The following is a 54,906-nucleotide window of genomic DNA, read 5'->3' as shown; positions in this document are numbered from 1 at the left end:
GAAACACCATTCCCATCCCGCGCTGTCGATCTGCGCCGGAATGGTCTCGGGCCACTCTGTGTCATCGGTCTGGTGGATACCGTCCAGGGTTGACCAGAAGCGCGCGCGGTAATGCTCAAGGCTCTGGATCGGGCCCGGACGCGACAGCACGAGCAGGGAGGTGTTTTTCCCGAACGATTTGGCGTCTTTCAGATAGCACTTCAGCGCTGCAGACACTTCGCCAGGGTCCATGTTTTCAGAAAAGGCAAACCGCAGCTGATCTGCTTCGAACCCGGCGACGCCAAAGGTGCAGGGGAAGAGCCGGGAGCGAGACCTGAAATTGGTCGCCAGCTCGTTAAAAATCTTTTTCTGCCAGGTCGTTGCATCGAATGCGCTGTCAATTTCAACCCGACTGTAGATAATCTTGGTGGTCATAGACTGTCTCTCATATCTTTGCTTGGGCCTCGCGCAGGGCGGATAATCTCTGGTAGTTCGAGGCTTGCCTGTGATATGAACGCCCAGACTGTTCCCAGATAGATGCATATTGGGAAAAGACGTTTCAGTTTGGGCTTAGGCACAGTCAATTGCGCAGAAACTGTATGACCTATGGATGGATTTCAGAGAAAAGTTATTCGCCTTCTGAGCGAAAACAGCCGGGCCTCAGTCTCTGACATTGCCTCAGAGCTCGGCGCGTCGCGCAAGAAGGTCAAAGAGACGATCGACCGCCTGGTCGACAAGAAGATCATCAAACGGTTCACGATTGAGCTTGCGGCGGACGCGGAATTCACCTCGCAACCTTTCAGAGCAGTCTTCAATATCCGCCTGGTCGCGCCGAACTGCAGGCAGCTGTTTGCCGACTTGCAGAAGCACGACGAGATCCTGGGCGCGTGGAGCATCTCATCCTCAGATATCGACATGATGGTGCTTGTGGAGGCCAAGGATGTGGAAGCTGTTGAGAACGTGCGCAACAGCGTTGCGAGGCACCCGTTGGTTCAAACAATGTACACAAATTCGATCCTGACGACGTGGCGCGATCCGCGATCCAATCCGCGGCGCGACGTCGAGGCGGACGTCTGACGAACCCCTCATCGGCCGCTGTCGAGCAGACCGGCAGAAGGTTTTGCAGTTGCGGCTGACAATGGCGCTACGATTTCCGGCCATAGGGCGGCGCAATACCCAGCCATTTCAGGTAAGGCCGGCGCCTTGGCCCATCACGACCAACCGAACGGCCATCTCAAGAGCTGTCTTTGCGCTGTTTTGCCCTGCTTTGCGCCAGGCGGCAGGCGCGCTTAGCCTCGCCAGGCACGGTCTGCTTGCCACAGGGTGTGCAGGATAGCCCCCAAAGCGTGCAAGATTGTGCCTCATTGGCAGCAACAAACTATGAAGATGGCGATCCCTGAAGGACTCGAACCCTCAACCTGCTGATTAGAAGTCAGCTGCTCTATCCAGTTGAGCTAAGGGACCGCGTGGCGCCAGTTATGACAGGCTCGTGCCGGGGGTCAAGCCGCGGCGCGCAGGTCCAGGTGCATAAAGACCGACCAGGGATCTTCGCCATAGTCCGCAAACGGCCCGCATTGGACAAAGCCAAAGGATTCATACAGGCGGCGCGACGGCAGGTAGTCGTCCGTGGAGCCGGTTTCCAGATAGATTCCGGTGGCGTCTTCACGGCGGGCTAAGGCCAGCAGGAAATCCAGCATCGCCCGCCCTGCCCCGCTGCCGCGGGCCTCCGCCAGCGTGTGCATCGACTTCAGTTCCCGCGCGCCGCCGCCCAGGGATTTCAGCGCCCCCATGGCAACAGCCTGGCCGTCCCTGCGCGCCAGAAAAAACTGCACCCCGGGCTCTTCCAGCCCGCTGCCGTCAAGCGCATGGCAGCTGTCCTCCGGCGACTGCGCCGCCATTTGCGACAGATGCCGCCGGATCATCGCGGCGGCCTCCGGCTCTGCCGGGCTGGCCGGGCTGATTTGGATACCGGACACCGGAACGCTGGCGCCTTCCGGGCTAATTTGGTGCTGTGAGTCAGCCATTTCGCCTCAACATCTTGACCTGGATCATCGCAAGCAGACGGCGCAGCGCGCGCCAGCCTGACACGAACCCTATCCGCTGTTTACTATCGGGGAAAGAAATTTTCCCGGCGCTCAGCCGCTCAGAAACCGGACCGCCGCGCGGGGCCGCAACGGTCCGGAAAACCTGCGCATGAAACCCGGAAAGGCATCCGCCGCGGGCCTCAGGCCCGCTCTTGCAGGCTGATCTCCAGTTCCTGCATCACCGCGCCGGACCCGCCCGCCATCAGGCCGGTGATCCGCCCCGCGTCCAGCCCCAGCTCAACGGTGATTTCACTGGGGGACGCCGGCACCATGAAGTGGCCCTGCTCGATCATCAGCCTGGGCTTGCGAACGCCAAGATGATCATAAAGCGCGCAGGCCAGCGGCCCGGCGGCCATGCCGGTGGCCGACTCCTCAGCAATGCCATAGCGCGGCGCGAACATGCGCGTTGTGGCATCGGCAGCGGTTGCCGCGGGATCCGTTGTGAACACGTAAAACCCGATCAGATCCAGCGCCTCGCTGATCGCCTCGATCTGCGGCAGCCGGGGCTGGATGGCCGCCAGAACAGCGGCGTCCCTGACCGCCACCAGCACAAAACTGTTGCCGGTATTTGCAAGCACCGGGGCAAACCGCGGGTCCAGGCTGTCCTCGTCCAGACCAAGCGCGGCCAGCACATCCTCCGCCCGGACGCCGCGGTCTGCCCAATCGGCGGCCGCCTCATACCGCGGCGCCAGCTGCTCCATATAGGCCGCGTCATCGCGGATGATGATCTTGCGCGGGCCGTCGACGGTTTCCTTCGAGGTTTCCCCCTCCGCCACCCGGCCGAGTTCGGCCAGATAGCTGAAGGCTGCGATGGTCGCGTGGCCGCAATGGGCGATGCGCCGGGCCGGGGTAAAGAAATCCAGCTTGAAGCCTTCGCTGCGGGAGCGCGAGACAAAGGCGGTCTCCGACAGCCCGACCTTCTGCGCAATCTCAAGCATCTGCGCGCCGCTGAGGCCATCGGCGTCCAGAACAATCCCGGCCGGATTGCCGCCGGTTGCCTGCACGTGCCCGCCGGTGCCGCGGCGGGTGACAAAGCCATTGACGATACGGGCGGTGACGGATGCGGTATTGCGGGTCATGCTGCGAACTCCTTTTCATGAACTCTCATCAGCATGATCGAACTCTTGCGCCTGTTATACTGATATAACTATGATCAGTATTCATGAATGACCCTGACAGCCTTCTCCCCAGACTGCTGCAAAGCGCCCCCCTGCTGGAGGCCATTGCGGAAGAACAGAACTTCACCCGGGCCGCCCAGCGGCTGGGGGTGGAGCAATCCGCGGTGAGCCACCGGATCAAGGCGCTGGAGGCGGCCCTTGGGGTGCCGCTGTTCGACCGCACCACCCGCCGGATCACCCCGACGGAGGCCGGCCGCATCGTCTGCGGCGCGGCGCAGCAAAGCGGCGGGATCTGGCAGGCCGCGCTGTTGCGGCTGCAGGACCTCAAGACCAGCCGCAGCCTGCGGCTGTCGGTGCCGTCGTCGGTTGCCATGAAATGGATCGTGCCCGCCCTGCAGCGCGCGCAGGACAGCGGCCTGGATCTGCTGGTCGACGTGGATGACCGCCTGGCCGACCTGCACGCGGGCGAGGCCAAGGCCGCGATCCGCTATGGCATGGGCCCCTACCCCGGCCTGCATTCAGAGCCGCTGCTGCAGGCTATGCTGCTGCCGGTCTGCCGCCCGGGGTATCTGGGGCCGCAGGCCTTGCAAGACTATTGCCAGCAGCGTGGAGCGCGCCTGCTGGTCGACCGTTCCGGCGAAAGCGACGGCACCGGGTTCAGCTGGCAGGCCTATTTCACCGGCTGCGGCTGGGACTTCGGCTTTGAGCGGTCGATCAATCCCTTTGCCCGCGCCGACCTGGCCATTCAGGCCGCCATCAGCGGCATGGGCATTGCCCTGGGCCGCAGCCTGCTGGTGGAACATGACCTGGAGGCCGGGTTTCTGGAAGCCGCCGGTGCGCCGGTCAAATCCCGCGCCCGCTACTGGCTGGTCACCACACCGGCCAATGCCGCAACCGAGGGGTATCAGGCCTTGCGCGGCTGGCTGCAGGCCGAGATCTCTGAGATGCGCAAACAGCAGGCCGCCTTGTTCAAACTGCCGTAACGGCGCGCGCCCGCGGGCTGGTGCCAGGCGCTCAAACCGCCGCCTTGACCCAGCGGGCAATTTCCTCAGCCGCAGTCTCCAGGTGCTGGTCCTGCGTCAGCCCGGTCACCCTTTTGCGCGGCTTCAGGTCGTGGTCGCCGTCGCTCAGCCAGAAAAACGAGACCGCATCGGACAGGTCATAAGACGCGGCCTCCGCCTGGGTGCCGAACGGGTCGCGGGTGCCCTGGCAGATCAGCGCCGGGGTTTTCAGCCCTGCCAGATGCGCGGTCCTCAGCTGTTCGGGTTTGTTCGGCGGGTGGAACGGGTAGCCAAGGCAGACCAGACCGCGGATCCGGTTCTGCGCCCAAAGATCATCTGCAATCAGGCTGGCAACCCGGCCGCCCATGGATTTGCCGCCGATGAACAGCGGACCGCCGCAGGCGATCGCTTCGATGGCAGTGCGGAATTCCTCCTGCAGCAGCTCGATCTTCGGCGGCGGCCGCTTCGGCCCGCCGCTGCGCCGGCCCGCCATATAGGCAAACTCAAACCGGACAACCCGCAGCCCGCGGGCGGCAAGCCCCTCTGCCATCGCGGTCATGAAGGGCGTGTCCATCGCCGCCCCGGCCCCGTGGGCGAGCAGCAGCGTCGTGCCGCCCGGCGCATCGCCGTTCAGCAGAAACTTGGGTTCAGACATCGCGCGCGTCCCCGCTGCCCCGAAGAAACAAGACCCACAGTCCCGGGCACCGGCCCAGCGCGTTTCCGCAGCCCGGCAGCCGCTTCAACTGCGGCGCTGGCCTCAGTGGGTCCAGGGGCCGCGGCGGTTGGTGGCGAAATTGTCGCCGTAGCCGCCCGGGCGGATGTTGGGCTTGCGCTGCTTGGGCTCGACGACCAGCGCCTCGATGCCATGGTCCTTGGCATATTCCAGCGCCGCTTCCTTGCTGTCAAAGCGCAGTTTGACCTGGCTCTGGGTGTCGCTGGAGGAGGTCCAGCCCATCAGCGGATCCACTTCGCGGGCGCTGGCGGGCGCGAATTCCAGGACCCATCTCCGCGTCTTCGCCATGCCCGAGGTCATGGCATTGCGTGCTGGCCGGTAAATCCGCGCTTGCATGGGCTGTCTCCTGGTGTCTCAACCTGTGAATCTCGAAGTTGCGCATTTATGCGCCGGATATGCGGCTGCAGCAAGGGCGCAAATGCAGCGTATTTCGACGGTTTTGCCCTGCCGCCACAGGCGTTTGGCCGCACCAGGCCCTGATGCCCCCTTGAACAAGAACAAAAACAGACCAAAATCAGCGCGGTCCCAAACGGAGTCGCCCGATGCCCTATGCCCATTCCGACAAGTCCATGCCGATGATGACCCAGCGGGCGCCGCAGCAGCGGCCCAAGCTGGAGGGCGGCAAGCGGTTTGTCATGAACACCACCTTCGATCCGGCAGGCGACCAGCCGGCCGCGATCAAGGAACTGTCGCAGGGCGTCCTGGAGGGCGAGCGCAACCAGGTGCTCCTCGGCGCCACCGGCACCGGCAAGACCTTCACCATGGCCAAGGTGATCGAGGAGACCCAGCGCCCGGCAATCATCCTTGCCCCCAACAAGACGCTGGCGGCGCAATTGTACGGCGAATTCAAGGGCTTCTTCCCGGAGAACTCGGTCGAATACTTCGTCTCCTTCTACGACTATTACCAGCCGGAGGCCTATGTGCCGCGCTCCGACACCTATATCGAGAAGGAAAGCCAGATCAACGAGCAGATCGACCGGATGCGCCACTCCGCCACCCGTGCCCTGCTCGAACGCGATGACGTCATCATCATTGCATCCGTCTCCTGCATATACGGCATCGGCTCGGTCGAAACCTACTCCGCCATGACCCAGGACCTGAAAGCGGGCGAAATGTACGACCAGCGGCAGATCATGGCGGATCTGGTCGCCCAGCAGTACAAGCGCAACGACCAGGCCTTCCAGCGCGGCTCCTTCCGGGTCCGCGGCGACACGCTGGAAATCTTCCCCGCCCACCTGGAGGACCGTGCCTGGAAACTCTCCTTCTTTGGCGAGGAGCTGGAGCAGATCACCGAATTCGACCCGCTGACCGGTGAAAGGACCGGCAGCTTCGACCAGATCCGCATCTATGCGAATTCCCACTACGTGACGCCGAAGCCGACGCTGAATCAGGCCATCATCTCGATCAAGCAGGAGCTGAAGATGCGCCTCGACCAGCTGGTCGGCGAGGGCAAGCTGCTGGAAGCGCAGCGGCTGGAACAGCGCTGCAATTTCGACCTGGAGATGCTGGAGGCGACCGGCCATTGCAACGGGATCGAGAACTACTCCCGCTACCTGACGGGCCGCGCCCCCGGCGAGCCGCCCCCGACCCTGTTCGAATTCATCCCCGACAACGCCATCGTGTTCGCCGACGAATCCCACGTCTCCGTCCCCCAGATCGGCGGCATGTACAAGGGCGACCACCGGCGCAAGTTCACCCTCGCCGAACACGGCTTCCGCCTGCCCTCCTGCATGGACAACCGCCCGCTGAAGTTCGAGGAATGGGACGCCATGCGCCCGCAGTCGGTCTTCGTCTCCGCCACCCCGGCGGCGTGGGAGCTGGAACAGGCGGGCGGCGTCTTCACCGAACAGGTGATCCGCCCCACCGGCCTGCTGGACCCGCAGGTCGAAATCCGCCCGGTCTCGATGCAGGTGGACGACCTGCTGGATGAGGTGCGCAAGGTCACCGCCGACGGCTTCCGCACCCTTGTGACCACGCTGACCAAACGCATGGCCGAGGACCTCACCGAATACCTGCACGAACAGGGCATCAAGGTCCGCTACATGCACTCCGACATCGACACGCTGGAGCGGATCGAGATCCTGCGCGACCTGCGCCTTGGCGCCTTCGACGTGCTCATCGGCATCAACCTTCTGCGCGAGGGGCTGGATATTCCCGAATGCGGCCTCGTCGCCATTCTGGACGCCGACAAGGAGGGTTTCCTGCGCTCCGAGACCTCGCTGATCCAGACCATCGGCCGCGCCGCCCGCAACGCCGACGGCCGCGTCATCATGTATGCCGACAAGATCACCGGCTCGATGGAGCGCGCCCTGGGCGAGACCAACCGCCGCCGCGAAAAGCAGATCGCCTACAACCTCGAACACGGCATCACGCCGGAAACGGTGAAGAAAAACGTCGAGGACGTTCTGGCCGGCCTCTACGAGGGCGATGTGGACATGAACCGCGTCACCGCCCAAATCGGCAAGCCGATGCACGGCGCCAACCTGGAGGCGCATCTGAACGGGTTGCGCGACGAGATGCGCAAGGCGGCGGAGAACCTGGAATTCGAAGAGGCCGCACGCCTGCGCGACGAGATCAAACGGCTGGAGGCGGTCGACCTCGCCATCTCCAACGACCCGCTGGCAAGGCAATCGGCGGTGGAGGCCGCGTCCGAGGCCGCCGTCAAGTCGCGGGGGCGGTCAACGGCGGGCAAAGCCGGGACGCGGGCGTACCGGGGGAAATCGCAGAAGAAGTTTTCGTAGGGTGGTGAAGCGCAACAAAGGGCTGCGCCCGGCCTCGGGAGGAAGCGAATGCGCCCTCCCGTGGGGGAGGTCGGGCGCAGCCCGTGCCACAGGCACGGGCAAGCAATTATATTAAAATGAAAGGACCAGTAATGTCTTCTACAAATGGCGATCATTTGAAAGAGTATTACGCCGCATTCGATGATGACAATATTCGGGAAATAGCTCGAGTCAAACTCGCTACAAATTCTGAGTCAAACCGTGGCACTGTGCTAATTCAAGCGTCACTGCTCGAGAAACGGCTAAAAGATCTAGCGGAGGCAAGCCTCAACGACACAAAGGAAACTCGCGAGCTGTTCGCGGATCGCGGATCGCGGCCCTCTTGACTCATTTTATGCAGCCACTCTTATCGCACGCTCGCTTGGACTAGTCACCAATGACGAGTGTACAGATCTCAAGCTTATAAGGAAAATTCGAAACTCCTTTGCACATGCAGTTGAGTGCTCATTTGAAGATGACTCAATTCGCGATAGAGTTGGACGACTGTCTCAAGGTGTCGAGAATATTGACTTGTCGACATGCAGCGGCGCTGACAGATTTCGAATGGTCTCTTCAGCACTAACCATGCGAATTTACGACCGCTGGAAGCAACTCAAGGAGCAGAAAACATCTAAGTGAAACTGCCCCCTAGCACCCGACCCCGAGGGTGAGCGTTCGCAACCGCCGTCACGCCGAAGGCGTGCCACCCATTGGCTGCGCACCTTTGGTGCGACGGGGGCGGGTCGGGCGCGACGCACGGCTTTGCCGTGCATTAAGCTCCACAAAACCATCGCAACTCCATTACCCGCCTGTTAATAAACAAGTTTTCTCAACAAACCCCTTTTCACCTACCCCCCCAAAGGTGCATCCGCGCCACCTGCGCACTAGGAAATCCGGCTCCGCTGGCCGGTTTCATACAATCCACCGGCCCGCCGCACACATCCGGCAATTGAACTCCCCGCCAAATTATGCGCATCAAGCGCCTCATGGTTTGCAAGCTGCCGCATATCCGCCCGGGCCAAAGCGTCGGGCTGCTGGGAGGGTCCTTTGACCCGCCGCACCGGGGCCACGCGGCGATTTCCCATGCCGCGCTCAAGCGCTTCGGGCTGGACCACCTGTTCTGGCTGGTGTCCCCGGGCAACCCGCTGAAGGCGCGCCAGCCTGCCCCGCTGGAGAGGCGGATCAGCGCCAGCCGCGCGCTGATCCAGCATCCGCGCATCCATGTCAGCGGCATCGAGGCGGCGCTTGGCACCCGCTATACCGCCCAGACCCTGCGCCACCTGCGCCGCCGCCATCCCGGCGTGCGCTTCGTCTGGCTGATGGGGGCCGACAACCTCACCCATTTCCACCGCTGGAAGGACTGGCAGCAGATCCTGGACACGGTGCCCGTGGGGGTGCTGGCGCGGCCCGGCGACCGGATCTCGGCCCGGTTTTCGCCCGCGGCCCGGATCTACCGCCACGCCATGCTGAAGGGGAGCGAAAGCCAGCTGCTGGCGCGGGCGGACAGCCCGGCCTGGTGTTTCGTCAACCTGCCGATGGTGGATGTCAGCTCGACCGCGCTGCGCGCCCGCGGCGAATGGTCAGCGGCGCAGCAGGGCTGAGGCCAGACCGGCGCTCAGCACCACCGCCAGCCCGGCCCAGGTCCAGGCATCCGGCAGCTGGCGGAACACCGCCCAGCCCAGCCCGACGGCCGCCACCAGCTGGAAATAGACCATCGGCGCCAGCTTGACCGCCTGCACCCGCCCGTAGGCAAACAGCAGCAGCAGGTTGCCCAGCATCGAAAACGCGGCACTCCCCACCGTCAGCGCCGCAGTCGGGGCCGAGAACTCCGGCAGGCTGGCAAGGCCCAAGGGCAGCATCAGCAGCGCCGACAGCAGCAATTGCGTCAGGCTCAGCTCCAGCGGCGAGCCCACCCCCGCCAGCCAGCGCGAACTGGTCAGGAACCCGCCGTAGAAACAGCCCGCCAGAACCGCCCACAAGAGGTTGAGCGAGCCGCCAAAGCCCGGCCGCACCACCATCAGAACGCCCAGAAATCCCAGCGCCATCAACAGGCTGCGCGGCACCGTCGCCTGCTCCCGCAGCAGCAGCACCGACAGCACATAGCTGACCACGGGGCCGATGAAAAAGGCGGCAAAGACATTGGCCAGCGGCTCTGTCATCAGCGCCATCTGAATCGAAAAGATGCCGCCGGTCAGCAGCCCGGCCCGCAGCCACAGCCGCCAGTCGCCCAGCAGCGTGAACGCCCGGCGCGGCACAAAGGGCAGGATCAGCGCAGCACCGATCGAAAACCGCGACCAGGCCACAAAGGCCGGCGTCGCCAGCCCGCTGCCGGTCAGCAGCTTCCCGCACAGATCGCCCGCCGGGATCATTGACATGGCCGCAAACATGAGGATGACTGCTTGAAACATGGCTGCCAGCGGTAGCAGGACTTTTGATGGGGCAAAACCCCGGACCTTGCGGCGCAGCGGCTGGGTTCGGGTATTGAGGAAGAGCGGGTCCGCACCTTAAATATGAGCACGATGACTTCACGCCGGACGTTCCTTCTTTCCGGGCTTGCCGCACTGGCGGGCTCCTCTGCCCTGGCCAATGCGCCTGCCGTGTCGCTGCGCCCTGTTGCGCGCAAGGTCAGCTCTCTGGCGGCCGGGGCCGACGGGCTGCAGGCGCTGCTGTCGCGGGCCAAACTGCCGGGCCATGCGGTCTGTGCGGTTGCGGATGTGAAAACCGGCAAGCTGCTGGAGGCGTCCGGCAGCGGCGAGGCCCTGCCGCCAGCCAGCGTCGCCAAGGCGCTGACGGCGCTTTATGCGCTGGATGTGCTGGGGGCGGGCCACCGGTTCGACACCCGCCTTCTGGCCACCGGCGGCGTCGCCGGCGGCGTGGTGGGCGGCGATCTGATCCTGGCAGGCGGCGGCGATCCGATGCTGAACACAGACCATCTGGCGCTGCTGGCCAAGGCGCTGAAAACCGCCGGCGTGCGCGAGGTGCGGGGCAGGTTCCTGGTCTGGGACGGCGCGCTGCCGCAGGTGCCCGCCATCGACCCGGAGCAGCCCGATCACGTGGGCTATTCGCCTGCGGTCTCCGGCATTGCGCTGAACTTCAACCGGGTCCATTTCGAGTGGAAACGCGCCGCCAGCGGCTGGGCTGTCACCATGGACGCCCGCACCGAGAAGTACCGCCCCGAGGTTGCCACCTCGCAAATGGCGATCGCCTCCCGCGCGGTGCCGGTCTACACCTATGCCGGAAAATCCGGCATCGACCACTGGACCGTGGCCAGCAAGGCCCTGGGCAAGGGCGGCTCGCGCTGGCTGCCGGTGCGCAATCCGGGCGCCTACGCGGGCGACGTGTTCCGCACCCTGGCGCGGGCCAACGGCATCGCCCTGCCCCAGGCGAAACCCGCCAGATCGCTGCCCCAGGCGCAGCTGCTGGCGCAGCATCACAGCCCGCCGATGGACGTGATGCTGAAGGCGATGCTGAAATTCTCCAACAACCTGATGGCCGAGATGATCGGCATGGCCGCCAGCGCCGCGCGCAGCGGGCGGCCGGCGTCGCTCAAGGCCTCCGCCGCGGAGATGAACCGCTGGGCGGGGGAAAAATACGGCATGTCCGGCACCCGGCTGGTGGATCACTCCGGCCTGGGTGAAGAGTCCAGGATGACCCCGGCAGACCTCACGGGCGCGCTGGTGGCGGCCTACAAGGCCGGCCATTTGAAACCGCTTCTGAAATCATTCCAGTTGCGCGATGCCAACGGCCGCCCGCTCAAAAACCACCCGATCAAGGTCGCCGCCAAGACCGGCACGCTGAACTTTGTCTCGGGCCTCGGCGGCTTCATGACCGCGGCCGACGGCACCGAACTGGCCTTCACCATCTTCACCGCGGATCTGAAAAAGCGCGCCCGCATCCCCCGCGCCGAGCGCGAACGCCCCCAGGGCGCCCGCGGCTGGAACCGGCGCGCCAAGCAGCTGCAGCAGCAGCTGATCGAGCGCTGGAGCGCCGTTTACGGCAGCTGACAGCCGCGACTGGTCTGGGAAAATTACCCGTTACTGGACGTTCCGCCCAGACCAGCAGCATGGCAGATCCAGGCAAGGCGGCGGTGCGCGGACACCGCGGCAGAGCTTTGCAAAGGACGCCCTGATGACGGATTTCTTCAACGACCACGGCCAGCCCATCGGCGCGCCGCTGCCGCACTGGACCGGTGCCCGCGCGCCCGGGCACACCGGTATGGCAGGGCGCTATTGCCGGGTGGAACCGCTGGAGGCGGACCGCCACAGCGCCGATCTGTTCGAGGCGTTCCGGCAGGACCGCAGCGATGCGGTCTGGACCTATATGCCCTATGGCCCCTTTGCCGGCCCCGAGGCGCTGCTCACTTGGGTCGAGGCCAACAGCGGCGCGGATACGCAGCCCTGCTTTGCCATCGTGAACGGCGCCAGCGGCAAGGCAGAGGGCGTCGCCAGCTATATGCGCCTTCAGCCGGAACACGGCGTCATCGAGGTGGGCGGCATCACCTTTGCCCCGGCGCTGCAGCAAACGCGCGCCGCGACCGAGGCGATGTATCTGATGATGGCGCGGGTGTTCAACGACCTGGGCTACCGCCGCTATGAATGGAAATGCGACGCGCTGAACGCCCCCTCCCGCCGCGCGGCGGAGCGGCTTGGCTTCACCTATGAGGGGCTGTTCCGCCAGGCCATCGTCTATAAGGGCCGCAACCGCGACACCGCCTGGTATTCGGTTCTGGACAGCGAGTGGCCGCAGCTGGAGGCGGCTTTCAAAGCCTGGCTCGATCCCGCAAATTTCGATGCAGACGGCCGGCAGAAGCAGTCTCTGGCCCGGCTCAGGGCGGCGCAGGCCGGGACCTGAGCGGCAAGGGCGCCGCTACCCCAGCGCCGCCGCCACCTCCTGCGCCAGCCGCTGCATCCGCTTCAGCCGCGCGCTCAGCGGGCGGCCCTTGCGGCAGGTAAGCCACAGCCCGTGACGGCGCGGCCTCTGGAGCGGGATCACCGCCAGCAGGTCCCGCTGCGCATAGGCCTCAACCCCGCTGCGCGGCAGCAGCGTATAGCCGACGCCGCGCGCGACCGGGTCCAGGATCTGGCCGATCTGGTTGACATAGGTCCGCACACGCAGCCGGTCAGCGCCCTGATAGGCCTCCGGAAAGTTCAGCGGCAGCAGCTCATCCGCATGGGCAAAGCCATCGGGATGGGCGACAAAGCCGCGCGCCTCCAAAGCCTCGAACGTGATCTCCGCACCCGCATCCCGGACAGGCAGCACAAGGCAAAGCTCCTCCTCCCCCAGATGCTCCGCCTCCAGCCGGGGGTGGCCCGGGTCGTGGTCCAGAATGCCCAGATCGAACGCCCCCTCCAGAAGACCGCGCTTTATCGCCGCTTGCGGCGCCGCTTCCAGATGCGCGGTGAGGTCCGGCGCGGTCTCCAGCAGCGCCAGGATGCGGGGGTACAGCAGCGTTGCAAAGCTGCCGGAACAGGCGATCCGCACCTCTCCGGCATCGGGGCTGTCGGTGGCGATCGCCTCTCTCAGACGGCGCTCCTCATCGCGGCGCGCCTGCCCCAGCGCCCGCACCGCCTCCCCCGCCGGAGTCAGCGAAAAGCTTTTGCCGTCTTGTGCAATCAGGCTCTGGCCCAGCTGCGCCTCCAGCTTGCGCAGATGCTGCGAGACACCCGGCTGGGTCATGTTCAGCCGCTGCGCCGCGCGGGTGAAATGGCCGGTCTCAGCCAGCGTCGTGAAGGTTTCGAGCCAGGTGGCGTTCAGCACAGACCATTCCGCCATATTATCATTTCCATATGAAATGATAATTTCACAGGAGAGGGGCGCGTGTCTACCTTTCTGTCATCCCAAGCATGAGGAGACCAAAGATGACCACCACGCCCAGAACCTTCTCGCACATCGGCCTGTCGGTGCCGGACCTTGACGCGGCCGTGAAGTTTTACGCGGACGTCATGGGGTTTTACGTGCTGATGCAGCCCAGCGAAGTGACCGAGGACGACAGCGCCATCGGGCAGATGTGCACCGATGTGTTCGGCCCCGGCTGGACCCGCCTGCGCATCGCGCATCTGTCCACCGCGGACGGCATCGGCATCGAACTGTTCGAATTTGACGGCAACGAAGCGCCGCAGGACAACTTCCAGTACCGCAAGCACGGCACCTTTCATTTTGCCGTGCAGGACCCGGACGTCGAAGGGCTGCTGGAAAAGATCGTCGCAGCCGGCGGCAAGCAGCGGATGCCGGTGCGGGAATATTTCCCCGGCGAAAAGCCCTACCGCATGGTCTACGTCGAAGACCCGTTCGGGATCATCTTCGAGCTTTACAGCCACAGCTATGAGCTGACCTATTCAGCCGGCGCCTACAGCTGACGCCACGCATTGCCCGGGACCCTGCCCCGGGCAACGCCGCTCTGTCTCAAGCCTCAGGCGGCGCTCAGACCATATGGCGGGCACGCGCGCCGCGCTCGATCGCGGCGGCGTGCAGCCGGTCGATGTTCAGCTCATAGCGGACCTCAGCCAGAAACTCGAGCTCGGTCTCGCCCAGGATGCCATCGGCAGCGGCGACATCGCAGGCCAGCGCATAGGCAGTCTCGAACAGCCGCTCCGGCAGGTCATCGCGAACCAGGCCGAACAGCGCCTCCAGCCCGTCCTCCTGCTCGAACAGGTCCAGCACGGTGCGCGACACCCGGCTCACCCGGTCGATGTCATAGTCGGCAAAGACCGGCAGCATGTTGACCGCCGACTGGATCTTAACCAGCTCCGCGGTGCGGATGTTTTCGTCCGAGGCCGAGACCGCCACCATCAGGGCCACAAGGCAGTCCTGCGGGGTCATCGGATGCGGGGTTTGCTCACTCATGGACGAAATCCTTATTTGCGCAGTATTCACTCCGACAGGATAGGTACGCCCGCGGGGAGGTTCAATAACAGGCTGTGCCCAAGCGCCGGTTTTTGCGCGGCGCAACGCCGCAAATCCCGGCTGTGGCGGGGCTGGCATTATTGACTCATGCTGCATCGGCACAATAGAGGGAAGGGCCGGATACATAGGGTATCCGGGCAGATCATGCGGCACCCCGAAGAACTGACGCAACCGCCGCCGATGGAGAACATGATGTCTGATGTGCGCGAAGAAGCTCTGAAGAGCAAAGCCTGGCCGTTTGAAGAAGCCCGCCGGGTTCTCAAACGTTATGCCAAGGGCGCGCCGGAAAAGGGCTATGTCCTCTTCGAGACCGGCTATGGCCCCTCCGGCCTGCCGCACATCGGCACTTTCGGCGAGGTCGCCCGCACCACCATGATCAAGAAGGCGTTCGAGACCATCTCGGACATCCCGACCCGGCTGATCTGCTTCTCGGACGATCTGGACGGGATGCGCAAGGTGCCCGGCAACGTGCCCAACCAGGAGGCGCTGGCCGAACACCTGCAAAAGCCGCTCACCTCGGTGCCGGACCCGTTCGGCACGCACGAAAGCTTCGGCCATCACAACAACGCCATGCTGCGCCGGTTCCTGGACACCTTCGGGTTCGAGTATGAGTTCTACTCGGCCACCGAATTCTACCGGTCCGGCCAGTTCGACGAGATCCTGAAGCGTGCGGTCGACAAATACGACGACATCATGGCGATCATGCTGAAGTCCCTGCGCGAGGAGCGCCGCCAGACCTATTCGATCTTCCTGCCGATCCACCCGGAGACCGGCCGCGTGCTCTATGTGCCGATGAAGAAGGTCTGCACCGAGACCTACACCGTCACCTTCGACGACGAGGACGGCAAGGAATGGACCCTGCCCGTGACCGGCGGCAACGTGAAGCTGCAGTGGAAGCCGGACTTCGGCGCGCGCTGGGCTGCGCTGGAGGTCGATTTCGAGATGTACGGCAAGGACCACTCCACCAACACGCCGATCTATGACGGCATCTGCCGGGTGCTGGGCGTGCCCGCGCCGGAGCATTTCACCTATGAGCTGTTCCTCGATGAAAACGGCCAGAAGATCTCCAAATCCTCCGGCAACGGCGTCTCGATCGACGAATGGCTGACCTACGCCTCGACCGAGAGCCTGGCGTATTTCATGTACCAGAAGCCCAAGACCGCCAAGCGGATGCATTTCGACGTGATCCCCAAGGCGGTGGACGAATACCACCAGCAGCTGCGCGCCTACCGCACCCAGGACCTGAAGACGCAGCTCAATAACCCGGTTTGGCACATCCACGGCGGCGACGTTCCGCAGTCAGATATGGTGGTGCCGTTCTCGATGCTGTTGAACCTCGCTTCCGCCTCCAGCGCCGAGGACAAGGAAACCATGTGGGGCTTCATCAACAAATACGCCCCCAACGCCACCCCCGACACCCATCCGGGCATGGACCAGGCGGCGGGCTTTGCGGTGCGCTACTTCAACGACTTCGTGAAACCGGCCAAGGAATTCCGCCTGCCCACCGATCAGGAGCGCGCAGCGCTGCAGGATCTGGCGGATGCGCTGAAATCGCCGGAGGCCGCGCTGGCCGCGATTGCCAAGAAGAACGAGATCGCAGGCAGCACCGACCCGCTGCCCGAGGCCAATTTCGCGGATGAGGAATTCCTGCAGTCCGTGGTCTTCGCCATCGGCAAGATCCACGGATTCGAGCCGCTGCGCGCCTGGTTCTCGGCAATCTACGAAGTGCTGCTGGGCGCCTCCCAGGGCCCCCGCTTCGGCGGTTTCATCGCGCTTTACGGCGTCGAGGACACCATCGCCCTGATCGAAAAGGCGCTGGCGGGCGAGCTGGCCTGATCAGCATTAAATAACAATCAGTTAGGGCGCGGTTTTCCGCGCCCTTTTTCGGTTTCGGCCCTGTCGCGCACAGCAGCCCGCGGCCGTCCTGCGCGCAATAAAATTATCAGATCGCAAAAAAAATGTTTTGACGCTGCGTTACCTTGTCCTAACATTAAGAAACGGACCGGGACTGGCAGATGCGCAGTGTTCTGTTTGCGGGGGTAAGTGTTTTTCTTCTGACATTCCCGGTCTTAGCCCAGAGAGAGCCGGTCGCAGCCGTGACCGGCTCTCAGTTTGAGACCTTTCCTGAACCATGATGCTGAGACGGCGTTCACTTACGCCTGCCCGAACATCCGGCGGATTTTCGGCCCCCGGAACGGGTCGCCCGGATGGTGCGCTGGGGCGCTCCAATGGTCTGCCGCCCGGCCGGGGCGCGCTATCCAGCCCAGCGCGCGGCGGCGGGCTACCTGTGGCCTCGGCTGATGATCCCCGGCCGAAACGGCGCCGTGCACCCCCCGGATTGCCAAATGGTTAACCTGCAAATCTCTCTGTAAATCAACGCGGTACACATTCTTTAAGGACAGGATGAACGCGCCTGGCGGCAGGGCAGCGTACGCACCGCTTGGCAGGTTTTAACGCCGCTCCTGTACTTCCTTTTCCCCGAACGCGAGATGCGCAGCAGGAAAGGGTACTTCCATGAACAAGGCAATCACCGACGGTCTGCAGCTGATGCCCCCCGCCTTTGCGGAGGGTCTCAATGTCTGGTCCAGCGGCAACGGCACCCCCGGCTCGGACACCTATGACGGCGCCGCCAACGCGGTCTTTGTGGCGGCGGATGCGGACTTCGGCGGCTGTCTGGAGATCCAGAAGACCGAGAACATCCAGAAGCTGCGCTTCATGGGCCAGACGCCGCTGGAGCCGGGCTGCTACCTGCAGATCAAGGTGCGAATCAAAGCCGTCAGCGGCGCGCTGCCCGCGGTCCGCGTGGCCGGCTGGGCCGCGGCGGCGGGCGGCAGCCACATCGGCGGCGTGTCAGAATCCGGGATGCAGTATGCGCTCGGCCAATACGGCAGGGTGCTCGAAGTCACCGGCATCGTCGGCAGCGGCGACCGCCCCGGCGTGGATATGCCCTGGGGCCGCACCGCGGCCTATGGCCATTTCGGGCTCGACCTCACTGGCGCCAACGGCGGTGTCGTGCGGATCGACGATATCGAGATCACCGACATCACCAGCGCCTTCCTGCGTAAAATGCTGAGCGTGGTGGACGTGACCGACTATGGCGCGGTGGGCGATGGCAGCACCGACTGCACCGCAGCGTTCGAGGCCGCCGATGCCGCCGCCGCCGGGCGCCGCATCCTGGTCCCCGCAGGGGATTTCCACCTCGCCAGCACCGTGTCGCTGAGCCACGAAGCGGTGTTTGAAGGCACCGTGTCGATGCCCGCCAGCCAGATGCTGCTGCTGACGAAGAACTTCGATTTCCCCTCTTACGCGGCGGCCTTCGGCGACGAGGAGCTGGGCTTCAAGAAGGCGTTTCAGGCGCTGCTGAACAACGTGGACCATGAATCGCTGGACCTGAAGGGCCGCAAAATCACCGTGACCGCGCCGCTGGACATGCAGGCGGCGGTGCCGAACAAGACCTCCTATGCCACCCGCCGGATCATCCGCAACGGCCAACTGGAGGCCGCCAACAGCGCCGCCTGGGACACCGGCACCGTCACCTCCCAGGCGACCTACAGCCCCTCGCGGTCCACCAGGCTGACCAATGTCGCCAATATCGCCAATATCAAGGTCGGCTCCCTGGTGGAGGGCGCCGGGGTCGGCCGCGAGATCTATGTAAAGTCCAAGAACACCGGCGCCGGCGAGCTGACGCTGACCGCACCGCTGTTTGATGCGGCGGGCACCCAGACCTTCACCTTCCGCGACTTCAAGTATCTGGTGGATTTCAGCGGCTTCAGCGCGCTCAGCAAATTCGGCATGGAAGGCATCGAGTTCCAGTGCAATGCCCGCTGCAGCGCCCTGCGGCTGGCGCCCTCGGGCTCGGTGTTCTCGCTGGACGGCTGCTTCTTTTCGCGGCCCAAGGACCGCGGCATCACCTCGACCGGGACCGGCTGCCAGGGGATTCTGGTCGACAATTGCCAGTTCCTGTCAGCCGAGGATCCGCTGGATGTCGAAGACCGCGTCAGCATCGGCCTGAACGTGAATGCCAATGATGCCAAGCTGCGCAGCAACCGGGCCACCAAGTTCCGCCATTTCGCCCTGCTGGCAGGCGCCAACAACACGGTAACGGGCAATCATTTCTTTCAGGGCGACAACGTGGCGAACGGGGTCCGCTCTGCCGGGCTGGTGCTGGCGGCCAACAACTGCACCACCACCGTGTCGGACAATTACATCGACAACTGCTTTATCGAATGGACCAACGAGCGCGACCCGGCGCCGGATTTCACCACCGGCTTCTCCTTCAGCGCGCTGTCGGTGACCGCGAATGTGTTCCTGTCCGGCGACGTGGCGCCCTGGTTCAGCTATATCGTGATCAAACCCTACGGCAGCGGCCATTACCTGAACGGGCTGTCGGTGACCGGCAACAAGTTCCGCTCGCTCAACGGCAGTATCGACCGGGCGGAACGGGTTGATACCAGTTTTTCGGACCTGAATTTCTCCCGCGCCAATGATGTGGTGTTCGAGGGCAACATGTACCACAACGTCACCACCCATACCGCCAACCCCTTGCGGATACGGCACAATCAATCCTCTGCGTCGTCGTCCTGGGCGGTCAGGGCCAACGGGCAGCTGCCGTTTCAGGGCTACGCGCGCTATGTCGACAGCGTGGTGCCGCAGGGGCCAGTGCGGACCGGCGGCAACAGCACCCGCTACAGCATGCCCTACTGCGATACCCAGCAGGGCGCCAATAACGACGAAATCCGCCTGCGCTGGCAGGAGGCGCTGAAGGGCGAGGTTCAGGTGCTGCTGAGGATGGACGCCTAGGCCCGGGGCGGCGGCTGCAGATCGGCGGCGTCAAGATGGAAGGCTTTGCCGAAACCGCCATTCAGATAGGCCGCCGTCACCCGGAACCGGACAAAGCTGAAATCGGCCAGCTGCAGATACAGCTTGGCCTTGGGCTGGCGGCGCAGGTATTGCGCGGCCAGCGGGCCGTGCTCCGGGCTTTGGCGGCTGAGGAAGTCCGCCCGGCAGATCAGGCTGAGGCGGGGATGGCTGAGCGCATCGCCCTTGCCGCCCGGCTCTCCCACCAGCAGGGAGCAGGCGGGGGTTCTGCGCAGCGCGCGGGTGTGCTGGGCCAGGTCCGAGATCAGGCTGACCGGGCCGCCCTGCGGATCCAGGCCGAACGCCACCCTTGTGACCAGCGGGGTGCCCTCCTCCAGCAGCACCCCAAGCGCGGCAAAGCGGGCCTCAGCCATCAGGCTTTGCGCCAGCTGGCGGGCATCGTCATCGGCGGGGCGGACCGGCGCGGGCATGGGCACCTCCTGAGTTTGGCGCAACGTTCAGAACTTCTGCCACAAGCCCAGTTTCAGGCCAAGGCTGCGCTGGCCGGCCTGGCGGTATTCCAAGCCCACAATCAGCTCCCGCTTCTGCTTCAGCGGGTAGCGCAGCGAGGAGGTCAGCGCATAGGTGAGCTGCCCGCCCTCCGGCTTGGACAGCTCGGCCTGCAGCATCGGCGCCGCCTTGCCGGGACGGTTCAGCCCGATGGTGGCGTCCAGCTTCCAGATCGCGTCCAACCCGCTGTTGCGCAGCTCATAAGCGGCATCAATGGCCAGCCAGCCGGACCCGCGGCCGGTCTCGATGCCGCGCCCGTAGGACAGGGTGGTTCTTTGCATCAGCTGCCACAGGCCCCGGTCATGATTGCCGCCCGCCGCGGTCTCCACCGCCAGCCGGGAACGCTCGCCGGTGTGCAAGGGCAGCCGGGCAAAGAGCAGCGCATGGCCCGACACATCCGCGTTCCGGTTCAGATCAACCCCCAGGGTCAGCTTGGGCGTGACCCCGTAGGCGCCGTAATAGCCCAGCTCATACGCGGCGGCGCGGCCGCTGTGCCGCCAGGCGGCGCTGGCGGCTGCGAAACCGTGGCCCGGCTGTTCCAGCCACGCCCCGCCAGCCGCCGGCTGGGCCAGCGCCAGGGCAAGAGCGGCAGCAAAGGCAGGTTTCATCCCGGAGCCTCAGGGTTGGCGTGCGCCAACGGTTCCGCGTTATGGTTAAGGTTGTGTTAACTGCCCCCAAAGACCTCTATGCGCGCACGCCCGAAAAAACCCGTGCGCTTTCGCCGCGAACAGGCGTAGGCTGGAGGCAGTCAACGGAGGAGCCAATGCCGAAAATCGCAAAAACCGCTGATATCCAGACCGTTATCACCACCTTCGAGATGACGCCCGGGACCTGTCAGGACCTGCTGGAGGCGCTGGAGGATGCCTATCGCGAGTTCATCTCCAAGCAGCCCGGCTTCATTTCGGCCGGCTTGCATGTGAATGACGCGCAGACCCGGATCGCCAACTATTCGCAGTGGCGCCGCCGCGAGGATTTCATGGCGATGCTGCGCAGCGCGGAAATGCGCGAGCGCAACCGCAAGATCAATGAGCTGTGCCGCAGCTTTGAGCCGGTGATGTACGACGTGGCGGAGGTCTTTGGCTCGTAACCCCCTGCCCCGCCCCGCGGGCCGGCGGCTGCCTTGACGCGGGTCAAGGCAGGGCGCTGCGGTCCTCGTTACTCTGACTCAGGTTTCAAGCAATGGAGGCGACCTATGTATCATAACGTTCTGGTGCCGATTTCCTTTGATCCGGAGCGCGATATCACCGGGCCGCTGAAAGTGGCACGGCTGCTTTCGGCGCCTGGGGCCAAGGTGACGCTGCTGCATGTGATCGAACAGGTCCCGGCCTATGCGATCTCCTATGTGCCGGCGGATTTCATGGAAGACACCCGCCAGGCGCTGCAGGCGGAACTGGACGGGCTGGCGCAGACCCTGCCCAACGCCGAGGGCGTGCTGGTGGAGGGCCATTCCGGCCGCACCATCCTGGACTGGGCCGAGCAGAACAAGCCGGACCTGATCATCCTCGCCTCGCACCGCCCGTCGATGCAGGACTTTCTCTGGGGGTCGACGTCGGGCCATGTGGTGCGCCACGCGGCCTGCGCGGTGCATGTCGTGCGCTGACGCGGCGGCGGCGCAGGATCAGGCCGGCACCGCCTTTTTCAGGAGGTGCCAGGCCAGCCGCACCGCGGCGCCCGGCAGCATCGCGGAGCGCAGCAGCACCTTGTTGGAATTCACCGCCTCGGCGATGCGGGCATAGTGAACCTGTTTGTCCGCGGGCGAGCGCAGCAGGACCGTTTCCGCCTGCTGCATCGCCCGCTCCGCCTGCCGTTTGACCTGCGGCACCGCGGCCGGCTTGACCGCCCGGTAGTAGTTCAGCCCCTTGCGCACAGGAGCTTGCGCCGGGTCGAGGTTCTGTTTCACGGCCTGCGTCAGGGTTTCTTCGACCTGCACCAGCGCTTTGGCTGCTTCGGCATAGGACTGGTTGCTGTCCAGCTTCTGCGCCGCCAGCTTGTAAGTGTGGCGGTAGCAGTCGAATTTATAGACTTGCGGCAGCTCACCGCAGCGGTCGAAGCCGCGGGTCAAGGTGGTGACAACCGCCCGCGTGGTTCGCGAACTGAGCCCGCTGCTCTGGCCGCCGCCGCCTTCTCCGCCGCCGCCTCCACCGCCTTCGCCGCCCCTGGCATGGGCCGGGGCCGCTGCGAGGATCAGGGTCAGAACCCCTGCCTGGATGGTCTTTCTGCTCATCTTCCGCCTCCGTGATTTTCCGGGCAGCTTACCATGGGTGAGTTGCGCAAAAATGGGCGGAAAGCCGCTAATTCTGCTTTTTTGCGCTGCCTTTGTCTTGTGCAGCACAGCCGCACTGCCCACGTGAAGGGCAGGAGTTGAGGAAGGAGACGCAGATGCAGTGCCCGATTGACGGAACCACTTTGGTCATGGCCGACCGTGCCGGGGTGGAGATCGACTATTGCCCGCAGTGCCGCGGGGTGTGGCTGGACCGGGGCGAGCTGGACAAGATCATCGAACGCTCTGCCCAGCCCGCGCAGGCCGCGCCGAAGCCGCCGCGCCATGAGGAGCGGGGCGGGCATCACGATCCGCGCTACAACAAGCCGAACAAGAAGAAGAGCAAGAAGAACTTCCTGGAAGATCTGTTCGATTTCTGACGCACCGGCAGGCGCCGCCCCGGGGATCGGGGCAGCTGGCCGGCGGGGGAGATCAGCGGGCCGCTGGCGCGCGTGTCAGTGGTTAGTGGACCGTGCAGAAAGAGCCGTGCTTGGCGTCCTTCATCAGGGTGTCGAAATCGTCCCCCTTCATTTCGATCAGCGTCTTGTGGTCGCCGGCCTCGAACCAGACCTTGTCCAGGCCGGTCAGGCTGTCGTCGATGACGGTGGGCACATGATAGGCCGCGCCGACGCAGGGCGCCGCGCCCGGGTCGCAATCGTCAAAGACCTGGTTCAGCTCATATTCCGGCGCCAGCCCCAGGCGGCGGTCCATGATCGTTTGCAGCGCGTGCAGGTCAACCGTCTGGTTGGACGGCACGACGGCCAGGACCGGGCCTTCCTCCATATGGATGAGCACGGATTTGGCCAGGTGATCCCCTGGCACATGCGCCGATTCCGCGCATTCTGCCGCAGTGGCGGTATAGGGATGGCGGACGGTGCCGAACGGCAGGCCCTGTGCCTCGAGATGATGTTTCAGGCGTGAGGCGATCATCGTGGGGTCCTCCTGTGCTGTGAAGGCCCCCGGGCCGCTCTGGCTCAGGTCTGGGCTGCCTACGGGCCGGGTCGGTCCGTATTCCGGCGGCGTCGTCAGGTCTGGGCGCGGCAAACGGCAATCCGGGGCGCCCTCGTGTTTCTGGTGCCCCCCACTTTGCGCCCGATGGGGTGAGTCGGGCAAGGGCGGCTTGCGGGCGCCCTGTCTGCCGTCCGCACCCAGGCCGCTGCAGAGCCCGCATCCCTCATTGCCCCCCGTCCCCCCTTCGGCTATCACACCAGCCAGCAAATTCCCCCCTTAACGGAGCAATCAGATGGCCTCCTACCAGTACGTCTACCACATGCAGGGTGTCTCCAAGACCTACCCGGGTGGCAAGAAATGCTTTGAAAATATCCACCTCTCCTTCCTGCCCGGCGTGAAGATCGGTGTGGTCGGCGTCAACGGCGCCGGTAAGTCCACGCTGATGAAGATCATGGCGGGCCTCGACAAGGATTACACCGGCGAGGCCTGGGCCGCCGAGGGCGCCAAGGTCGGCTACCTGCCGCAGGAGCCGAAGCTGGACGAGAGCCTGACCGTGCGCGAGAACGTCATGCTGGGCGTGAAGGCCAAGAAGGACATCCTGGACCGCTACAACGAGCTGGCGATGAACTACTCGGACGAGACCGCCGAGGAGATGGCCAAGCTGCAGGACGAGATCGACGCCCAGAACCTGTGGGACCTGGACAGCCAGGTGGACGTCTCCATGGAGGCGCTGCGCTGCCCGCCGGACGATGCGATGCCCGCCAACCTTTCGGGCGGTGAGCGCCGCCGGGTGGCGCTGTGCAAGCTGCTGCTCGAAGCCCCCGACATGCTGCTGCTTGACGAACCGACCAACCACCTGGACGCCGAGACCATTGCCTGGCTGCAGCAGCACCTGATCGACTACAAGGGCACCATCCTGTGTGTCACCCACGACCGCTACTTCCTGGATGATATTACGGGCTGGATCCTGGAACTGGACCGCGGCCGTGGCATTCCCTACGAGGGCAACTATTCCAGCTGGCTGGAGCAGAAGGCGAAACGCCTGAGCCAGGAAGCCCGCGAGGACAAGGCCAAGCAGAAGACGCTGGAGCGCGAACTGGAATGGATGCAGCAGGGCCAGAAAGCCCGCCAGGCGAAATCCAAGGCGCGTATCGCCGCCTATAACGAGATGGCGTCGCAGTCCGAGCGCGAGAAAGTCGGCCGCGCCCAGATCGTCATTCCGAACGGCCCGCGCCTGGGGTCGAAGGTGATCGAGGTGAACGGCCTCGCCAAACACTATGGCGACAAGCAGCTGATCGAAGGCCTTGAATTCTCGCTGCCGCCGGGCGGCATTGTCGGCGTGATCGGCCCCAACGGCGCCGGTAAATCGACCCTGTTCCGGATGCTGACCGGCCAGGAACAGCCTGATGAGGGCTCTGTTGAGTACGGCGATACCGTGAAGCTCAGCTATGTCGACCAGTCGCGCGACGACCTGAACGACAACGACACCGTGTGGGAAGCGATCTCCGGCGGCGCCGAGATCATCGAGCTGGGCGACGCGCAGGTGAACTCCCGCGCCTATTGCTCCTCCTTCAACTTCAAGGGCGGCGACCAGCAGAAGAAACTGTCGCTGCTGTCGGGCGGTGAGCGCAACCGGGTTCACATGGCGCGGCTGCTGAAAGAGGGCGGCAACGTGCTGCTCTTGGACGAGCCGACCAACGACCTGGACGTGGAAACCCTGCGGGCGCTGGAAGACGCGCTGGTGGATTTCGCCGGCTGCGCCGTGGTGATCTCGCACGACCGTTTCTTCCTCGACCGGATCTGCACCCACATCCTGGCCTTTGAAGGCGACGCCCATGTGGAGTGGTTCGAGGGCAACTTCGAGGACTACGAGGAGGACAAGAAGCGCCGCCTGGGTCCGGACGCGCTGGAGCCCAAGCGGTTGAAGCACAAGAAGTTTGTGCGGTGAACTGACATCAGTCAAATATGTGCCAGGGGAAACTCTGGCACATTTTTTTTGCGTTTTCCCAGGTCGTTTCGGGGCAGCGCAGACGCGCGGAAAATCTAACGGCGGCCGTGCGCCCGCCGGGCAGAACGTAAGCGTTATTTTCGCCTTCAGGACTCAAATGCCCTCGGGTCCGAATGCAGGGGTGTCAGCGAGGCGGGACTGGCATGCCTGACCGGCGGCGCTAAACTAAGGAGGATTACGAAGCACGCAAGGGCGAGCAGCGGTGCCAGTTTGAGGTTAGTGTATGTTCCTATCCGACGAGTTTGTTTACGTTGACTTGAACAAGACGGGTAGTGTGTCTGTTTTGAATTGGCTGCACGCGCTCGAATTTCCGCCGCGACAGGTGACACACCACTTGAAGCCTGATGAGGCTATCGCCTCAAGCGGCATTCTGAAATTTGCGACGATCCGAAACCCTTGGGATTATTACCTTTCTCTCTGGTCTTACGGCGTAAAGCGAAAAAGGAAGTCGGGACCCTACCTGGCTCTGACACGGTTCCGGCCATTGAAGAGCCGTGGTTACACACAGAACCCGTTCCGCGCGGTATGCGGGTTTGTCCCTGCCCTTCTCGCTGCAGCACGCCAGGACTGGACAGCAAATCTGCACCTGTATGCCGATCCGAACAATCCCGACGCTTTTCGGACATGGCTTCGCAAAGTAATGGATCCCAAGCTGGCGCCCTTGCTGTCTGGCGCATATTATTCCTCGCGCCTTCACAGCCACAGCGGCCTTTACAGCTACCGGTTTTGCAACCTCTATTGCGCCGGCAGCAAAACCCTGCACTCGGGACATCTGCGAGATCCCCAGTCTCTTGCGGAATGGGCCGAAGAGAACTGTTATATTGACCGTTTTCTGCATACCGAGAGCCTAGCGGCCGATTTCCGGTCGGTCATGATCGACCACAGGCTGGCAAGGGCCGAAACGCTGGATACCGTGATTGGCGCGGGCAAGCCCATGAACGCATCGCGCTCGGCAGCCGCGAAAAGATCGGATTTTTACGATATGGAAACCCGGCAGCTCGTCGCGGACCGCGAGAGCCTGATCATCAACCGGTTTGGCTATGAGTTCATGGAAGAGTGAGCCCCGCCAGGGGCGTTGTGCGACAAAGCCGCTCTGACCGCGAAACAGCGCCCGCTCGCCAACTATTTACGCTGGTTTCTATACACTTCCGGAATCTTAACGCTTTGATAACCTTCTTGGCCGGATGATGGCCGCAGAAGCAGACGGGCAATGGGGCCGTGCTGCGCGGATCGGGGAGGCATCATGGCCTGGGCAGGCATTTTCCTTGGAATGATCGCGGGTCTGTTCGCTGCGGTTTACGGATATGCGGCATTCGGGCTGCCGGTCTGGCTCTGCCTGCTGATGTACCCGGCGGCCGGCACGGCGGTGACCCTTGCGGCGACCGCGCTGCTGGCCTGGCGCAGCTTTCCCCCCGGCCCTGCGGGCGGAGCAGGCGTCTGCCAGAGAGAGGCAGCCGCCGCCTGACACGGCCAGCGCAGCGCGGCGGCGGGATACGGCAGAGGCCGGAATTACCACCAAAGGCATAGCTGAAAGCCGTACTTTCCACTTATAAGGCGGAAAGCCTCCTCTTTTGCACAGTTGTTTCGCGATACTCCTGTTCTACCTCTCTGTAAGCGATCAAGGCGCATTGGAGACCAAGCATGGCCTGGGTGAGTTCTGTCATAGGGGCGGTTGGCGCCTTGGGCCTGTTGCTTGCCGCTGTGTTCCTTGGCGGCTGGCCCGTTTGGCTCGCCGTCCTGCTTTATCCTTTTGAGGCGGCGCTTCTGGCGTTTGCCGTGATCGCTTCGCTGTCCTGGCGCAACCGCCGCAGCAGCGCAAAAGCCAGCCAGAGGCCGGACAAACCGCAGGGGCTGGGTCAGCGGCCGTTCTGAGCGCGCGCGGGGCGGCCGGAAGCCTGCCTCAGCCGCGCAGCCAGCTGACGATCTGACCCTGCCGCATGGCGCCGGCCTGGCGCTTTTTCTCCTTGCCGCGCTCAAAGGCGATGAGGGCGGGAATGCCGCGGATCCGGTAGCGGGCGGCTGCGGACGGGTGATCCTGGGTGTTGAGCTTGACCAGCCGGGCCTGCACGCCCAGCGTCTTGGCCGCCTTGGCAAACTCCGGCGCCATGGACCGGCAGGGCCCGCACCAGGGTGCCCAGAAATCCGCCACCAGCGGCAGGTCATCGTTCTGCACGGCTTTCTGCAGGATCGCCGGATCCACGTCCGCCGGCGTGCCCGGCAGCAGCGCCGCACCGCAGGTTGCGCATTTCGGGCCGCGGCCCAGCTTGTCCTCCGGCACCCGGTTCAGCTGGGCGCAGGACAGGCAGGTCAGGGTCTTGGCTCCCATGGGTTCGCCTCCTCAAGCAGTCGCATGGCCTTGGTATAGCCGCCCGGCACCGCGGCGCAAGGCTGCAGGCAGCCGCTGCCGCAAAGCCGCAACCGGGGGCGCGGCAGCGGGGTCTGCCGCCTTGGGCCGCGCCGCATGCAACACTTGCCCGCCCGGGTTCGGAAAGCCGTTGACCGGCCGCCGTTCCAACCGGAAGATGAGGGGACCTGCAACAGACTACGGGGATATGGCCATGATTTCACGCCGGAAGATTCTGAGCTCGGGCACCGCAGCCGCCGCAGCCTCTTTGCTGCCGCTGCCTGCCCTGGCCCGCACAAAAGACCCAGTGGTGTTTGACCCGGCCCCGCAGGAAGTGCGGATCAGGAAGGATTTCGCCCCGGGCCAGATCCTGGTGCTGCCGCGCTCCTATTACCTGTATTTCGTCACCGATAAGCGCAAGGCGATCCGCTATGGCGTGGGGGTCGGCAAGGCCGGGCTGGAATTCACTGGCCAGGCGGTGATCCAGCGCAAGAAGGTATGGCCCACCTGGCGCCCCACCGACGAGATGATCGAACGCGACCCCAGGGCCTATGCGAAATTCGTCGACAATGAGTATATCCAGCCCGGCGGGCCGGATAATCCGCTGGGCGCGCGGGCGCTCTATCTGTTCCAGAACGGGGTCGACACCTACTTCCGCATCCACGGCACCAACCAGCCGCAGACCATTGGCCACTCGGTGTCGAACGGCTGTATCCGGATGATGAACGAGCATGTGGTGGACCTGTACGAGCGGGTGCCGCTGGGCACGGTTGTAACGGTGCTTTAGGCCCCGGCCTGCGGAAATTTGCCGCGAACCCCTGTTTTACACCGCAATTTTTCTTGCACCAGAGGGGATTCGCACCCAATTCTGTCACGGCAATGTTACGCGAATGCTATCACTATGCCTCACCCGGCGCGGTCATGAGCATCTGCAAAACTTGCCGGACTGCCGCATAAGCGGGCAGGGAACTGAAGACGACTTAGGAGAAATCGACGATGGCCACCGGCACCGTCAAATGGTTCAACACCACCAAAGGCTATGGCTTTATTGCACCCGAAGACGGCGGCAAGGACATTTTTGTCCATATTTCCGCTGTTGAGCGTTCCGGGCTGACCGGCCTCGCGGACAATCAGAAAGTGACCTATGAGCTGCGCGCAGGCCGCGACGGCCGTGAATCCGCAGTGGATATCGCGCTGGTCTCCTGATCCGGATCTTCCGATCTGCTTTGAAAATTCCAAAACAGCCCTGACGGCCAGGGCTGTTTTCAGCTGCCAATTGCGGCGATCAGCTGCAGGGCCGCCGGCCCGATGGCAGCGGCATTCAGCGCCACGCCCCGGGCGTTGGGGTGGATGCCGTCGTCCTGCATGAGGGCCTGCGCCGCCGCCGGGTCCCCGCCCGCTTCTGCCGCCATGCCCGCAAAGGCATCCGGGTGCAGCACCGCGCCGAACTCTGCCGCCAGCTCCGGGTAGATCGCGTCAAACGCCTGCTTGTACTCCGGCCCGTAGTTGCGCGGGGCCTTCATGCCGATCAGCAGGACCTCAACCCCCTTGTCCTGCGCCGTCTGCAGGATGCGGGTCAGGTTGGCGCGCGCCTCCTGCGGCTCAAGCCCGCGCAGCATGTCATTGCCGCCCAGGAGCACGATCAGCCCGTCGGGGTTGTCTGACAGGGTCCACTCGGCGCGCTCTGCCCCGCCTGCGGTGGTGTCGCCGGAAACGCCCGCATTCTGCAACACGGCCTCGGCGCCGTTTTCGTTCAGCCAGCGTTCCAGCTGCGGCACCAGCCCCTGCCCCTGCGGCAGCCCGTAGCCCTGCACCAGGCTGTCGCCCAGGGCGGTGATCCGCAGCGGATCCGCCCAGGCGGGGGCGGTGAAAAGCAGCAAACTCAGCAGTGCCAATGTCTTGCGCATGGCGGCAAACACTCCATATCCGTTAGGTGCACCCAACAGGCAGGCCCGATGACCGATCAAAAAAGCCCCGTTCTTCATCTCTTAGATGCGAGTTTGACCCTGAATAGCAATACCGGCCCGGTGGAGATCTTGCACGAAATCTCGCTGGACGTGCGGCAGGGGGAAACCTTGGGGCTGGTGGGGCCGTCCGGATCGGGCAAGTCGTCGCTGCTGATGCTGATGGGCGGGCTGGAGCAGGCCACCGGCGGCCGGGTGACGGCCCTGGGGGCGGATCTGACCGCGATGAATGAGGACGCGCTGGCCCGGTTCCGCCGCAACAACATGGGCGTGGTGTTCCAGAGCTTTCACCTGATCCCGACCATGACCGCGCTGGAAAACGTGGCGACGCCGCTGGAGCTGGCGGGCGTCAAGGATGCCTTCCCCCGCGCCCAGGCAGAGCTGGAGGCGGTGGGGCTGGGCCACCGGGCGGGCCATTTCCCGGCGCAGATGTCGGGCGGCGAGCAGCAGCGGGTGGCGCTGGCGCGCGCCCTGGCGCCGCGGCCTGCGATCCTGCTGGCGGATGAGCCGACCGGCAACCTGGACGAAGCCAACGGCCAGGCGGTGATGGACCTGCTGTTCGGCTTGCGCGACCGCTATGGCGCGACGCTGGTGATGGTGACCCATGCGCCGGAGCTGGCGGCGCGCTGCGACCGGGTGGTGCGGCTGCGCGACGGGCGCATCGACGGGGACGCGGCGCGCGAGGCGGCGGAATGAACGCCGCAGCGCTCCGCCTGGCTTGGCGCTTTGCCCTGCGGGAGCTGCGTGGCGGGCTGAAGGGATTTCGTATCTTCCTGGCCTGCCTAGCGCTTGGCGTCGGGGTGATCGCCGCCATCGGCTCTATCCGCGCGTCGATTGAGACCGGGCTGGAGCGCGAAGGCGCCACGATCCTGGGCGGCGATGCGGAGCTGAATTTCACCTACCGGTTTGCCACCGAGGATGAGCTGGACTGGGTGGAGCGGGCGGCGGTCCGCCATTCCGAAATTGCCGAATTCCGCTCCATGGCTACGGTGGGCGAGGAGCGCGGGCTGACCCAAGTGAAGGCGGTGGACGGTCTCTACCCGTTGAAGGGGCAGATGAAGCTGGCCCCTGACATGCCGCTGGATGCAGCTCTGGCCGGTGCGGACAGCCTGCCCGGTGCGGTGATGGACCGGGTGCTGGCCGACCGTCTGGGCTTGCAGCCCGGCGACAGCTTCCGGTTGGGCACGCAGGATTTCGCCCTGATGGCGATGATCGCGCTTGAGCCGGATGCCGCCGCCTCCGGTTTTGAGCTGGGGCCGCGCACCATGGTGCGGACGGCGGATCTGGGGGAGTCCGGGCTGCTGGAGCCGGGCACGCTGTTTGACACCAAATACCGGATGGAGCTGCCGCCGGGCAGTGATCTGGCCGCCTTGCAGGCCGAGGCCGAAGGGCTGTTTGAGAGCACCGGCATGCGCTGGCGCGATGCCAGGAACGGCGCGCCGGGGATCACCGCCTTTGTCGAGCGGCTGGGCGGGTTCCTGGTGCTGGTGGGCCTCTCGGGCCTGGCGGTGGGCGGGGTCGGCGTCTCTGCCGCTGTGCGCGCCTATCTGGCGACCAAGACCGCAACCATTGCCACCCTGCGCACGCTGGGGGCGGAGCGGCAGACGATTTTCCTCACCTACTTCCTGCAGATCGGCGCCCTGACGCTGGTCGGCGTGGGCATCGGGCTGGTGCTGGGCGGGCTGGGACCGCTGCTGCTGGGGCCGCTGATTGCGGCGCAGCTGCCGTTCCCGGCGGTGTTTTCGCTCTACCCTTCGGCGCTGGCCGAGGCCGCGCTCTATGGCGTGCTGACCGCCTTTATCTTTGCCCTGTGGCCGCTGGCGCGGGCGGAGCGGATCCGCGCGGCCTCGCTGTTCCGGGATGCCTTTGCCAGCCGCACCCGGCTGCCCGCGCCGCGCTACCTGCTGGCCACCGCGCTGGCGCTGGCGGCGCTGGTCGGGCTGGCGGCGTGGTTCAGCGGCTCCGCTCAGCTGACGCTGTGGACCGCGGGCGGGCTGATGGGGGCGCTGCTGGTGCTGCTGGTTGCCGCGCTCGGCATCGGCTTTGCGGCGCGGCGCGGCGCCGGGGCTGCGCGCGGGCGCCCTGCCCTGCGGTGGGCGCTGTCGTCCATCGGCAGCGCGCGCGACGGGGCGGTGCCTGCGGTGCTGGCGCTGGGGCTGGGCCTGACAGTGCTGGCCGCCATCGGCCAGATTGACGGCAACATGCGCCGGGCGATTGCCGGCAACCTGCCGGATGTGGCGCCCTCCTATTTCTTCGTCGACATCCAGCGCAGCCAGATGCCCGCCTTCCTGGAGCGGGTGGAGAACGATCCCTCCGTCACCCGGGTGGAAAACGCGCCGATGCTGCGCGGGGTGCTGACCCGGATCAACGGCCAGCCCGCGGCAGACGTTGCGGGTGATCACTGGGTGGTGCGCGGCGACCGCGGTATTACCTATGCCGCGGCCCGGCCCGAAAGCACCGAGGTCACCGCCGGCAAGTGGTGGCCCGCGGACTATTCAGGTGATCCGCAGATCAGCTTTGCCGCTGAGGAGGCCGAGGAGCTGGGGCTTAGCCTGGGCGACACGCTGACGCTGAACATTCTGGGGCGTGATATCACCGGCACCATCACCAGCTTCCGCAACGTGGATTTCTCCACAGCAGGGATGGGGTTTGTGATGGTGCTGAACGAGGCCGCGCTGGCCGGCGCGCCGCACAGTTTCATCGCCACCGTCTATGCCGAGGAACAGGCGGAAGCGGCGATCCTGCGGGATCTGGCCCGCGAGATGCCGAATATCACCGCCATCCGGATGCGGGATGCCATCGACCGGGTGTCGGACATCCTGCGCCAGCTGGCGGCGGCCACCGCCTATGGCGCGGCGGCGACGCTGCTGACCGGGTTCCTGGTGCTGCTGGGCACCGCGGCCGCCGGAGAACCCGCACGCCGCTATGAGGCGGCGCTCTTGAAAACGCTGGGCGCGCCGCGCAGGCAGATCCTGGCCAGTTTTGCGCTGCGCTCGGCTCTTTTGGGGGCGGCGGCAGGGCTGGTGGCGCTGGCGGCAGGCATAGCCGGGGCCTGGGCCATCAACGCCTATGTGTTTGAGACAGGATACACGGTGATCTGGCCGAACGCGGTGATGGTCATTTCCGGCGGGGTGCTGACCACGCTGCTGGCCGGGCTGGCCTTTGCGCTGCGGCCGCTGGCAGCCAAACCGGCCCGCATCCTGCGGGCCCGCGAATGATCAGCGCTGCGGCGGCGGCCTCAGCGGGCGCCGCAGGACACCGGCTGCAGGATGCGCAGCAGGTCGTGGTTGTCGCAGACCAGCGATTCCAGGGAAATGTCGTCCAGCGAGGCATAGAAGGCCTGCGCGGCGTCGGCCAGCGCCACCTTCAGGCGGCAGGCCCCCGCCAGCGGGCAGGTGTTGTCCGCATCGGCAAAGCATTCCACCATCGGCAAGTTGCCCTCGACATCCCGGAACACGTCGCCGATCCGGATCTCCGCCGCGGGCCTGCCAAGGTTCATGCCGCCGTTGCGGCCGCGCTGGGTCGCCAGGTAGCCCAGCTGGCTCAACTGGTTGATCACCTGCGCCAGGTGGTTTTCCGAGATGTTGCAGCATTCGGCAATCTCGGCCTTGGTCACCAGGCGGTCTTCGTGGGCGGCGCAATACATCAGCAGCCGCACCGCAATGTTGGTCCTTTTGGTAATCCGCATGGGTCGCTCCCGCAGCTATGGTGCATCGCTTATTGCACATGGCGCGAAAAAGCGGTTTGACATACATCAATAACCGGAATTGCGGCGGAAAGGCGCGCGGATGACGGCTCCTTACTTCTTTGGATACGGCAGCCTGGTGAACACGGCGACGCATGGCTATGGCGGCGCGCAGCCCGCCCGGCTGCGCGGCTGGCGGCGGGCCTGGGTGCATACGGACCTGCGCGAGGTGGCGTTTCTGTCGGCGGTGCCCTGCGCCGCCAGCACCATCGGCGGACTGATCGCCGAGGTGCCGGGCGCCGACTGGGCGGCGCTGGACGCCCGCGAATTCGCCTATGAGCGGCTGCCCGCATCGGACAAGGTGCAGCACGCGCTGCCAGGATCGCCGGAGATTTCCGTCTATGCGGTGGCGGCGGACAAGCAGAATGGCGCCACCGAGCAGCACCCGATTCTGCTGAGCTATCTGGATGTGGTGCTGCAGGGCTATCTGCAGGTGTTCGGCGAGGCGGGCGTGCAGGAATTCATCGCCACCACCGACGGCTGGAACGCCCCCCTCCTGGATGACCGGGCGGCGCCCCGCTATCCGCGCCACCAGCGCCTGAGCCGGGCGGAGCGCGCGCTGTTCGACGATCTGATCGACAGCACCGGCGCGCGCAGGATAAGCTCCGCTCATGATTGAGCAGTTCCTTTTGTACCTCAGGCGGATTGCCCGCAAGATCTGGTTCCGGGTGGTTCTGATTTCCGTGCTGTCGCTGCTGGCGCTGCTGCTGGCGCCGCTGGCCAAGCCGCTGCTGCCCGACAGCCTGAGCGAGGACTTCGGGCGCGAGGCGGTGCTGCCGGTGCTGACGATCCTGGCGTCGGGCATGCTGGCCGTCACCACGTTTTCGCTGAACGTCATGGTCAGCGCCTACCGCACTGCGGCCTCGATGGCGACGCCGCGGGTGTACCGGCTGCTGCTGGAAGATACCGTGACCCACCGGGTGCTGGCGACCTTTGTGGGCGGGTTCATCTTTTCGCTCAGCGGGGTGATCCTGTTCCGGGCGCGCTATTACACGCCCGAAGGCGCCCTGGTGGTGTTCGGCATCACCATCGTGGTCGTTGTCCTGATCGTCGGTGCCATCCTGCGCTGGATAGATCACCTGTCCGGGCTGGGCAGCATGGACCATACGCTGCGGCTGATCGAATCCCGGACCCGCGACAGCATGCGCGCGCGCCGGGATGTACCTTGCCTGGGCGGCCAGCGCTCTGACAGCAGCGGCGTTCCGGACGATGCGGCGGCGATCCCGGCCTCCCGCAGCGGCTTTGTGCGCTTTGCCGGGATGGCCCAGCTGAATGAGCTGGCGGAGGAGGCCGGCACCGAAATCACCCTGGCAAAGGCGCCCGGCGAATACATCCTGCGCGGCCAGCCGGTGGCCTGGGCCGCTGCCGGAGACAACGACTTCTGCAAGGCGGCCTCGAAGGCGATCGACATCGGCGACGTGCGCAGTTTCGATCAGGACCCGTCCTTTGGCCTCACCCTGCTGGCGGAGACGGCGCAGCGGGCGCTGTCGCCCGGCATCAACGATCCGGGCACCGCGGTCGAAGTGATGGGACGGCTGGGGCGGCTGCTGTGGGAGACCATGCCCGCCGATGAGATCAGCAGCACCCGGAAGCCGGAGTTTCCCAACGTGAAGGTGCCGCCGGTGACCGCGCGCCACCTGCTGCGCTGCGCCTTCCCGCCGATTGCCCGCAGCGGCAGCGATTCGCCCTCGGTGATGGGCTGGATGCAGAAGACCCTGCAGGAGCTGGAAAGCCACTCCAACCCGGAAATGGCCAAGGCGGCGGCGGAGATGCGCAAGGAGCTTGGCGAGGGCGGCAGCGGCTGATCCGCAGGCCGCAGCCCGCCAGGCGGTCCGCTGTTTTGCTGCGGTCCTGCGGCGCGCTCCCGCCTGTTCAGGCGCAGGCAAGCTGCCCCTCTCTCAGTTGGGCATGGCACCGCGCCAAGGCGCGGTGCGGCGCCGCGCGTCCGCGCGGCGCCCGGCCCAACCGCAGGGGATGCATCTGCGATGCAGTTCCGGCGGGCGGGAGCGCCGGCGCCCCGCCCTTGACGGGACCGCACGAAAAAAGGGCGGCCCCTGCGGCGCCGCCCCTGATCTGTGTCTTACCGGCTTTTTCCGCCGCGAACCGCCTCAGCCGCGGGCGCGGACGGTGTCCATCAGCGCCAGCAGCGCGGACATGTCGGGGCCGCGCTCCATGCCGGTCACGGCCTTCCTGAGCGGCATGAACAGCCCCTTGCCCTTGCGGCCCGTCGCTTCCTTGACGGCGGCGGTCCACTTGCCCCAGCTGTCGCTGTCATAGGGGCCTTCAGGCAGCAGCGCCATCGCCTCGGCAATGAAGTCCTTGTCCTCATCGGCCACCAGCGGCTCGGCGCCGTCGCGGCACAGCTCCCACCAGCCCGCGAGATCCTTGAGCGTGGTGATGTTTTCCTTGGCCATGTCCCAGAAGGCCGCCTGTTTCTCCGCCGGGACGCCCAGCGCGTCCACATGGGCTTGCACTGCCGCCAGCGGCAGCGACTGCAGGTAGCGGGCGGTCAGCGGATAGAGATCCTCGACATCGAACTTGGTCGGCGCGGCGCCGAAGCGGCTGATGTCGAAGCCGTCGATCAGCTCCGCCAGCTCCGACCGCAGCTCCACCGGGTCGGAGGAGCCCAGGCGCGCCATCAGGCTGAGGAGCGCCATCGGCTGCACACCGGCTTCGCGCAGGTCTCGCAGCGCCAGCGTGCCAAGACGCTTGGACAGTGCTTCGCCCTGCGGGCCGGTCAGCAGCGAGTGGTGCGCAAAAGACGGCACGGTGCCGCCCAGCGCCTCGATGATCTGGATCTGGGTGGCGGTGTTGGTGACGTGGTCGGAGCCGCGCACCACATGGGTCACGCCCATTTCGGTGTCATCCACCACCGAGGCCAGGGTGTACAGGAACTGGCCGTCGCCGCGGATCAGCACCGGGTCGGAGACCGAAGCCGCGTCGATGGAGATATCGCCCAGGATGCCGTCCGTCCACTCGATCCGTTCCTGATCCAGCTTGAAGCGCCAGACGCCGTCGCCGCGCTCGGCGCGCAGTTTGGCCTTCTCCTCCTCCGACAGCGCAAGTGCTGCACGGTCATAGACCGGCGGCTTGCCCATGTTCAGCTGCTTCTTGCGCTTCAGGTCCAGTTCGGTCGGAGTCTCGAACGCCTCGTAGAAGCGGCCGATCTCGCGCAGCTTGTCCGCCGCAGCGACATAGCGGTCGAGCCGCTCGGACTGGCGCTCCACCTTGTCCCAGGTCAGGCCCAGCCATTCCAGGTCCTGCTTGATGGCATCGACGTATTCTTCCTTGGACCGCTCCGGGTCGGTGTCGTCGATGCGCAGGATGAAGGTGCCGCCGGCCTTGCGGGCGATCAGATAGTTCATCAGCGCGGTGCGCAGGTTGCCGACGTGGATATAGCCGGTCGGCGACGGGGCAAAACGGGTGGTGGTCATCACATGTCTCCTGTTGCCTTGCCCCTTGTCACATGGGCGGCGGATTGTCCAGTTTCGGCAGTGCGGGCGCGCCTGCGGCGCGGGCCTCCGGCGGGAGTATTTCCGGAAAGATGAAAGCCGCGGCCCGTCAGTCCGGCTGCACCGGCCAGATTGCATTCAGGTCCTTCAGCCCGGTGCGGATCAGTTCGGCGAGCACCTCCAGGTCGATATCGGCGAGCTTGTTCACATAGAGGCAGCTTTTGCCAAGCTTGTGCTTGCCGAGGCGGGAGAGGATGGCGCCGTAGTCCTGATAGCCCGGCATGATGTAGATCGAGTGGCGTGCTTTTCGCGGCGAGAAGCCAGTGGCGAGGAAGTCCCCCTCGCGGCCGGAGGCATATCGGTAATGGTAGCGGCCGTAGCCGACGAGTGACGGCCCCCACATTTGCGGCGTGTAGCCGGTCACCCGGCGGAACAGCGCATCCAGCTGCTGCGCTTCCGCCGCTTTGCGGGCCGGTTCAACACTGGCGATAAACGCCTCGACGCTTACCCCGGTCGGAACGGTCTTGTTCTGGCTCATCACGCTGCCTCCTGACCGCATCCTAACCCGCCTCACGGGATTGTTTACAGCCCTCTGCCGCCGGAGCGCTAGGGTAAGGCCAGTCCAACTCCACCGGAGGTTATGCCATGACTGTTTCCCTCTCCCGCCGCGCTGCCCTGGCCGGGGCCGCCGCCCTGCCCCTCGCCGGTGCCGCAACGCCGCTGCTGGCCGGCGCCCATGGCGGCCGCGCCGAAGCGCCGGTTGCCCACTCGTTCAAACTGGCGGAGATGCCGGTCACCACTCTGCTGGATGGCTCGGCGCAGCGGGAGGAGCCGAAAGCCATCTTTGGCGGCAATGCAAGCGATGAGGAGTTTGCGCAGGTGTCGCAGGAGAATTTCATCTCTGCCGGCACCGTTCAGTTCTATTTCACCCCAACGCTGGTGGATACCGGCGGGGAGCTGGTGCTGTTTGACACCGGACTGGGCAATGGCGGCATTGCCAGGGCGCTGGCCGCCGCCGGGGTGACGCCGGACCAGATCAACGTGGTGGTGATCACCCATATGCATCCCGATCACATCGGCGGCCTGATGACCGATGGCGCGCCGACCTTCCCGAACGCCCGCTATGTGACAGGGGCGGAGGAATACAATTTCTGGTCCAAACGGGATCCGGGCGACCGGGTGGGCGATCTGGTGGCCAAGAACATGACGCCGCTGGCGGAGAAAACCACCTTTGTCGACGATGGCGCCAGCGTGGCGCCGGGGATTACCGCAATGGCCAGCTTTGGCCATACCCCGGGTCATATGTGCTATATGCTGGAGAGCGGCAACCGCCAGCTGGTGCTGACGGCGGATCTGGCCAACCACTATGTCTGGAGCTTTGCCCGGCCCGACTGGGAAGTGAAATTCGACATGGACAAGGCGGCGGCAACGGAGTCGCGCCGCCGGGTGCTGGGGATGCTGGCGGCGGACAAGCTGCCGATGATCGGCTATCACATGCCGTTCCCGGCGGCGGGCTTTGTCGAACCCCGCGGCGAGGGTTTCCGCTATGTGCCGGTGAGCTATCAGCTGATGGGGTAAGGGAAGCGGTCAGTAGCCGCTTTGCGGCCCGTATCTGCTGCCGTCGGTAAAACGCGACAGGCGGAAGTCATGCGGATCCACCACGGGGGTGTCGCCGGTCACCAGATCGGCGGCCAGTTTGCCCGCGGCCGGGCCGATGCCAAAGCCGTGGCCGGAAAACCCGGTGGCGATGAACAGGCCCGGCAGCTCGTCGGCCTGCGAGATCACCGGGATCGCGTCCGGGGTCACGTCGATCAGCCCGCCCCAGCTTTGCACCACATCGGCGCCCTGCAGCACCGGAAAGGCCTTTTGCGCCGCCGCCCAGCCGCTTTTCAGCGCCTTCTGCGACGGCGCCGGGTCCAGCACCCGGCACAGCTCGAACGGGGTTGTCTGCAGCGGCTGCCAGCGGCGGGCCTGCGCCGCCTCCTCGCGCCAGCGGCTGGTGACGCGGAATTGCAGCGCGCGCCATTCGTGGCGGAGGCTGGGCAGGAACGTCCAGCCCAGTCGGAAGCTGTCGGGCACGATATCGACCATGTTCTCCAGCGCGTCCGAGACCGTGTAGCCGCCATCGGCCCGCTTGCGCAGGCCCAGGTTGCCGGTGCGCACAGCGGTCTCCGGCCCGCCCTGCACCGGCGAGGTGCGCAGGACCGAGTTCAGGACCTTCAATTGCGGCAGGCTGATGCCCGCATTGAGGAGAAACAGCCGCGACCAGGCGCCGCCCGCCACCACCACCGCCGAACAGGCGACGCGGCCGCGTTCCGTCATCACGCCGCTGATGCGGCCGGCCGAGGTTTCGACGCTGCGCACCGCGCATTCGGTCATGATCTTGGCGCCCGCGGCCTGGGCGGCGGTGGCGATTGCGTGGGTGGCCATCTGCGGCTCGGCCCGCCCGTCCATTGGTGTCAGCAGGGCGCTGCGGGTTTTGGTCTGATGGCCCGGCATCAGCTGCGCCAGCTGCGGCCCGCGCACCATCCGGGCCGCCTGCCCCCAGCCGTCGAGGTTGCGCAGCCAGCGCTCCAGCTGCGCCTCGCGCTTGGCCGTGTCCGCGGTGTAGAGAATGCCGGAGCGGGTGAACCCGGTGTCCTGCCCGGTGCGCGCCGCCAGCCCCTCCCAAAGGCGCAGCGATTCCGCCATCAGCGGGATTTCCCGCGGATCGCGGCAGGAGATCCGCACCCACCCCCAGTTGCGCGAGCTTTGCTCGCCCGCGATCTGCCCCTTTTCGCACAAGAGCACGGAGTGGCCGCGCTCAGCCAGTTCCAGCGCGGTGGCCGCGCCAATGATGCCGCCGCCGATTACCACGGCGTCGACAGCCTTGGGCAAGGCCAGATTGGATTGGAAATGAGGCAGTCTCGGTCCAGGCATGAGGCCTCTATGCCCGCTGCGGATTCGGCGGTCCAGCGTCCACGCGGCCCCCTCTGCCGCGCATTGCGGCATTGTGTTTTTTTCGCCGCATATCAGGACTTTACCGTTACGGAAGCTGCCCGGAGAAAGGGCGGAAAGCGCGGAAAAGACCCGCGCCTTCAAGGGGTTAACGCGCGCCTCAGGTCGGGTCGCGCCAGCGGTTCACAATCGGGTAACGGCGGTCCAGCCAGAACGCCCGCGGCGTCAGCCGGGCACCAGGCGCGGACTGGAAGCGTTTGTATTCGCTGATATAAAGCAGATGCTCGACCCGTTTGGCCACGTCCCGGGAAAAGCCCGCCGCGACACAATCCGCGATTGAACCCTCCAAATCGACCAGAATTTCCAGAATGGCGTCCAGTTCCGGGTAGTCCGGCAGGCTGTCGCTGTCCTTCTGATCTTCGCGCAGTTCCGCCGAGGGCGGCTTGTCGATCACATTGGGGCGGATCACCTCGCCCGCCGGGCCTTTCATCCAGGGGCGGTGGTTGGCGTTGCGCCAGCGGCAGGTCTCGAACACGCGGGGTTTGTAGAGGTCCTTGATCGGGTTGTACCCGCCGTTCATGTCGCCATAGATGGTGGCGTAGCCCACGGCGACTTCGGACTTGTTGCCGGTGGTCAGAAGCATCTCGCCGAACTTGTTGGACATTGCCATCAGCAGCAGGCCGCGCAGGCGGGACTGGATGTTTTCCTCGGTGATATCCGCATCGCGGCCGGCAAACAGCGGCGCCAGGGTATTTGTGATGGCTTCGCGCCCTTCGCTGATCGGAACAAAGTCGTAGCGGACGCCCAGCGCCTTGGCGACGGCCTCGGCATCGTCGAGCGATTCCCGGCTGGTGTATTCCGACGGCAGCATCACGCAGCGGACATTCTCAGCCCCCAGCGCATCCACCGCGATGGCCGCGACAATCGCCGAGTCGACCCCGCCGGACAGGCCCAGCAGCACCTTCTTGAAACCGGTTTTGCCCATGTAGTCGCGCAAGGACTCGACCATCACCCGGTAGTCCTGCTCCCATTCGTCGGGCAGATGCGCCTTCTCGCCCTCTTCCACGCGCCAGCCTTCGTCGGTGCGGATGAGGTCGATCTGTGCAATGCATTCGTCGAACACCGGCATTTGCACCGCCAATGCGCCGCCCGGATTCAGGACAAAGGAACCGCCGTCAAAGACCTGGTCATCCTGGCCGCCCACCATGTTCAGGTAGATCACCGGCAGATGGGTTTCGACCGCGCGCGCAACCATGTGGTTGAAGCGCACTTCCATCTTGTTGCGGAAATAAGGCGAGCCGTTGGGGATCAGCAGGAACTCGGCGCCGGTTTCGGCCAGGGTTTCCGCCACATCCTCATGCCAGCCGTCCTCGCAGATCGGGGAGCCGATGCGGGTGTTACTGACGGAATAGGGGCCGCCCAGCGGCCCGGCCTCGAACAGGCGGACCTCGTCAAACACGGTCTCATTCGGCAGGTGATGCTTGAGGCTGCGCGAGGCGATCTTGCCGTCCTTCAGGATCAGATAGGCATTGTAGAGCCGGCCGCCCTCGACCCACGGCCCGCCGATCGCCAGCGCCGGTCCATCGGCGCAGTCCGCCGCCAGCTTTTCAACCTCGGCGATGGCGGCCTGGTGGAACACCGGCTTCATCACCAGATCCTGGGTATTGTAGCCGGTGATGAACATTTCCGGCAGCGCCACCAGATCGGCGCCGGCCTCGCGGCCTGCCTCCCAGGCGGCGCGGGCCTTAGCGGCGTTGCCTGCCAGATCGCCCACCGTGGGGTTCAGCTGCGCCAGTGTCACGCGGAAACGGTCTGCCATGCTGCATCGGCCCTTTGCAAAAATCCTTCCTCAGCCATTTACCAGATTGACAGCCAAGGAAAAGAGCAAGGGCCTGGTGCCGGGGAAAAGACATTGCGGCCCCGCCTGCGGTAGCTTAGTTTCCGGGCGAGCAACCCAATATGGCAGCAGCACCGTAATTCCTGGGCAGGCAGAGGTTTTGAATGACCCGTTTCGGCACCGCAATCGCGCTTTCCACGATCCTGGCACTGGCCGCGCCGGCCTTTGCCCAGGAGGGGGAGATCATCACCACGCAGGATGAGATCGGCGGCGTCTACGAGGGCACCTTCAAAGGCGGGCTGCAGCATGGCACCGGCACTTACAAGCTGCCGAACGGGTATGAATACACCGGCGAGTGGGTCGAGGGCGAGGTCCGCGGCCAGGGGGTGGCGCGGTTCCCGGACGGCTCAATCTATGAAGGCGAGTTCGCCCAGGGCAAGCCGCACGGTCTGGGCAAGCTGACCCGCGCCGACGGCAGCACCTATGAGGGCGAATGGCAGGACGGCCAGATCCACGGCGACGGGGTATCGGTCTATGCCAGTGGCGTGCGCTATCAGGGCAGCTTTGCCAATGGCAAGCGGCACGGCAAGGGCGTGATGCAATCGCCGGACGGCTATACCTATGACGGCGACTGGGCCGAGGGGCGCCAGCAGGGCCAGGCCAAGATCACCTATGCCGAGGGCACCGTCTATGCAGGCAGCGTGGCGGATGGCCAGCTGCAGGGGCAAGGCCGGCTGGAGACCTCGGATGGGCTGGTCTACGAAGGCGAATGGATGTCCAGTCAGATGCATGGCACCGGCCGCCTGGTGCAGCCCAACGGCGACATCTATGAAGGCGCGCTGCAAGAAGGCCGCCGCCACGGCACCGGCACGCAGACTTACGCCAATGGCGATGTCTACACGGGCGACTTCCTGGACGATCAGCGCCACGGCACCGGCACCTTCACCGAGAAGGACGGCTACAGCTACACCGGCGCCTGGGTGAAGGGGCAGATCGAAGGCAAGGGCAAGGCGGTTTATCCCGACGGATCGGTCTATGAGGGCGATTTCCGCGATGATCTGGCCGAAGGCCAGGGCAAGATCACCTATCCCGACGGCTCCACCTACGAAGGTGAATGGGTGGCCGGGGTAATCGAGGGCGAAGGCACCGCCACCTACCCCAGCGGGATCAGCTATACCGGCGGCTTCAAGAACGCCAAGAACCACGGCCAGGGGGTGATGACCTATGCCGACGGCTACCGCTACGACGGCGGCTGGCAGAACGGGCAGCGCCACGGCGAAGCGGTGGTCACCTATGCCGACGGCTCGGTCTACACTGGCGCATTTGCCGACAGCCAGCGCCACGGGCAGGGCAAGATCGTGATGCCCGACGGCTTTACCTATGAAGGCGAATGGCAGGAAGGCAAGATCTATGGCCAGGGCGTGGCGACCTATGCCAATGGCGACGTCTACGAGGGCAGCTTTGTCAACGGCAAGCGCCAGGGGCCGGGCACGATGAAATATGCCAGCGGCCAGAAGGCGGACGGCACCTGGGAGAACGGCGCGCTGGTCAGCACCGGGGCAGAGGGCGCCAGCCAGACAGAATAGGCCCCGATGAACAAAGGGCGCGCCAGGGCGGCGCGTCTTTTTCGCTTTCAGCCGATGCGGATGCGGCTCAGGTGATCCGGCATCGCGACGCCCTCCAGATTGGCAGGATCCGGCTGCGGCGGCTTCAGCTCCATCGCCATCGGCACCACGCCCGCCCAGATCGGCAGGGCGTAATCCTCCTCGTCGTCCTTGGGCGCTCCGGAGCGGATCTTGGCCGCCCCCTCCTCGATCGGCATCCGCATCAGGGCGGTGGCCTTCAGCTCCTGCCGGGTCATCGGCCGCAAGGCGTCCCAGCGGCCGGGGAAGATGTGGTCGACCATCGCCTTGAGGCTGGCAGCCTTGGCATCCTCATCCGTGACTTTCTCTGCCACCCCGAACAGCATCGCGGAGCGGAAGTTGACCGAGTGGTGGAAGGCGGAACGCGCCAGCACGTAGCCGTCCATGCAGGTGACCGTCAGGCAGACCTCTGCCCCCTCCATCGCGCGGATCGCCCGGCTGGCGGCGGAGCCGTGCCAATAGACGTGATCGCCCTCGCGCCATTGCAGCGTCGGCAGCACCGATGGGGCGCCATTGATCTGATAGCCGATATGGGCCAGCGGCATGGCGTCGAGCACCTGATACACCGTCTCGCGGTCATAGAGCCCGCGTTCATGGGCGCGGCGCAGGCGGCTGCGCTCGGTTTTCAGGGCGGTTTCGGTATCGGGCTGGCGCATTTGCGGACCTCGTGAATTCTTGTTGTGTCAGGGGGAGTGCTATGCGCAAACTGGACTGTAATTAACTTCCAGTTTCCGACAAAAAGAGCAGTCCAGTATGATTGACCTGTCCGGACTGCTGTCCAAGGCCAGCGCCGAGCCCATCTATCTGCAAATCGTCAGCGCGCTGCGCCGCCAGATCAGCAGCGGCAGCCTGGCCATCGGCACCCGGCTGCCGTCCTCCCGGGCGCTGGCGCAGGATCTGGGGGTGGCGCGCTCCACCGTGGTGACGGCCTATGAGCAGCTGGTGGCCGAAGGCTTTGCCGAGGCGCGGCGCGGTGCGGGGATCTTTGTCTGCGACGTGGCGCCGATCCGGCCGCCCGAAGCGCCGCCACGCCCCCAGCCTGCGGCGGTCCCGCCCGCGCCGGGGATGCTGCAGCCGGGCGCGCCGGACCCGGCGGTGTTTCCGGCCCGGTCCTGGGCGCGCTGTGTTTCACGTGTGGCAAGGATGGATCCGCTCAGCCTGAGCCACCAGGAAGATTCCTTTGGCGACCCCGAACTGCGGCGCGAGATTGCCGCCTATGCCGCGCGCTGGCGCGGGATAGACTGCAGCGCGGATCAGGTGCTGGTCACCAGCGGCGCGCGCGAGGCGCTGGAGCTGGCGATGGATTTTCTGGTGGAGGGCGAGGATATTGCGCTGGAAGCCCCCGGGTTCACTCCGACGCAGCGCTTTGCCGCGGCGCGCGGCTGGCCAGTGCGCTGGCTGCGGGCCGGAGAGCGCGGCGCGGAGGTGCCGCGGCAGATGGCCAAGGTCACGCTGCTGACGCCGTCGCACCAGTTTCCGCTGGGCGGCACCCTGCCGGTGCCGCAGCGCCAGGCCTTCCTGCAGGCGGCCAGGGAGCGCGACGGCTGGATCATCGAGGATGATTTCGACAGCGAGTTCCGTTATGCCGGCCAGCCGGTGCCCGCGATGGCAGCGCTGGACCGGGAGGGGCGCTGCATCTATGTGGGCACCTTCTCCAAGACGTTCTCGCATGCGCTGCGGCTGGGCTATGCGATCCTGCCGCCGGCGCTGGTGCCGCGGTTCCGGGCCCGGTTTTTTCAGCCCAGCGCCGGCGCCGCGATCACCGCGCAGCGGCCGCTGGCGGAATTCATGGCCTCCGGCCAGTACGACCGGCACATCCGCCGCGCCCGCAGGCTTTATGCCGAACGCTATGCGGCGGCGGCGGACGCGCTGGCGCAGTGGCCCGAAGCCCTGGGGTCCTTCAGGCGGCACAACGCCGGGATGCAGATTGCCTTTCACCTGGCGGGCGGGCTGGCGGACGTCCGGATCTGCCGCCGCGCCGCAAGTGCGGGCTACGGGGTCCAGCCGCTGTCGCCGCACGACCCCGAAGGCCGGTCCCGGGGGCTGCTGACCGGCTTCTGCCAGTCAAGCGCCACGGATCTGCCCGGCCAGATTGCCGGGCTGCGCCGGATCGTGGAACACGGCGGCTGAAGCCGCCCCTGCCCCTCTCATCAAAAAAGCCTCCCCGGCGGCCCGGAGAGGCTTGGGTCTGAAAGCCGTCTGATTACCAGGCTAGAGCCGGTCAGACGTACTTCTTGATCTCGCCTGCTTTCAGCCGCGACATGTAGCTGTTCAGCTCGCGCTTGACGATCGGCATCAGGAAGTAGAGCGCGATGATGTTGACCACCGCCATGGCAAAGATCGCCGCGTCGGAGAAGTCGATCACCGGGCCGAGGTTGGCGGCGGCACCAATCACCACGAAGATGCAGAAGATCACCTTGAACACCAGCTCCTTGGTTTCGCCTTCGCCGAACAGGAAGGTCCAAGCCTTGAGGCCGTAGTAGGACCAGCTGATCATGGTGGAGAAGGCAAACAGGATCACCGCCAGCGCCAGCACGTACTGGAACCAGCCGAAGGCCGAGGAGAAGGCCGCCGAAGTCAGCGCCACGCCCTTGTTGCCGTCGACGGTCTGGATCGTGGCTGCGCCCTCGTCCAGCAGGTAGAGGCCGGTGTTCGGGTCCTGCACCAGCTGGCCGGTGATGATGATCACCAGCGCGGTCATGGTGCAGATCACCACGGTGTCGATGAACGGCTCCAGCAGCGACACGAAGCCTTCGGTGATCGGCTCCTTGGTGCGCACGGCGGAGTGGGCAATAGCTGCCGAGCCGACGCCGGCCTCGTTCGAGAAGGCCGCCCGCTTGAAGCCCTGGATCAGTGCGCCAACCATGCCGCCGGCAACGCCGAGACCGGTGAAGGCGCCGTCAAAGATCTGGCCGAAGGCCCAGCCGATCTGGTCGGCATTCATCGCCAGGATGACCAGCGCAGTTGCGACATACATGACCCCCATGAACGGAACGACCTTCTCGGTCACCCGCGCAATGGATTTCAGGCCGCCCACGATCACGGCAAAAACAACCCCCGCAAACACCACGCCGGTGATCCAGCCGGGGTATTCGCCGACAACGCCGGAGATCTGCGCGTGCGCCTGGTTGGCCTGGAACATGTTGCCGCCGCCCAGCGCCCCGAGGATGCAGAAGATCGAGAACAGTACCGCCAGGAATTTGCCCATCGGCAGGCCGCGTTCGGCAAAGCCCTTGGTCATATAGTACATCGGGCCGCCCGACACGTGGCCGTCCGGGAACTCGTTGCGGTATTTGACGCCCAGCGTGCATTCGGTGAATTTCGAGGCCATGCCCATCAGGCCTGCCAGGATCATCCAGAAGGTCGCGCCGGGGCCGCCGATGCCGACGGCAACGGCAACGCCTGCGATGTTGCCCAGGCCGACGGTGCCCGACAGCGCGGTTGCCAGCGCCTGGAAGTGGCTGACTTCGCCCGCGTCATTGGGGTCGGAATAATCGCCCCTGACCAGCGAGATCGAGTGCGGGAAGGCGCGGAACTGGATCAGGCCGAAGTAGACGGTGAACACGGTGGCCGCGACCACCAGCCAGGCAACGATCCAGGGAAAGCTGGTGCCCGGGAACGGGCTGAAGATCAGGTTGACGAACCAGCCGGTCGAATTGGCGAAAATCTCATTGACGCGCTCGTCGACGGTTTGTGCCATCGCCGGGGCGGTTGCCGCCAGCAGCAGCGGCGCAGACAGGGCTGCCGCCTTAATTGAATTACTCATGACTGTCCTCTGAGTTTATCTTTACGGAACAATGGTGACCGGAACCGGCGCGGCCTGCGCCAGAGTGCCCGCGACCGAGCCGAACAGCCGCGATGACAGCCCGGAATGGCCGGTGCGGCCGATGATCAGGTGGCTGGCGCCATGCTTTTTGATCACATCAATCAGGGTTTCCGCGATATGGCCGTATTTCAGCTCTGTCACGAAGGTGACACCGTCATCTTCCAGGCTTTTGCACACGGGTTTCAGCAAGGCATCCTCTGCGCGCTTCAATTCCTCCTCGCGGCGCTTATGGCGCTGCTCGATCTCCTCCGGGGTGAGGAAGGAATAGGGCGACCACTCCAGCACATGCGCGATCACCAGCTCTGCCCCTTGTGCTTTGGCAAGGCTGACGGCAAAAGCAAGCGCCGACTTGGCAGCCTCGCTGTCGTCATATCCAAGGACAATTTTTTTCGACACTGTTTCCTCCTATCGATGGCGTCTCTTTTAATCAGGACGCCGGATCCCGGCTGCAGGAGCCAGGAATTCTCCCAACGCGAAGCTGTCTGCCGCATCTGACCTTAGGGCTGATACAGCGCAGACAAACTGTCGCATTGAAACTGGCTACGGCCCTTAATTATATTATACACTTTTTTCAACATTGTCTTGAAATTACCGGGCAAGGTTTTACGGAGGTTTGCTGCTGCCAGCACACCGCCATGCCGCAAGGTCAAAATCCCCCTTCCCATTCGGCTGCACCTCTGTATAAATCCGTGCCATGAGCATTTGCGCAGATATTCCCTTTGCCGCCGCCGCATTCCGCGGTGCAGCCCTGCGCGCCCTACTGATCCTAGCCCGCCTCTGAGCGTGCCCTTCCGGCGCGCCCGCTCAGAGGATTGCCGCACGCGCGCCATCGAAGGCTAATGATGCCCTGGAAGGGCCTAGGACAGAGACAAGAGATACCGATATGACCAAAGCATCCCCGATTTCCGGCGACAAATCCCGTGTATTGATTTTTGACACCACCCTGCGCGACGGCGAGCAGAGTCCCGGCGCCACCATGACCCATAACGAGAAGCTGGAGATTGCGGAGCTTCTGGACGAGATGGGCGTCGACATTATCGAGGCCGGCTTCCCGATTGCCTCCGAAGGCGACTTTGCCGCCGTGTCCGAGATTGCCGAGCGCTCGAAGAACGCGGTGATCTGCGGGCTGGCGCGCGCCAACTTCAAGGACATCGACCGCTGCGCCGAAGCGGTGCGCAAGGCCGCGCAGCCGCGCATTCACACCTTCATCGGCACCTCGCCGCTGCACCGCGCCATCCCGAACCTCACGATGGACGAGATGGCCGACAAGATCCATGAGACCGTGACCCACGCCCGCAACCTGGTGGACAACGTGCAGTGGTCGCCGATGGATGCGACCCGGACCGAGTGGGATTACCTGTGCCGGGTGATCGAGATCGCCATCAAGGCCGGCGCCACCACCATCAACATTCCCGACACCGTGGGCTACACCGCGCCCGCGGAAAGCGCCGACCTGATCAGGCGCCTGATCGAAACCGTGCCGGGCGCCGATGAGGTGGTCTTTGCCACCCACTGCCACAACGACCTCGGGATGGCGACCGCCAACGCGCTGGCTGCCGTCGCAGGCGGTGCGCGACAGATCGAATGCACCATCAACGGCCTTGGTGAGCGCGCAGGCAACACCGCGCTGGAAGAAGTGGTGATGGCGCTGAAGACGCGCAATGACATCATGCCCTGGTCCACCGGCATCGACACCACCAAGATCATGCATATCTCGCGCCGGGTCTCGACCGTGTCCGGTTTCGTGGTGCAGCCGAACAAGGCGATTGTCGGCAAGAACGCCTTTGCCCATGAAAGCGGCATCCACCAGGACGGGATGCTGAAGAACCGCGAGAACTTCGAGATCATGCGGCCCGAGGACATCGGCCTTTCCGGCACTTCGCTGCCCTTGGGCAAACACTCCGGCCGCGCCGCCCTGCGCGACAAGCTGGAGCACTTGGGCTATGAGGTGGGCGACAACCAGCTGAAGGACGTCTTTGTCCGCTTCAAGGAGCTGGCCGACCGCAAGAAGGAAGTGTTCGACGACGACCTCATCGCGCTGATGCGCACCGGCACGGACGCGGAGAACGACCACCTCAAGATCGTCTCGATGAAGGTGGTCTGCGGCACCGGCGGCCCGGCGGAAGCCACCGTGGAGATGGAGATCGACGGCAAGGATGTGACGGAAACCGCTGAGGGCGACGGACCGGTGGATGCGACCTTCAAGGCAATCCGCAAGATCTATCCGAACACCGCCCGGCTGCAGCTTTACCAAGTGCATGCGGTGACTGAGGGCACCGACGCGCAGGCAACCGTCTCCGTGCGGCTGGAAGAGGACGGCAACATCGCCACCGGCGAAAGCGCCAACACCGATACGGTGGTGGCCTCGGCCAAGGCCTATGTGAACGCGCTGAACCGCCTGATCGTGCGCCGCGGCCGGGTGGGTGAAGGCGCCGACACCAAGGAGATTTCCTATAAGGATCTGGCCTGAGCCAGGCTTCCTTCAGGACCAAAGGGCGCCCGCTGCGGCGCCCTTTTTTATTGCTGCCTATGCCAGCCCCGCCTTGCGCAGCCCTTCGGTGAAATGCGCGGCGTCTTCCTTGCGCCCGTAGTGCAGCCCGGCCAGCAAGCCCTCTGCCGTGGCCTCCGGCTGCATCGCGCGGATCTGCGCCACGCAGTCCTGCGCCTGCTGCGTGTTGCCCAGCCAGCTGTGGCAGGCCGCCGCCAGCGCGGTCTGCACGGCGTCCATTGACGGCAGGCGTTTGAAATCGGTCAGCGCCTCTTCGTACAGGCGAGCGGTGAAATGCGCCTTCCCCAGGTGGCTCCAGAAGCGGACCGGAAAATGCGGGTTGAGGCGCATCGCCTTCCGGATCCATTCCGCGCCCTCCTCGGGCCTGCCCTGCCAGGTCAGAAGCTCGCCCATCTGCACCACAACCAGATCGTAGTTCGGGTTCAGGGACAGGGCGCGCTCCTGGTGGTACTGCGCCTGATCGAGGTTTTCCTGCAGGATGGACACCGCCGCCATCAGCCGGTGCACGTCCGCATCATTGTCATCCATCGACGCGGCTTTCTGGATCGACTCCAGCGCCAGTTGCAGCATCGCCTCGGGATCGGCGCACCAGCCATAGCCCCAGGCCTGCCCGCGGATACAGCCGCGCCAGGCGTGGGCGTGGGCAAACTCCGGATCCAGCTCCACCGCGCGGTCGATGAGGCCCATCGCCTTGGCATTGTCCTCTGCCGTGCTGCGGTGATGCAGGACCTTGGCCGCCAGCACGCATTCATAGGCCGCGAGGCTCGCGGGTTTCTTGCGCGAGACCTCATCCTGCTGGGCCGCTTCGATCCGCCCCGGCAGGGTGGCGACGATGGCCGATGTCACCTCATCCTGGATCTCGAAGATATCGTCGAGGGTGCGGTCGTATCTCTCCGCCCAGATATGGGAATCGTTGCAGCTGTCGATCAGCTGCACGGTGATCCGCAGCCGGCTGCCGCCCTTTCGCACGCTGCCCTCGACGATGTAGCGGGCGCCAAGCTTCTCTGCCACTTCGCGGATGTTCACCGCCTGCCCCTTGTAGACAAAGGTCGAGTTGCGGGAGATCACGAACAGCTCATGGCGGCGGCTGAGTTCGGTCAGGATATCCTCAGTCAGCCCGTCGGCAAAGAACTCCTGCTCGGGATCGCCGCTCATGTTGGCGAATGGCAGCACGGCGAGGGTGGGCTTCATCACCGGCGCCGGCCCGCTGGCGTCTTCTGCCGCCACGGGTGCGCCCTCATCCAGCAACAGGCGGTAGACGCGCACCGGTTCTGAGATATTTTTCAGGGACTGCTCCCCCTGATCCTCGAACAGGAACCCGCAGGAGCCGCGCACCTGGCCGTAGACAGCCCCGGACACGCAGATTTCCCCCACCCCCGCCGCCTGCTCCAGCCGGGCCGCCACGTTGACGCCGCTGCCGTAGATGTCGCCGTCTTCATAGATGATGTCGCCAAGGTTGATCCCGACCCTGAACTGGATACGCTGGTCTGGCGGCACATCGCTGTTGCGCCGCCGCATCCGGCCCTGAATCTCCGCGGCGCAGGCCACCGCATCAGACACGCTGGGAAACTCCACCAGCATCCCGTCGCCCGTGGTTTTGATGATGGAGCCCCGGTTCTTGGCAATCGAGGGGTCGATCAGTTCAATCCTGTGGGTGCGCAGCCGGGCAAGCGTGCCTTGCTCATCCGCTTCCATCAGGCGGCTGTAGCCCACCATATCCGCCGCCAGCACGGCGGCCAGCCTGCGTTCCATCCGGCAGTCCTCCCCGGCGGAAAGCGTAGCGGGAAAGGGCCGCCTTTCAAAGGTCTTTACATAATACCAGACGTGCAGCCGCCCGCCCGGCCCCGCAGGAGGCACGCGACGTTGCGGCCATTGCCAGGGGCATGATCCATTCAACCGCCCTGCGCGGCGAAGCAGGCGGCGCGGCGCTGGCCCTGCGGGTGGAGGGCGCGATCCGGGGCTACTTGCGGGACACCGCCTTGAACAGTGCCGAAATCCGGGCCGTTTCCTCTGCCGCGCCATAGGGCGCGTTGACCACAAACATGCCGCTGCCGACCATCCGGTGGCCTTCGCGCACCGGCGGAAAAGTCACCTCGTGGCGCAGAGCATCCGGCAGCCCCTGTGCCTCCAGCGCTTTCAGCATCGGCTTGTGGGAGCCGTCCTTGAGGATCGGGTACCACAGGGCAATGACGCCGACGTTCCATTTCTTGTGCAGCTGGCCGATGATGCCGGGGATGCGGGCATAATCGGATTTGATCTCGTAGCTCGGGTCGATCAGCAGCAGCCCGCGGCGCGGGTCTGGCGGTGCCAGCGACATGGCGAGTTCGAACCCGTCCTGCTGGTGCACCTTGGCCTTCCAGGGTTTCAGAGCGGCGCGCAGGGCCGCGTTTTCCTGCGGGTGCAGCTCGGCGAAATGCAGCGAGTCGCCCGGGCGCAACAGCGATGCCGCAATCAGCGGCGAGCCGGGATAGGCGGCCGCGCCATGCGCCTTGCGGGTTTCCGACAGCGCGCGGTGCAGCGGGTGGTCTGCCGCCAGCCCCTGCCCTGCCAGAACCTTGGTGATGCCCTGCTCCGCCTCGCCGGTCTTCACAGCCTCGGGCGCGTCCAGCTGGTAGAGGCCGCGGCCCGCGTGGGTCTCGATATAGCTGAGCGGTTTGTCCTTGCGGGTGAGGTAGGCCAGCATCCAGGCCAGCAGCGCGTGCTTCTGGACATCGGCCAGATTCCCGGCGTGGTATATGTGCTGATACGAGAGCATGCGCCCCCTCTACCGGCAATCGCCAAGCGGCGGAAGGGGCAGCGTGCGGCGGATAAACGGAATCTCAACACCGCTGCGGCAGACTGCACCCCGATAAGACACCGCAGAATGCAGGTTCCCATGCCCCTTAGAATGAGCGTCCTTGCCCTGATCCTGACCTTTCTGGCCCTGCTGCTGTGGACCGCAGCGGCTGTCAGCGCGCAAGGGTATTCTCTGGTGGGCAACAACTTCTTCCTGCAAAAGGCCTCTGCCCCGATGCCCGGATCTGCGCCCGCCGCAGCCCCGGCGCCGCAGGCGGTTGCCAGCCTGCTGCCCGACACCCTGCCCGGCCCCGGCCGCGGGGCGGTGTCGCTCAATCCCGGCGCGGCCAGCCTGTTCCGCGGCCGCAGCGGCGGCGGGATGTTTGCCCCGGTCCTGAAGGCACCGCCCAGCGTCAAACGCCTGCTGGACCTGATCGCCAGCGCCGAGGCCGGCAAGGCGCAGTATGATGCGGTGCAATATGGCGCCACACGCAAGCCGCCGAAGAAGCCGACGCAGATGACGATCGCTGAGATCAACGCCTGGATCGACGCCACCCCGGGCCAGCCCCACGCCATCGGCCGCTATCAGATGATTCCGGCAACGCTGCGCCGCCTGGTGCGGCATCAGGGGGTCAAGCCGCAGGCCCGTTTCACACCCGAGCTGCAGGACCAGCTGGCGCACCAGCTGATCGAGGAGGCAGGCTACAGCACCTTCCTGGCGTCGGAAATGCCCCGCAAGACCTTCATGCTGAACCTGGCAAAGATCTGGGCAGGGCTGCCGGTGTCCAGCGGCAAATCCTATTACGAGGGCTATGCCGGCAACAGCGCCAGCCTGACCTGGGCGCATTTCAACTCGGAGATGCAGCGGATTTTTCCAAGCTGATCCGCAGGATGCCGGATCCGGAGCCGCCGCCGGCGCGTTGCGGGGGCGCTGCGACTTGGCGGAAACGCGCTGTTTCACCATAATACGCCCTTTCGCGGCTCACCCGCGCGGCATATAAGGTGGGGACAGGCGGCTCCCCGGGAGTCGCCCAAGGTATAATGGCAGCACTCACAGGATCCCTTCTACATGGCGCTTTTCGGAAACTTGGGCGGTCTGTTCTCCTCGGACATGGCCATTGACCTCGGCACGGCGAACACCCTGGTTTACGTGAAGGGCCGCGGCGTTATCCTGTCCGAGCCCTCGGTGGTGGCCTACCACGTCAAGGACGGCGTCAAGAAAGTGCTGGCCGTGGGCGAGGACGCCAAGCTGATGCTGGGCCGCACCCCCGGCTCGATCGAGGCGATCCGGCCGATGCGCGAAGGCGTGATTGCCGACTTCGACACCGCGGAGGAGATGATCAAGCACTTCATCCGCAAGGTTCACAAGCGCTCGACCTTCTCCAAGCCCAAGATCATCGTCTGCGTGCCGCATGGCGCCACCCCGGTTGAAAAGCGCGCGATCCGCCAGTCGGTGCTGTCCGCAGGCGCCCGCCGCGCCGGGCTGATTGCCGAGCCGATTGCGGCCGCCATCGGGGCCGGCATGCCGATCACCGATCCGACCGGCAACATGGTTGTCGACATCGGCGGCGGCACCACCGAGGTGGCAGTCCTGTCGCTGGGCGACATCGTGTATGCCCGCTCTGTCCGCGTCGGCGGCGACCGCATGGATGAGGCGATCATCAGCTACCTGCGCCGCCAGCAGAACCTCCTGGTGGGCGAATCCACCGCCGAGCGCATCAAGACCTCCATCGGCACCGCCCGGATGCCCGACGACGGCCGCGGCCAGTCGATGCAAATCCGCGGCCGCGACCTGCTGAACGGCGTCCCGAAGGAAATCGAGATTTCCCAGGCACAGGTGGCCGAGGCGCTGGCCGAACCGGTGCAGCAGATCTGCGAGGCGGTGATGACCGCGCTGGAAACCACCCCGCCGGATCTGGCCGCCGACATCGTCGACCGCGGCGTGATGCTGACCGGCGGCGGCGCGCTGCTGGGCGATCTGGACCTCGCCCTGCGCGAACAGACCGGCCTGGCGGTCTCCATCGCGGACGAAAGCCTCAACTGCGTGGCCCTGGGCACCGGCAAGGCGCTCGAATACGAAAAACAGCTGGCCCACGCCATCGACTACGACAGCTAACAGACCCTGACCGCCGGAACGGCGCCGGCCGGTGAGCGGCTGGAAGGGCGGCTGGAAGGAGAGACGTGGCGAAGGACAAGTCACAGCGCGACGATTACGCAACCCCGCTGCGGCGTCTGCTGACAGCGGTTTTGTGCCTGTGCCTGGCCGCGGTCTTTGTCGTCTGGCGGATCGACAGCCCGCGGGTGGAACGCTTCCGCGCCCAGGTGGCGGACAGGGTGGTGCCCAGCATGGACTGGGCGATGGTGCCGGTAACCGCGACCATCAACCTGATCCGCGATTTTCAAAGCTACCAGCGCTTGGCGGAGCAGAACCGCGAGCTGCGCAGCGAGCTGCGGCAGATGCGGGCCTGGAAAGAGGCGGCGCTGCAGCTGGAGCAGGAGAACGCCCGCCTTCTGGATCTCAACAACGTGCGGCTGGACCCGCAGTTGACCTATATCACCGGGGTGGTGATGGCCGACAGCGGCTCCCCCTTCCGGCAGTCGGTGCTGCTGAACGTGGGCAGCCGCGACGGGGTGCATGACGGCTGGGCGGCGATGGACGGGATCGGGCTGGTGGGCCGGATCTCCGGCACCGGGCGCAACACCGCGCGGGT

Annotated in this window: 53 protein-coding genes and 1 tRNA gene (2 of these 54 cut by a window edge); 29 read left to right on the top strand and 25 right to left on the bottom strand. The window is 65.2% G+C overall.

Annotation, left to right across the window (positions count from 1 at the left end; genetic code table 11):
• Positions 1-414: the 5' portion of a YqcI/YcgG family protein gene (locus PHA8399_RS12095; RefSeq protein ID WP_141889523.1), read on the bottom strand. 333 nt of this gene lie to the left of the window's left edge; the window shows 414 of its 747 coding nt (coding positions 1-414); its start codon is at positions 412-414; its stop codon lies off the left edge, out of view.
• Between the two features lie 171 nt (positions 415-585).
• Here PHA8399_RS12095 and PHA8399_RS12090 point away from each other — a divergent pair, with 171 nt between their 5' ends.
• Positions 586-1,056 (top strand): Lrp/AsnC family transcriptional regulator, encoded by a 471-nt coding sequence (locus PHA8399_RS12090; RefSeq protein ID WP_058286392.1) that lies wholly within the window; start codon positions 586-588, stop codon positions 1,054-1,056.
• A 310-nt stretch (positions 1,057-1,366) separates the two neighbouring features.
• On the opposite strand, the gene PHA8399_RS12085 is transcribed toward PHA8399_RS12090, so the two are convergent.
• From PHA8399_RS12085 to PHA8399_RS12075, 3 genes are all read right to left on the bottom strand, one after another.
• Positions 1,367-1,443, bottom strand: a tRNA-Arg gene (locus tag PHA8399_RS12085).
• 35 nt (positions 1,444-1,478) lie between these two features.
• Complete coding sequence (locus PHA8399_RS12080) at positions 1,479-2,003, bottom strand: GNAT family N-acetyltransferase (protein ID WP_058286391.1); 525 nt, start codon at positions 2,001-2,003, stop codon at positions 1,479-1,481.
• A gap of 200 nt (positions 2,004-2,203) precedes the next feature.
• Positions 2,204-3,142: a PhzF family phenazine biosynthesis protein gene (locus PHA8399_RS12075; protein ID WP_058286390.1), complete on the bottom strand. Its 939-nt coding sequence runs from the start codon at positions 3,140-3,142 to the stop codon at positions 2,204-2,206.
• 83 nt (positions 3,143-3,225) lie between these two features.
• Between PHA8399_RS12075 and PHA8399_RS12070 the strand changes: the two genes are divergently transcribed.
• Positions 3,226-4,164 carry a LysR family transcriptional regulator gene (locus PHA8399_RS12070; protein ID WP_058286389.1) on the top strand — a complete coding sequence of 313 codons (939 nt, stop codon included), beginning with the start codon at positions 3,226-3,228 and terminating at the stop codon, positions 4,162-4,164.
• Positions 4,165-4,195: 31 nt separating this feature from the next.
• Here PHA8399_RS12070 and PHA8399_RS12065 read toward each other — a convergent pair whose 3' ends face one another.
• Both PHA8399_RS12065 and PHA8399_RS12060 read right to left on the bottom strand, forming a co-directional pair.
• Positions 4,196-4,837: an alpha/beta family hydrolase gene (locus PHA8399_RS12065; protein ID WP_058286388.1), complete on the bottom strand. Its 642-nt coding sequence runs from the start codon at positions 4,835-4,837 to the stop codon at positions 4,196-4,198.
• Between the two features lie 102 nt (positions 4,838-4,939).
• Entirely contained in the window at positions 4,940-5,251 is a 312-nt protein-coding gene (locus PHA8399_RS12060; RefSeq protein ID WP_058286387.1) for an ETC complex I subunit, read from the bottom strand.
• A 206-nt stretch (positions 5,252-5,457) separates the two neighbouring features.
• Between PHA8399_RS12060 and uvrB the strand changes: the two genes are divergently transcribed.
• Positions 5,458-7,656, top strand: a complete 2,199-nt coding sequence (gene uvrB / locus PHA8399_RS12055; protein ID WP_058286386.1) for an excinuclease ABC subunit UvrB — start codon at positions 5,458-5,460, stop codon at positions 7,654-7,656.
• A 986-nt stretch (positions 7,657-8,642) separates the two neighbouring features.
• Positions 8,643-9,275, top strand: a complete 633-nt coding sequence (locus tag PHA8399_RS12050; protein ID WP_082649532.1) for a nicotinate-nucleotide adenylyltransferase — start codon at positions 8,643-8,645, stop codon at positions 9,273-9,275.
• Here PHA8399_RS12050 and PHA8399_RS12045 read toward each other — a convergent pair.
• The gene (locus PHA8399_RS12045; RefSeq protein WP_058286385.1) at positions 9,255-10,082 is read right to left on the bottom strand and encodes a DMT family transporter; all 828 of its coding nucleotides are present in this window, start codon (positions 10,080-10,082) and stop codon (positions 9,255-9,257) included. The two genes, PHA8399_RS12050 and PHA8399_RS12045, sit on opposite strands and share 21 nt — an antisense overlap.
• 111 nt (positions 10,083-10,193) lie before the next feature.
• Between PHA8399_RS12045 and dacB the strand changes: the two genes are divergently transcribed.
• Positions 10,194-11,678, top strand: a complete 1,485-nt coding sequence (gene dacB, locus PHA8399_RS12040) for a D-alanyl-D-alanine carboxypeptidase/D-alanyl-D-alanine endopeptidase (protein ID WP_082649535.1) — start codon at positions 10,194-10,196, stop codon at positions 11,676-11,678.
• Between the two features lie 124 nt (positions 11,679-11,802).
• Positions 11,803-12,525 carry a GNAT family N-acetyltransferase gene (locus PHA8399_RS12035; protein ID WP_058286383.1) on the top strand — a complete coding sequence of 241 codons (723 nt, stop codon included), beginning with the start codon at positions 11,803-11,805 and terminating at the stop codon, positions 12,523-12,525.
• Positions 12,526-12,540: 15 nt separating this feature from the next.
• Here PHA8399_RS12035 and PHA8399_RS12030 read toward each other — a convergent pair whose 3' ends face one another.
• Positions 12,541-13,431 carry a LysR family transcriptional regulator gene (locus tag PHA8399_RS12030; RefSeq protein ID WP_058286423.1) on the bottom strand — a complete coding sequence of 297 codons (891 nt, stop codon included), beginning with the start codon at positions 13,429-13,431 and terminating at the stop codon, positions 12,541-12,543.
• Between the two features lie 101 nt (positions 13,432-13,532).
• Between PHA8399_RS12030 and PHA8399_RS12025 the strand changes: the two genes are divergently transcribed.
• Positions 13,533-14,030 carry a lactoylglutathione lyase family protein gene (locus PHA8399_RS12025; protein WP_058286382.1) on the top strand — a complete coding sequence of 166 codons (498 nt, stop codon included), beginning with the start codon at positions 13,533-13,535 and terminating at the stop codon, positions 14,028-14,030.
• A 64-nt stretch (positions 14,031-14,094) separates the two neighbouring features.
• Here the strand turns inward: PHA8399_RS12025 and PHA8399_RS12020 are convergent, their stop codons facing one another.
• On the bottom strand, positions 14,095-14,517 hold the full coding sequence (locus PHA8399_RS12020; RefSeq protein ID WP_058286381.1) for a tellurite resistance TerB family protein: 423 nt from the start codon (positions 14,515-14,517) through the stop codon (positions 14,095-14,097).
• A 252-nt stretch (positions 14,518-14,769) separates the two neighbouring features.
• Here PHA8399_RS12020 and PHA8399_RS12015 point away from each other — a divergent pair, with 252 nt between their 5' ends.
• Positions 14,770-16,413, top strand: a complete 1,644-nt coding sequence (locus PHA8399_RS12015) for a lysine--tRNA ligase (protein ID WP_058286422.1) — start codon at positions 14,770-14,772, stop codon at positions 16,411-16,413.
• Between the two features lie 678 nt (positions 16,414-17,091).
• Entirely contained in the window at positions 17,092-19,377 is a 2,286-nt protein-coding gene (locus PHA8399_RS12010) for a glycosyl hydrolase family 28-related protein (protein ID WP_058286380.1), read from the top strand.
• Here the strand turns inward: PHA8399_RS12010 and PHA8399_RS12005 are convergent.
• Together PHA8399_RS12005 and PHA8399_RS12000 are read right to left on the bottom strand one after the other, a co-directional pair.
• A complete protein-coding gene (locus PHA8399_RS12005) occupies positions 19,374-19,865 on the bottom strand; it encodes a HugZ family pyridoxamine 5'-phosphate oxidase (protein ID WP_058286379.1) in 492 nt (163 codons plus the stop codon). The two genes, PHA8399_RS12010 and PHA8399_RS12005, sit on opposite strands and share 4 nt — an antisense overlap.
• Positions 19,866-19,892: 27 nt before the next feature.
• Positions 19,893-20,552, bottom strand: coding sequence for a hypothetical protein (locus PHA8399_RS12000; RefSeq protein WP_058286378.1), 660 nt, complete (start codon positions 20,550-20,552; stop codon positions 19,893-19,895).
• Positions 20,553-20,707: 155 nt separating this feature from the next.
• Between PHA8399_RS12000 and PHA8399_RS11995 the strand changes: the two genes are divergently transcribed.
• Entirely contained in the window at positions 20,708-21,031 is a 324-nt protein-coding gene (locus tag PHA8399_RS11995; protein WP_027236446.1) for an antibiotic biosynthesis monooxygenase family protein, read from the top strand.
• 105 nt (positions 21,032-21,136) lie between these two features.
• A complete protein-coding gene (locus PHA8399_RS11990; protein ID WP_058286377.1) occupies positions 21,137-21,544 on the top strand; it encodes a universal stress protein in 408 nt (135 codons plus the stop codon).
• An 18-nt stretch (positions 21,545-21,562) separates the two neighbouring features.
• Here PHA8399_RS11990 and PHA8399_RS11985 read toward each other — a convergent pair whose 3' ends face one another.
• Positions 21,563-22,168: a hypothetical protein gene (locus PHA8399_RS11985; protein WP_058286376.1), complete on the bottom strand. Its 606-nt coding sequence runs from the start codon at positions 22,166-22,168 to the stop codon at positions 21,563-21,565.
• 155 nt (positions 22,169-22,323) lie between these two features.
• Between PHA8399_RS11985 and PHA8399_RS11980 the strand changes: the two genes are divergently transcribed.
• Positions 22,324-22,584 carry a TFIIB-type zinc ribbon-containing protein gene (locus PHA8399_RS11980; RefSeq protein WP_058286375.1) on the top strand — a complete coding sequence of 87 codons (261 nt, stop codon included), beginning with the start codon at positions 22,324-22,326 and terminating at the stop codon, positions 22,582-22,584.
• Between the two features lie 82 nt (positions 22,585-22,666).
• On the opposite strand, the gene PHA8399_RS11975 is transcribed toward PHA8399_RS11980, so the two are convergent.
• Entirely contained in the window at positions 22,667-23,134 is a 468-nt protein-coding gene (locus tag PHA8399_RS11975; protein ID WP_058286374.1) for an aminoacyl-tRNA deacylase, read from the bottom strand.
• A 313-nt stretch (positions 23,135-23,447) separates the two neighbouring features.
• On the opposite strand from PHA8399_RS11975, the gene ettA reads away from it, so the two are divergent.
• The 4 genes from ettA to PHA8399_RS11955 all read left to right on the top strand — a co-directional run bounded on the left by ettA (position 23,448) and on the right by PHA8399_RS11955 (position 27,035).
• Entirely contained in the window at positions 23,448-25,103 is a 1,656-nt protein-coding gene (gene ettA, locus PHA8399_RS11970; protein WP_058286373.1) for an energy-dependent translational throttle protein EttA, read from the top strand.
• A 283-nt stretch (positions 25,104-25,386) separates the two neighbouring features.
• The gene (locus PHA8399_RS22335) at positions 25,387-26,223 is read left to right on the top strand and encodes a hypothetical protein (RefSeq protein ID WP_145977026.1); all 837 of its coding nucleotides are present in this window, start codon (positions 25,387-25,389) and stop codon (positions 26,221-26,223) included.
• 183 nt (positions 26,224-26,406) lie between these two features.
• Positions 26,407-26,628 carry a hypothetical protein gene (locus PHA8399_RS11960; RefSeq protein ID WP_058286371.1) on the top strand — a complete coding sequence of 74 codons (222 nt, stop codon included), beginning with the start codon at positions 26,407-26,409 and terminating at the stop codon, positions 26,626-26,628.
• Between the two features lie 176 nt (positions 26,629-26,804).
• Positions 26,805-27,035 (top strand): hypothetical protein, encoded by a 231-nt coding sequence (locus tag PHA8399_RS11955; protein ID WP_058286370.1) that lies wholly within the window; start codon positions 26,805-26,807, stop codon positions 27,033-27,035.
• A gap of 28 nt (positions 27,036-27,063) precedes the next feature.
• Here the strand turns inward: PHA8399_RS11955 and PHA8399_RS11950 are convergent, their stop codons facing one another.
• Positions 27,064-27,489, bottom strand: coding sequence for a thioredoxin domain-containing protein (locus PHA8399_RS11950; protein ID WP_058286369.1), 426 nt, complete (start codon positions 27,487-27,489; stop codon positions 27,064-27,066).
• Positions 27,490-27,721: 232 nt separating this feature from the next.
• Here PHA8399_RS11950 and PHA8399_RS11945 point away from each other — a divergent pair, with 232 nt between their 5' ends.
• Together PHA8399_RS11945 and PHA8399_RS11940 are read left to right on the top strand one after the other, a co-directional pair.
• On the top strand, positions 27,722-28,294 hold the full coding sequence (locus PHA8399_RS11945) for a L,D-transpeptidase (RefSeq protein WP_058286421.1): 573 nt from the start codon (positions 27,722-27,724) through the stop codon (positions 28,292-28,294).
• Between the two features lie 209 nt (positions 28,295-28,503).
• Positions 28,504-28,713 (top strand): cold-shock protein, encoded by a 210-nt coding sequence (locus tag PHA8399_RS11940; protein ID WP_008557431.1) that lies wholly within the window; start codon positions 28,504-28,506, stop codon positions 28,711-28,713.
• Between the two features lie 59 nt (positions 28,714-28,772).
• Here PHA8399_RS11940 and PHA8399_RS11935 read toward each other — a convergent pair whose 3' ends face one another.
• Positions 28,773-29,414: an arylesterase gene (locus PHA8399_RS11935; protein ID WP_058286420.1), complete on the bottom strand. Its 642-nt coding sequence runs from the start codon at positions 29,412-29,414 to the stop codon at positions 28,773-28,775.
• Between the two features lie 48 nt (positions 29,415-29,462).
• On the opposite strand from PHA8399_RS11935, the gene PHA8399_RS11930 reads away from it, so the two are divergent.
• Together PHA8399_RS11930 and PHA8399_RS11925 are read left to right on the top strand one after the other, a co-directional pair.
• Positions 29,463-30,167, top strand: coding sequence for an ABC transporter ATP-binding protein (locus PHA8399_RS11930; RefSeq protein WP_058286368.1), 705 nt, complete (start codon positions 29,463-29,465; stop codon positions 30,165-30,167).
• Entirely contained in the window at positions 30,164-32,689 is a 2,526-nt protein-coding gene (locus tag PHA8399_RS11925) for an ABC transporter permease (RefSeq protein ID WP_058286367.1), read from the top strand. Before PHA8399_RS11930 ends, PHA8399_RS11925 begins: the two co-directional genes overlap by 4 nt.
• Positions 32,690-32,709: 20 nt before the next feature.
• Here the strand turns inward: PHA8399_RS11925 and PHA8399_RS11920 are convergent, their stop codons facing one another.
• A complete protein-coding gene (locus PHA8399_RS11920; protein ID WP_058286366.1) occupies positions 32,710-33,159 on the bottom strand; it encodes an RrF2 family transcriptional regulator in 450 nt (149 codons plus the stop codon).
• Positions 33,160-33,259: 100 nt separating this feature from the next.
• Here PHA8399_RS11920 and PHA8399_RS11915 point away from each other — a divergent pair, with 100 nt between their 5' ends.
• Entirely contained in the window at positions 33,260-33,835 is a 576-nt protein-coding gene (locus PHA8399_RS11915) for a gamma-glutamylcyclotransferase family protein (protein ID WP_058286365.1), read from the top strand.
• Positions 33,828-35,021, top strand: coding sequence for a DUF2254 domain-containing protein (locus PHA8399_RS11910; protein ID WP_058286364.1), 1,194 nt, complete (start codon positions 33,828-33,830; stop codon positions 35,019-35,021). The genes PHA8399_RS11915 and PHA8399_RS11910 overlap by 8 nt, the downstream gene beginning before the upstream one ends.
• A 303-nt stretch (positions 35,022-35,324) precedes the next feature.
• Here PHA8399_RS11910 and gltX read toward each other — a convergent pair whose 3' ends face one another.
• Positions 35,325-36,650 carry a glutamate--tRNA ligase gene (gltX, locus tag PHA8399_RS11905; RefSeq protein WP_058286363.1) on the bottom strand — a complete coding sequence of 442 codons (1,326 nt, stop codon included), beginning with the start codon at positions 36,648-36,650 and terminating at the stop codon, positions 35,325-35,327.
• 127 nt (positions 36,651-36,777) lie between these two features.
• On the bottom strand, positions 36,778-37,206 hold the full coding sequence (locus PHA8399_RS11900; RefSeq protein ID WP_058286362.1) for a DUF1801 domain-containing protein: 429 nt from the start codon (positions 37,204-37,206) through the stop codon (positions 36,778-36,780).
• A 107-nt stretch (positions 37,207-37,313) separates the two neighbouring features.
• Here PHA8399_RS11900 and PHA8399_RS11895 point away from each other — a divergent pair, with 107 nt between their 5' ends.
• On the top strand, positions 37,314-38,246 hold the full coding sequence (locus tag PHA8399_RS11895; RefSeq protein WP_058286361.1) for an MBL fold metallo-hydrolase: 933 nt from the start codon (positions 37,314-37,316) through the stop codon (positions 38,244-38,246).
• Between the two features lie 9 nt (positions 38,247-38,255).
• On the opposite strand, the gene PHA8399_RS11890 is transcribed toward PHA8399_RS11895, so the two are convergent.
• On the bottom strand, positions 38,256-39,587 hold the full coding sequence (locus PHA8399_RS11890; protein WP_058286360.1) for an NAD(P)/FAD-dependent oxidoreductase: 1,332 nt from the start codon (positions 39,585-39,587) through the stop codon (positions 38,256-38,258).
• Between the two features lie 178 nt (positions 39,588-39,765).
• On the bottom strand, positions 39,766-41,424 hold the full coding sequence (locus PHA8399_RS11885) for an NAD+ synthase (protein ID WP_058286359.1): 1,659 nt from the start codon (positions 41,422-41,424) through the stop codon (positions 39,766-39,768).
• Positions 41,425-41,606: 182 nt separating this feature from the next.
• Here PHA8399_RS11885 and PHA8399_RS11880 point away from each other — a divergent pair, with 182 nt between their 5' ends.
• Entirely contained in the window at positions 41,607-43,028 is a 1,422-nt protein-coding gene (locus PHA8399_RS11880; protein ID WP_058286358.1) for an MORN repeat-containing protein, read from the top strand.
• Positions 43,029-43,075: 47 nt separating this feature from the next.
• Here PHA8399_RS11880 and PHA8399_RS11875 read toward each other — a convergent pair whose 3' ends face one another.
• Positions 43,076-43,741 carry a pyridoxamine 5'-phosphate oxidase family protein gene (locus tag PHA8399_RS11875; RefSeq protein WP_058286357.1) on the bottom strand — a complete coding sequence of 222 codons (666 nt, stop codon included), beginning with the start codon at positions 43,739-43,741 and terminating at the stop codon, positions 43,076-43,078.
• Between the two features lie 97 nt (positions 43,742-43,838).
• On the opposite strand from PHA8399_RS11875, the gene pdxR reads away from it, so the two are divergent.
• A complete protein-coding gene (gene pdxR, locus PHA8399_RS11870) occupies positions 43,839-45,215 on the top strand; it encodes a MocR-like pyridoxine biosynthesis transcription factor PdxR (RefSeq protein ID WP_058286356.1) in 1,377 nt (458 codons plus the stop codon).
• Positions 45,216-45,306: 91 nt separating this feature from the next.
• On the opposite strand, the gene PHA8399_RS11865 is transcribed toward pdxR, so the two are convergent.
• Positions 45,307-46,851, bottom strand: a complete 1,545-nt coding sequence (locus PHA8399_RS11865; protein ID WP_058286355.1) for an alanine/glycine:cation symporter family protein — start codon at positions 46,849-46,851, stop codon at positions 45,307-45,309.
• Between the two features lie 21 nt (positions 46,852-46,872).
• A complete protein-coding gene (locus PHA8399_RS11860; protein WP_008553772.1) occupies positions 46,873-47,307 on the bottom strand; it encodes a universal stress protein in 435 nt (144 codons plus the stop codon).
• 487 nt (positions 47,308-47,794) lie between these two features.
• On the opposite strand from PHA8399_RS11860, the gene PHA8399_RS11855 reads away from it, so the two are divergent.
• A complete protein-coding gene (locus tag PHA8399_RS11855; protein WP_058286354.1) occupies positions 47,795-49,381 on the top strand; it encodes a 2-isopropylmalate synthase in 1,587 nt (528 codons plus the stop codon).
• A 57-nt stretch (positions 49,382-49,438) separates the two neighbouring features.
• On the opposite strand, the gene PHA8399_RS11850 is transcribed toward PHA8399_RS11855, so the two are convergent.
• Together PHA8399_RS11850 and PHA8399_RS11845 are read right to left on the bottom strand one after the other, a co-directional pair.
• A complete protein-coding gene (locus PHA8399_RS11850; protein ID WP_058286353.1) occupies positions 49,439-51,172 on the bottom strand; it encodes an adenylate/guanylate cyclase domain-containing protein in 1,734 nt (577 codons plus the stop codon).
• A 208-nt stretch (positions 51,173-51,380) separates the two neighbouring features.
• Positions 51,381-52,175 carry a 23S rRNA (adenine(2030)-N(6))-methyltransferase RlmJ gene (locus PHA8399_RS11845; RefSeq protein ID WP_058286352.1) on the bottom strand — a complete coding sequence of 265 codons (795 nt, stop codon included), beginning with the start codon at positions 52,173-52,175 and terminating at the stop codon, positions 51,381-51,383.
• Positions 52,176-52,307: 132 nt separating this feature from the next.
• Here PHA8399_RS11845 and PHA8399_RS11840 point away from each other — a divergent pair, with 132 nt between their 5' ends.
• The 3 genes from PHA8399_RS11840 to mreC form a co-directional block, all read left to right on the top strand.
• The gene (locus PHA8399_RS11840) at positions 52,308-53,078 is read left to right on the top strand and encodes a lysozyme family protein (RefSeq protein WP_244270208.1); all 771 of its coding nucleotides are present in this window, start codon (positions 52,308-52,310) and stop codon (positions 53,076-53,078) included.
• Positions 53,079-53,264: 186 nt separating this feature from the next.
• Positions 53,265-54,311 carry a rod shape-determining protein gene (locus PHA8399_RS11835; RefSeq protein ID WP_008554722.1) on the top strand — a complete coding sequence of 349 codons (1,047 nt, stop codon included), beginning with the start codon at positions 53,265-53,267 and terminating at the stop codon, positions 54,309-54,311.
• Between the two features lie 65 nt (positions 54,312-54,376).
• Positions 54,377-54,906, top strand: partial view of a rod shape-determining protein MreC gene (mreC, locus tag PHA8399_RS11830; protein WP_058286350.1) — the 5' portion only. Its footprint extends 412 nt past the window's final position; 530 of the gene's 942 nt are visible here — the first part of the coding sequence; the start codon lies at positions 54,377-54,379; its stop codon lies off the right edge, out of view.

The sequence above is a fragment of the Leisingera aquaemixtae genome (genome assembly GCF_001458395.1).
GTDB lineage: Bacteria > Pseudomonadota > Alphaproteobacteria > Rhodobacterales > Rhodobacteraceae > Leisingera > Leisingera aquaemixtae.
This window is presented reverse-complemented; position numbering and strand designations above follow the sequence as displayed.

Coding starts and splice junctions, on each gene's coding strand:
- PHA8399_RS12090 (WP_058286392.1), top strand. CDS start 586: ATGGATGGATTTCAGAGAAAAGTTATTCGCCTTCTGAGCGAAAACAGC.
- PHA8399_RS12080 (WP_058286391.1), bottom strand. CDS start 2,003: ATGGCTGACTCACAGCACCAAATTAGCCCGGAAGGCGCCAGCGTTCCG.
- PHA8399_RS12075 (WP_058286390.1), bottom strand. CDS start 3,142: ATGACCCGCAATACCGCATCCGTCACCGCCCGTATCGTCAATGGCTTT.
- PHA8399_RS12070 (WP_058286389.1), top strand. CDS start 3,226: ATGAATGACCCTGACAGCCTTCTCCCCAGACTGCTGCAAAGCGCCCCC.
- PHA8399_RS12065 (WP_058286388.1), bottom strand. CDS start 4,837: ATGTCTGAACCCAAGTTTCTGCTGAACGGCGATGCGCCGGGCGGCACG.
- PHA8399_RS12060 (WP_058286387.1), bottom strand. CDS start 5,251: ATGCAAGCGCGGATTTACCGGCCAGCACGCAATGCCATGACCTCGGGC.
- uvrB (WP_058286386.1), top strand. CDS start 5,458: ATGCCCTATGCCCATTCCGACAAGTCCATGCCGATGATGACCCAGCGG.
- PHA8399_RS12050 (WP_082649532.1), top strand. CDS start 8,643: ATGCGCATCAAGCGCCTCATGGTTTGCAAGCTGCCGCATATCCGCCCG.
- PHA8399_RS12045 (WP_058286385.1), bottom strand. CDS start 10,082: ATGTTTCAAGCAGTCATCCTCATGTTTGCGGCCATGTCAATGATCCCG.
- dacB (WP_082649535.1), top strand. CDS start 10,194: ATGACTTCACGCCGGACGTTCCTTCTTTCCGGGCTTGCCGCACTGGCG.
- PHA8399_RS12035 (WP_058286383.1), top strand. CDS start 11,803: ATGACGGATTTCTTCAACGACCACGGCCAGCCCATCGGCGCGCCGCTG.
- PHA8399_RS12025 (WP_058286382.1), top strand. CDS start 13,533: ATGACCACCACGCCCAGAACCTTCTCGCACATCGGCCTGTCGGTGCCG.
- PHA8399_RS12020 (WP_058286381.1), bottom strand. CDS start 14,517: ATGAGTGAGCAAACCCCGCATCCGATGACCCCGCAGGACTGCCTTGTG.
- PHA8399_RS12015 (WP_058286422.1), top strand. CDS start 14,770: ATGTCTGATGTGCGCGAAGAAGCTCTGAAGAGCAAAGCCTGGCCGTTT.
- PHA8399_RS12010 (WP_058286380.1), top strand. CDS start 17,092: ATGAACAAGGCAATCACCGACGGTCTGCAGCTGATGCCCCCCGCCTTT.
- PHA8399_RS12005 (WP_058286379.1), bottom strand. CDS start 19,865: ATGCCCGCGCCGGTCCGCCCCGCCGATGACGATGCCCGCCAGCTGGCG.
- PHA8399_RS12000 (WP_058286378.1), bottom strand. CDS start 20,552: ATGAAACCTGCCTTTGCTGCCGCTCTTGCCCTGGCGCTGGCCCAGCCG.
- PHA8399_RS11995 (WP_027236446.1), top strand. CDS start 20,708: ATGCCGAAAATCGCAAAAACCGCTGATATCCAGACCGTTATCACCACC.
- PHA8399_RS11990 (WP_058286377.1), top strand. CDS start 21,137: ATGTATCATAACGTTCTGGTGCCGATTTCCTTTGATCCGGAGCGCGAT.
- PHA8399_RS11985 (WP_058286376.1), bottom strand. CDS start 22,168: ATGAGCAGAAAGACCATCCAGGCAGGGGTTCTGACCCTGATCCTCGCA.
- PHA8399_RS11980 (WP_058286375.1), top strand. CDS start 22,324: ATGCAGTGCCCGATTGACGGAACCACTTTGGTCATGGCCGACCGTGCC.
- PHA8399_RS11975 (WP_058286374.1), bottom strand. CDS start 23,134: ATGATCGCCTCACGCCTGAAACATCATCTCGAGGCACAGGGCCTGCCG.
- ettA (WP_058286373.1), top strand. CDS start 23,448: ATGGCCTCCTACCAGTACGTCTACCACATGCAGGGTGTCTCCAAGACC.
- PHA8399_RS22335 (WP_145977026.1), top strand. CDS start 25,387: ATGTTCCTATCCGACGAGTTTGTTTACGTTGACTTGAACAAGACGGGT.
- PHA8399_RS11960 (WP_058286371.1), top strand. CDS start 26,407: ATGGCCTGGGCAGGCATTTTCCTTGGAATGATCGCGGGTCTGTTCGCT.
- PHA8399_RS11955 (WP_058286370.1), top strand. CDS start 26,805: ATGGCCTGGGTGAGTTCTGTCATAGGGGCGGTTGGCGCCTTGGGCCTG.
- PHA8399_RS11950 (WP_058286369.1), bottom strand. CDS start 27,489: ATGGGAGCCAAGACCCTGACCTGCCTGTCCTGCGCCCAGCTGAACCGG.
- PHA8399_RS11945 (WP_058286421.1), top strand. CDS start 27,722: ATGATTTCACGCCGGAAGATTCTGAGCTCGGGCACCGCAGCCGCCGCA.
- PHA8399_RS11940 (WP_008557431.1), top strand. CDS start 28,504: ATGGCCACCGGCACCGTCAAATGGTTCAACACCACCAAAGGCTATGGC.
- PHA8399_RS11935 (WP_058286420.1), bottom strand. CDS start 29,414: ATGCGCAAGACATTGGCACTGCTGAGTTTGCTGCTTTTCACCGCCCCC.
- PHA8399_RS11930 (WP_058286368.1), top strand. CDS start 29,463: ATGACCGATCAAAAAAGCCCCGTTCTTCATCTCTTAGATGCGAGTTTG.
- PHA8399_RS11925 (WP_058286367.1), top strand. CDS start 30,164: ATGAACGCCGCAGCGCTCCGCCTGGCTTGGCGCTTTGCCCTGCGGGAG.
- PHA8399_RS11920 (WP_058286366.1), bottom strand. CDS start 33,159: ATGCGGATTACCAAAAGGACCAACATTGCGGTGCGGCTGCTGATGTAT.
- PHA8399_RS11915 (WP_058286365.1), top strand. CDS start 33,260: ATGACGGCTCCTTACTTCTTTGGATACGGCAGCCTGGTGAACACGGCG.
- PHA8399_RS11910 (WP_058286364.1), top strand. CDS start 33,828: ATGATTGAGCAGTTCCTTTTGTACCTCAGGCGGATTGCCCGCAAGATC.
- gltX (WP_058286363.1), bottom strand. CDS start 36,650: ATGACCACCACCCGTTTTGCCCCGTCGCCGACCGGCTATATCCACGTC.
- PHA8399_RS11900 (WP_058286362.1), bottom strand. CDS start 37,206: ATGAGCCAGAACAAGACCGTTCCGACCGGGGTAAGCGTCGAGGCGTTT.
- PHA8399_RS11895 (WP_058286361.1), top strand. CDS start 37,314: ATGACTGTTTCCCTCTCCCGCCGCGCTGCCCTGGCCGGGGCCGCCGCC.
- PHA8399_RS11890 (WP_058286360.1), bottom strand. CDS start 39,587: ATGCCTGGACCGAGACTGCCTCATTTCCAATCCAATCTGGCCTTGCCC.
- PHA8399_RS11885 (WP_058286359.1), bottom strand. CDS start 41,424: ATGGCAGACCGTTTCCGCGTGACACTGGCGCAGCTGAACCCCACGGTG.
- PHA8399_RS11880 (WP_058286358.1), top strand. CDS start 41,607: ATGACCCGTTTCGGCACCGCAATCGCGCTTTCCACGATCCTGGCACTG.
- PHA8399_RS11875 (WP_058286357.1), bottom strand. CDS start 43,741: ATGCGCCAGCCCGATACCGAAACCGCCCTGAAAACCGAGCGCAGCCGC.
- pdxR (WP_058286356.1), top strand. CDS start 43,839: ATGATTGACCTGTCCGGACTGCTGTCCAAGGCCAGCGCCGAGCCCATC.
- PHA8399_RS11865 (WP_058286355.1), bottom strand. CDS start 46,851: ATGAGTAATTCAATTAAGGCGGCAGCCCTGTCTGCGCCGCTGCTGCTG.
- PHA8399_RS11855 (WP_058286354.1), top strand. CDS start 47,795: ATGACCAAAGCATCCCCGATTTCCGGCGACAAATCCCGTGTATTGATT.
- PHA8399_RS11850 (WP_058286353.1), bottom strand. CDS start 51,172: ATGGAACGCAGGCTGGCCGCCGTGCTGGCGGCGGATATGGTGGGCTAC.
- PHA8399_RS11845 (WP_058286352.1), bottom strand. CDS start 52,175: ATGCTCTCGTATCAGCACATATACCACGCCGGGAATCTGGCCGATGTC.
- PHA8399_RS11840 (WP_244270208.1), top strand. CDS start 52,308: ATGAGCGTCCTTGCCCTGATCCTGACCTTTCTGGCCCTGCTGCTGTGG.
- PHA8399_RS11835 (WP_008554722.1), top strand. CDS start 53,265: ATGGCGCTTTTCGGAAACTTGGGCGGTCTGTTCTCCTCGGACATGGCC.